Here is a 57671-nt window from a genome sequence, read left to right on the forward strand (position 1 = left end):
GACCTGCGGCGATGTCCTGCGGATGGTCATTGTTGGGACGGCTTCACAGTGAACGCAAAATGCTTTGCTACTACTTTGCTTCGTATGTACCGGCGGCTCTTGCGAAGGTGGACGAGGACGTGCTGTCCCGGCTCCTGTTCGCTGCGCGAAATACCGTCACCCCGTCAGATGCGCGCTGTGCGCGAGATACCGGCGAGTACATCGAGCGGATGGGCGGCCCTGCGAGCCCGCCGCGATGTACGGCTCCATCAATCCGGACAAATGATGCATGTCGGCAAAGTGCCGTCTACTACCCCGTACGCCTAGTTGCGGCGTTCGGCGTGACGGATGTCACTGACCTGCCCCTCCAAACTTTGTCTGTTCGCTTTCTTGAGCCGTTCGTGTCTGCCGCGTAGGTTCTGCGCCATGACCGGACCTCGGACCCCGTCCACCGCCGAGGAGCTGCGTGGCGCCGGCCTGCGGGTGACAGCCGCGCGCGTCGCACTGCTCGAGACCGTGCGGGACGGTGATCACCTCGGTGTCGAGGCGATCGCCTCCGGCGTGCGTGAGCGCGTGGGCCATGTCTCCCTCCAGGCCGTGTACGAGGCCCTGCACGCGTTCACCGCCGCGGGGCTCGTGCGCCGTATCGAACCGGCCGGCAGCCCGGCCCGGTTCGAGGGGCGCGTCGGGGACAACCACCACCACGTCGTGTGCCGTTCGTGCGGTGCCGTCGCCGACGTCGACTGCGCCGCCGGTGACGCGCCCTGCCTGACCGCGTCCGAGGACCACGGCTTCTCGATAGACGAGGCCGAGGTCACCTACTGGGGCCTGTGCCCCGGCTGTTCCACCTCCGGCAGTACCTGAGCTCGCGATCCGCCCAGCCCGGAAGGAAGTTCATGTCCGAGAACCCCGATGCAATCGTCACCGACGCGAAGACGGAGGGCGCAGGTGGCTGCCCGGTCGCGCACGGGCGCGCACCGCACCCGACCCAGGGTGGCGGAAACCGCCAGTGGTGGCCGGAGCGGCTCAATCTGAAGATCCTCGCCAAGAACCCCGCCGTGGCCAACCCGCTCGGTGAGGAGTTCGACTACGCCGAGGCGTTCCAGAGCCTCGACCTCCCGGCCGTGAAGCGGGACATCGCCGAGGTGCTGACCACCTCGCAGGACTGGTGGCCGGCCGACTTCGGCCACTACGGCCCGTTCATCGTCCGCATGGCGTGGCACAGCGCCGGCACCTACCGGATCAGCGACGGCCGCGGCGGCGCCGGGGCCGGCCAGCAGCGCTTCGCGCCGCTCAACAGCTGGCCGGACAACGGAAACCTCGACAAGGCCCGCCGTCTGCTCTGGCCGGTGAAGAAGAAGTACGGCCAGAAGCTCTCGTGGGCCGACCTGCTGGTCCTCGCCGGCAATGTCGCCCTGGAGTCCATGGGCTTCAAGACCTTCGGCTACGCCGGTGGCCGCGAGGACGTGTGGGAGCCGGAGGAGGACGTCTACTGGGGTCCCGAGTCGACCTGGCTCGGTGACGAGCGCTACACCGGCGACCGCGAGCTGGAGAACCCGCTCGGCGCGGTCCAGATGGGCCTCATCTACGTCAACCCCGAGGGCCCGAACGGCAATCCGGACCCGCTCGCCGCGGCCCGCGACATCCGCGAGACGTTCCGCCGGATGGCGATGAACGACGAGGAGACCGTCGCCCTGATCGCCGGCGGTCACACCTTCGGCAAGACCCATGGCGCGGGCCCGGCCGACCAGGTCGGCCCCGCCCCCGAGGCCGCCTCGATGGAGGAGCAGGGCCTGGGCTGGCGGAGCACCTACGGCACCGGCAAGGGCGGCGACACGATCACCAGCGGTCTCGAGGGCATCTGGACGGACACCCCGACCACCTGGGACAACAGCTTCTTCCAGATCCTGTTCGGCTACGAGTGGGAGCTGTTCAAGAGCCCGGCCGGCGCCCACCAGTGGCGGCCGAAGGACGGCGCCGGCGCCGGGACCGTCCCCGACGCCCACGACCCGTCCAAGCGCCACGCCCCGACGATGCTGACGACCGACCTGGCGCTCAGGGTCGACCCGGCCTACGAGCAGATCTCGCGGCGCTTCATGGAGAACCAGGACGAGTTCGCCGATGCCTTCGCGCGCGCGTGGTTCAAACTGACCCACCGCGACATGGGCCCGGTCGCGCGCTACCTCGGCCCGGAGGTCCCCACCGAGACCCTGCTGTGGCAGGACCCGCTGCCCGAGGCGACGTACGAGCAGATCGACGCCGAGGACGTCGCCGCCCTCAAGGTCCAGCTCCTCGACTCCGGTCTGTCGGTGCCCCAGCTGGTGTCCACCGCCTGGGCGTCGGCCTCCACTTTCCGCGGCAGCGACAAGCGCGGCGGTGCCAACGGCGCCCGCATCCGCCTGCAGCCGCAGAACGGATGGGAGGTCAACGACCCCGACGAGCTGGCGACGGTGCTGCGCACCCTGGAGCGGATCCAGGAGTCCTTCAACGCCGCCCAGACCGGCGGCAAGCGGGTCTCGCTCGCCGACCTGATCGTGCTCGCCGGCGGCGCGGCCGTCGAACGGGCCGCCAAGGAGGGCGGGTTCGAGATCGAGGTGCCCTTCACGCCGGGCCGCGTGGACGCCTCGCAGGAGCAGACCGACGTGGAGTCGTTCGCGGCGCTCGAGCCGACCGCCGACGGGTTCCGCAACCACCTCGGCAAGGGCAACCGCCTCCCGGCGGAGTACCTGCTGCTCGACCGGGCGAACCTGCTGACCCTGAGCGCCCCGGAGATGACGGTCCTCGTCGGCGGCCTGCGGGTCCTCGGCGCGAACCACCAGCAGTCGCAGCTCGGTGTCCTCACCCGGACCCCCGGCGTGCTGACCAACGACTTCTTCGTCAACCTGCTGGACCTGGGCACCACCTGGAAGGCGACGTCCGAGGACGCCACCGCCTTCGAGGGCCGTGACGCCGCCACCGGCGAGGTCAAGTGGGCGGGCAGCCGTGCCGACCTGGTCTTCGGGTCGAACTCCGAGCTGCGCGCGCTCGCGGAGGTCTACGCGAGCGACGACGCCAAGGAGAAGTTCGTCAAGGACTTCGTCGCGGCATGGGTCAAGGTCATGAACCTCGACCGGTTCGACCTCGCCTGATCCCGGCCGAGCACGACCGAACGCGACATCCAGGCCGACCGGCCCGCCCGGTCGGCCTGGACGCGTCCGCGCGCATCTCTTCCGGACGAACTTCCGGGCCCCCGCACCCCGGGATCTTGTTTCGTCCTACACCTAAATGCATAATGCACCTATGCATAAGCGGGTTATGGGCCCGGCACGCTCCGACGCGCCGCCCGAGGACCTGATCATCGCCGTCGAGCAGATGGTCCGCTACGTACGCCGCAGCGCCACCACGGGCGGCCTGAGCACCGCCGCCTCCTCGGCGCTGGCCCGGCTGAGTCGCGAGGGCCCGCACCGGCTGACCGAGCTGGCCAGGGCGGAAGGCGTGTCCCAGCCGGGCATGACCCAGCTCGTGACCCGGCTGGAGCGATCGGGCCTGGTACGGCGCACCGCGGACCACAGCGACGGCCGGGGCGTGCTGGTGGAGGCCACCGACTCCGGTCTGGAGCTCTTCCGGCGGCGGCGCGCCGAACGCGCCCGGGCCCTGAAACAGCTCGTCGAGGAACTGCCCGAGGCCGAACAGCACGCGGTGAAGGTCGCGTTGTCGGCCCTGGCCCGCGCGATCCAGGACCGTACCGCGCGTTCCTGACCCGTCCCCACCGTCAACTCTTCCGGAAGAGAAGCGCACATGAGTGCACCGCAAGGAAAGGCTGCCAGCCCTTTCAAGCAGCCGAAGGCCGTCTGGGCCGTCGCGTTCGCCTGTGTCATCTCGTTCATGGGCATCGGCCTGGTCGACCCGATCCTGCCCGCCCTGGCCGAGAGCCTGCACGCCTCACCCAGCCAGGTCTCCCTGCTGTTCAGCAGCTATCTGATCGTCACCGCCGTGGCGATGCTGATCGTCGGCTGGTTCGCCGGCCGCTTCGGCGCCAAGCGCACCCTCGTCATAGGCCTGGCCGTCATCGTCGTCTTCTCCGCGCTCGCCGGCACGTCGGGCTCCATCGACGGCATCGTCGGCTTCCGCGCCGGCTGGGGGCTGGGCAACGCCCTGTTCATCGCCACCTCCCTGGCCGTGATCGTCGCCTCCGCCAGCGGCGGCTTCGGCGGCGCGATCATCCTCTACGAGGCCGCGCTCGGCCTCGGCATCGCCGTCGGCCCGCTGCTCGGCGGCGAGCTGGGCGCCATCAGCTGGCGCGGCCCCTTCTTCGGGGTCGCCGTCCTCATGGCCATCGCACTCGTCGCCACCCTGGTCTTCGTCCCGCCCCTGCCGAAGCCCGAACGCCGCACCTCGCCCCTCGCCCCCCTCAAGGCGCTGCGCCACCGCGGCCTGCTGACCATGGGCATCATGGCCCTGCTCTACAACTGGGGCTTCTTCACCATGCTCGGCTACGCGCCGTACCCCATGGAGCTGGGCGCGCACCAACTCGGCCTGGTCTTCACCGGCTGGGGCCTGCTCGTGGCCGCGTTCAGCGTCTTCTTCGCCCCGCGCCTGCAGGCCCGCTACGGCACCGCTCCCGTGCTCTACGCCAACCTCCTGGGCCTCGGCGTCGTGATGGCCGTCATCGCCGCCGGCGTCGCCACTCCCACCGTGGTGATCGTCGCGGTCGTCGTCAGCGGCGCCTTCATCGGCATCAACAACACCCTCACCACCCAGGCCGTCATGCTCGTCTCTCCGGTCGAGCGGCCCGTCGCCTCCTCCGCCTACGGCTTCGTGCGGTTCATCGGCGGCGGTCTTGCCCCCTACGTCGCCGGCAAGCTCGCCGACGCCACCGACCTGAGCGTCCCCTTCTACCTCGGCGCCGCCACCTTCGTCCTCGCCATCCCGGTGCTGGCCAGCGGCCACCGGCTGCTCAAGCAGGCCGAGGCGCACACCGGTGAGGGAGAACCCGTCGCGCCGACGCTCACGCCCGTCGGCGGTATGCCGAGCACCACCATGCCTCCCGTGATCGTCGCCGTCGGTGCCCACGACGGGGCCGCCGTGATCGTCGACACCGCGGCACGGCTCGCCCGGGACACCGGCAGTCCCCTGGAGGTCGTCCACGTCCAGCAGACCGCCGTCGTCGAGGAACAGGCCGTCGACGCCGAGGACCTCGACCAGGCCCGCGCCACCGTCACCGCCCACCTCGACCGCCTCGCCGCCCAGGGCATCGCCGCGACCGGTCAGATCCTCACCAGCGTCGGCGACCACGCGGCCGCCGGCCGCGCCCTGGCCCGGCACGCCGGCGAGATGGGCGCCCGCACGGTGGCGGTCGGCCGCTCGCCGCGTGGCCCCCTCGCCCAGTTCGCCGACGGCAGTTTCACCACCGCCCTCACCCACGCGGCCACCTGCACGGTCGTCCTGGTCGACCCCGACAGCGCCCCGCGGCCGCTGACCGCGGCCACGCTGTCCGAACTGCGCGGCGCGTCGAGCTGACGGGCGTCGGCGGCGCCGGCGAACAGCGGCCGTGTGCCGTCGGCGCCGGCGCCGCACTACGCCTCGCGTCGCTCCGAAGTCCGCTGCGGACGGGGCTCGGTGCCCGAGGAGCCCGCGGCGACCTCCTGCGGGTCGTCCCGCGGGGCGAGGATCTGGTCGCCGTACAGGTCCTCCAGCCAGGTGGACTGGTAGATCGTGTCGAGGTAGCGCTCGCCGAGGTCCGGGGCGATGGCCACCGCGGTCAGGTCACGTGTCCCGTTCCGGGACAGCCAGTCCATCGCGCCGCTGACCACCGTCCCGGTGGAGCCGCCGAACAGGAACCCGCGCCGGGCCAGCCGGTGGCAGGCGCGGATGGTGTCCGCCTCCTCCACCTGGATCACCTCGTCGACGTAGGACTCGTCGAGCAGCGGCGGGCGCATGCTCATGCCCAGGCCGGGGATCATCCGGCGGCCCGGCGTGCCGCCGAAGGCCACCGAGCCGACGGTGTCCACCGCGACGATCCGCACCGGCCGGTGCCACTCGCGGAAGTAGCGCGCGCACCCCATCAGCGTGCCGGTGGTGCCCGCGCCGACGAACAGCACGTCCAGCCGCGGGAACTGCCGGACGATCTCCGGGGCCGTCCTGCGGTAGTGCGCTCTCCAGTTGCCCGGGTTGGTGTACTGGCTGAGCCAGACGTACCGCTCGTCCGAGGCGCACAGCCCGCGTACGTAGTCGATGCGCGCGCCGAGGAACCCGCCGTTGGCGTCGAGGTCGGCGATGACGTGCACGTCGCTGCCCAGTGCCTCCATCAGCAGCCTGGCCGACAGGTTGCAGCGGGAGTCCGTCACGCACAGGAACCGGTAGCCCTTGCTGGCCGCGATCATGCTGAGCGCCACGCCCAGGTTCCCCGACGAGGACTCGATCAGGATCGAGCCGGGCTTCAGCAGCCCCTCCCGCTCCGCGGCCTCCACCATTTCTATCGCGGCCTTCAGTTTGATCGAGCCGGCGAAGTTGAAGCCCTCGCACTTCAGGTAGAGCGAGCGTCCGAAGATGGACCGCAGGTCGACGTAGAGCTGACCTTCGTTGAAGGCGTGGGGAGCGGAGATGACGGGCACGCTGGCCTCCTGATGCCTGGGCCGAGGGGGACGTTCAGCCGTATCGGCGCAGCTCATGGAAGAAGTCGTCGATGACGTGGAGGTTTCCGGCGCGGGCCACCGCGTCGTAGACGTACTTGCCGACGGCGAGGTCGAGGACTCCGAGGCCGAAGGGCGAGAAGACCACCGGCCGGTCGGTGCGCGGCTCCACCCGCCCGGTCATGACGTCGTCGAGGGTGCCGTCCAGGAAGGCCCGGCCGCCGGTGAGCTGCTCGGTCAGATGGGGCGAGGTGCCGGCCTTCAGGCAGTGCTCGACGTCGTCGACGAAGTTGGCCGAGGCGAGCAGCACCTGCGGGGCGAGGTCGCGCAGCGACACATGCAGCACGACCGGATGGTGGGTGAACCAGGCCGGGTCGGTGACGTGCGGCTCCGAGGCGATCGTCGCGAAGACCACCAGGTCGCTGGAGCGGATCAGCTCCTCGGCGCTGTCGTGCACGGTGATGTCCGCGGCCTGCCCGGCTCCACCGGCCTGCTGCAGATGGCCGCAGAACCCGGCGGCGCTGTCGGCCGACAGGTCGTACACCCCGACGCTGTCGAAGACGAAGCCCGTGCCGGTCAGGAACGTGTGGATGTAGCGGGCGATCAGACCCGTGCCGAAGAAGCCCACCCGGGTGGGGCGGGACCGGTTGCGGGTGAGCCAGTCCGCGGCCAGCGCGGCGGACGCCGCCGTTCTGGTGGCGCTGATGATGGAGCTCTCCAGGCAGGCGAACGGGTAGCCCGTGTCGTGGTCGTTGAGGACCAGGACCGCCGACGCCCGGGGCAGACCGGAGGAGACGTTGGCCGGGAAGCTGGAGATCCACTTCAGGCCGTCCACGTGCACCGGCCCGCCGACCGAGGCCGGCAGCGCGATGATCCGGGACGTGGGGCGGTCGGGGAAGCGCAGGAAGTACGACGGCGGGTTCACCGTCTCGCCGGCGCCGTGCAGCCGGTAGGTCGCCTCGACCAGGTGAACGAGCTCCTTCTCGCGCCCCTCGAGCGCCTTTTGGACCTGGGCGCCGGAGATCACCGCGAAGGACGGCACCGGGCCCGGGTGGGAGGCGGCCGGTTCGGTGGTGGGGGAGGTCACAGGGGTCATCGCCGGTTTCCCTTCGGGTCGGGGCCGTACTCGGCCGGGCGCTGCGGCTCGGCCATGGCGACCAGCACCTGACGGTCGCCGGTGAAGGCCTCTCTGCTGTGCGCCGTACGGATGTTGTCGACCAGCATCAGATCGCCGGCCTGCCAGGGCTCGCGCCGGGTGTGCTCCTCGTAGGTCGCGTTGAGCAGCTGGACGACGTCCTCACCGATCGGACCGCCGTCCCCGAAGCGGGTGTTGAACGGCAGCCCGTCCTCGCCGTACTCGTCCACCAGGTACTCGCGCACCTCCGGGGCCAGCGTCCACTCGTTGAGGAAGGCGATCTGGTTGAACCAGCAGCGCCGGCCGGTGACCGGATGCCGTACCACGGCGGCGCGGCGCTGCCGGGTGCGCAGGGCGCCGTCGGGCTGCCAGGCGAAGTCGATGGCGTGGGCGCGGCAGTAGTTCTCCACGGTCTCGCGGTCGTCGGTGCCGAACGACTCTACGAGCGACGCCCCGATCTCGTCGTTGTAGCTGCGGGTCAGCAGCCAGCCCTCGCGCTCGAACCGCTCGGTCAGCTCGGCGGGCAGCGCCTTGAGCACGGCCTCCGCGTCGGCCACGGCGGTCGCTCCGCCCTCGGCGGGCGGGACCGGGCACGCGAAGAGCATCAGACCGGGGACCTCGAGGGCGTAACTCAGCTCGTGGTGCATGCACATGGGCTGGTTGGCCGGCCAGGCGGTGGAGGAGTACAGCCCCGGACCGTGGGACTCCCGGGGAGCGAAGGCCTCCCGTTCCGCCATGAGCGGGCCGCCCAGTTCCGCGAAGACGGCGGCGATCCGGTCCGGCTCCCGCAGGCCCAGGCCGCGCACGAGCAGCGCTCCGTGCTCGGTGACCTGGGCGCGCAGCGCCTCGCGGTGCTCGGCCGCCCACCCGACCGCGTCCACAGGGGTCTCCAGGTGCAGGACGGGCGGCCGGTCGGGCCGCAGCTCCGCCTCCAGCACCGACGCCGGGGACGAGAACGACATCTCGGTTTCCTTTCGTTCGTCACCAAGAAGGCCCGGACGAGCCTCGGGGGTGTTCAGGAGGAGGCCAGCAGTTCGGCGGCGCCCAGGACGACCCGTGCGGCCTCGGCGGGGCGGGTGCGCAGGAAGTAGTGACCGCCGTCGACGAGTTCGTGCAGGTCCACCTGCTCGGCCAGCAGTTCCCAGTCCTGCCAGCGGTCGCGGAACTCCGCGGTGTTCGCGTCGTCGGCGGCGACGACCACGGTGACCGGCGCCGCCAGTCTCACCGCCGGCGGACCCTCCAGGGCGTCGGCCAGGCAGCGGTGCGCACAGACGCAGTCGTGCCGGTAGGCGGCGCCGATGTGCTCGGCGTGCTCCGCGTTCAGCTCGCCGAGCTCGCTGTAGCCGCTGTCCGCGCCCAGCCCGGCGACGATCTCGGCGTTGCTCCGCCGCGTCAACTCGGTGATCATGGCGCGCCGTTCGGCAGCGGTGCCGAGAAGCTGCGCGCCGAGGAACAACCGCGTCACCTCGACCCCGTGCCCGGGCAGCGCCCGGGCCGTCTCCACGGCGGGCGCGGCACCGGAGGAGTGGCCCCACAGCATGACCCGCTTCAGGCCGCGCCCGGCGATCTCGGCGGCGACCCGCCCCACCACCTGCTCCAGCGGCGCGAACGGTTCCTCGGCGGCGGCCAGGTCGTGTCCGGGCAGATCCACGGCGTACACGGCGAGGCCGCTGCCGGCCAGGGCGCTCGCCATCGGCTGGAAGTTGACCGCGTTGCCGCCCGCGTACGGGAAGCACACCAGCGCGCACTCCGGCGTACCGTCCAGTGCCGACAGCGGCTGGAGCAGCTCCGGGCGCCGGCGGGCCGTGCCGTCGAGACGTGCGGCCAGTTCGGCGAGCACCGGGTGCCGGGTGATGTCCTTCAGGGACACCGCGCGGTTCAGGGCGATGGTGAGCTTCACCGCCGACAGCGAGGTGCCGCCGAGGTCGAAGAAGTGGTCCCGCCGGCCGATCGTGTGCGGGGCCAGGCCCAGCAGTTCGGCCCAGGCGGCCGCCAGCCTGCGCTCGGTCGGGGTGCGCGGCGCGTCGCCGTGTTCCCCGGCATCACCCTCCGTCCCCGGCGCGCTCTGTTCGGCCAGCGCGGTCAGCACCTTGCGGTTGATCTTGCCGTTGGCGGTCAGCGGCAGCGTCTCCTGCCAGTGGAAGGCGGACGGAACCATGTACGCGGGGAGCGCGGCGCCGAGCGCCTGCCGCAGCTCCTCCGGCTGCAGGCGCCGGCCGGTGTAGAAGGCGATCAAGTGCGTGCTGCGACCCGCCAGTTCGGCGACGACCACCGCGCCGTCCCGGACTCCGGGCACCCGCAGCAGGGTGTTCTCGATCTCACCGATCTCGATACGGAACCCGCGGATCTTCACCTGGCTGTCCCGGCGGCCGAGGAACTCCAGCTTCCCGCCGGGGTGCCAGCGCCCCCAGTCGCCGCCCAGGTAGAGCCGCTCGCCCGGCCGGTACGGGTCCGTGCGGTAGGCCTCACGGGTCCGCTCGGGATCGTTGACGTACCCGCGTCCCACGCACACCCCGGAGAACGCGATCAGCCCCGGGGCGCCGAGCGGCACCAGCGACAGCTGCTCGTCGACGACGTGGACACGTACGTTGTTGACCGGGCGCCCCAGCAGCACCCGGTCCGGCACCGCGTCCATCACCTCGTGGTTGGTGTCGTCCGAAGTCTCCGTCAGCCCGTAGGCGTTGACCAGCTTGATGCCCGGCTGGAGGGCGAACCAGCGCTGCACGAGCTCCCGCTTCAGCGCCTCGCCGGTCACCGACACGCAGGCCAGGTCGGGCAGTTCGCGCGGGTGCCGCTCCAGATACGACGCCACCACCTCCAGATAGGAGGGCACGATCTGCGCCACCGCGACCCGGCCGCGCACCAGTGTGTCGACGAACCGTTCCACGTCCACGATCGCGTCCTGCTCGACCAGCAGGGTCCGCCCGCCCACCAGCAGCCCGGCGATCAGCTGCCACAGCGAGATGTCGAAACACTGCGGAGCCGTCTGCGCCACCACCCGGCCGGGACCGATCCCCAAGTCGTCGATCTTGGCGTACAGATGGTTGAGCATGCCCGCGTGCTCGCACATCGCCCCCTTCGGCTCGCCGGTGGAACCGGAGGTGAAGTAGATGTACGCCAGCTGGTCGGGCAAGACCTCCACACCGAGGTCCCCGTCGGCGTGCTCCTCGGCGTACGCCGTCTCGACGAGCAGCTTCTCGGTCTTCGCCGGCAGCGTGGCCAGGGCCTCGTCGAGAGTGCCGGTGCTGCCCGGCTCGGTCAGCACCAGCCGGCACCCGGCGCGGGAGAGCGTCGCCGCGATACGGCCGGCCGGGAAGTGCGGCTCGATCGGCAAGTAGACGCCGCCGGCCTTGAACACCGCCAGCACCGCGGCCAGCCAGTCGAGGTCGCGCTCGGTGACCACGGCCACCACGTCCTCCCGGCCCAGACCGCGCGCCAGCAGCGCCCGCGCCAGCCTGTTGGCCCGCGCGTTCAGCTCCCCGTACGTCCACGAGCGCTCCCCGTGCACCGCGGCCACCGCGTCCGGGCGCTCCCGCACCCGTTCCTCGAAGATTTCGTGCGCCCGGGCCGGCGGCAGCTCCCGGTGGGGTCCGGCCAGCTCCTCCAGCTGGTGGCGCACCTCCTCGGGCGACAGCAGGCTCTGCCCGGCGTGCTCGGCGTCCGCGTCGGCCGTCATCAGCCGCAGCGCGGCCAGGTGGTAGCCGCCGACACGGGTCGCGGCCTCGGCGTCCAGAGCGTCCGTGCGATACCGCAGCCGCAGCGCCGTCCGCCCGTCCCACCCGCCGAACGCCACCCGCAGCACCGCCTCCCCGGGCAGGTCGCACCCGGCGTCCGCGGGATCGAAGACGACCTCGTACGACCGTTCCGTCAGCCCCAGTTCCCGGCGCAACTCGCCGACCGGGAAGTCCCGGTGGGTGATCAGGTCCGCCTCGGCGCGGTGGGCGTCGAGCACCAGCCGGCGCCACGACCGCGGCGCGACGGTCAACCGGCAGGGCAGCGGGCCGCGCCCGGGCCCCGTGACACATCCGGTCACCACCTCCCGCTCACCCGACAGCGCGGCCAGCACCTTGGCATGGGCGGCCAGCAGCACCGCGCTCACCGGCACATCCAGCTCCGCCGCCAGAGCGCACACCGCCCGAGCCGTGTCCGCCGGGACGGTCTCCTCGTGCTCGGCCACACCGGCCACCGGCTCGCGCACCCACCGCGGAACGGCGGTACAACCGCCGGCGGTCAGCACTTCGCTCCAGAATTCCCTGTCCGCTGCCACGAGCGCTCCCATTGAATCCTCTTCCTCAACTCGCTGTCGGCGCGGCGGGGTTTCCGCCCCATTCCGCCCTCGCGGGGACTTCCTCGCCTTTCATGAGGAAGGAATCGGGGGCCAGCGCGGCCGAGTCGCCCATCGTCACGCCGTAATGCACGTGCGCGCCGACCCCGAGCGTGCAGTCGGCGCCGAGCGTCGTACGGTCCGATTTGAAGGTGCCGTCCTCCTGCGAATGGCACTGGATCTTGCTTCCGGCGTTCAGGGTGCAGTCGTCCCCGATGGTGGTGAGCGTGCGCTCGGTGATGTAGCAGCCGTCGTCGAAGACCCTGCGTCCGACGCGCACGCCCAGCAGACGCCACACCAAGCTCTTGAACGGGGTCCCGTTGAACACGTCGAGGTACTCGTCCGGCACCTTCCACAGGCGCTCGTGCCACCAGAAGTACGGGTCGTAGATGGAGCACAGCCTCGGCCGCAGCGCGCGGAAGGAGGCGACGGCCCGCTCCACCAGGACCCAGTAGACGGCGGTGAACCCCAGGGTGAGGGCCAGATAGCCGGCGATCACCGTATGGCCCAGCGTGCCGTACAGGTCGACGGAGGCCAGTGCGAGCGCCGTGAGCAGCGCGGCGTGCACCCAGCGCAGCAGCAGGAACAGCGCCATCGAACGGAGGTTGTAACGGTTCTTGGCGGCGAGACTGCGGTGCAGCGCGTCACCGGTCCTGAGGTGGTCGAAACGGGTGTCGCGCTCCACCGACCGCGGGATCTCGAAGCACGGTGAGCCGAGCAGTCCGACGCCTTGGCGCAGTTCGCCGTCGAGGGGGACCATCACCTTCGTCGCGAGCAGGCAGTTGTCGCCCGTCCTGGCCCCGGCCGGATAGGCGATGTTGTTGCCGAGGAAGTTGTGCGGACCGATCGACACCCGGCTCACCCGGAACGAGGTGCTGGAGAAGTCCGCGTTGATGACGGACAGCCCGTCGGCCACCATCGTGCCGCTGCCGACGGACACCAGGAACGGCGTCTCGTGCTGGACCTCGGTGCCGAAGTTCGATCCGGTCTGCTCCACCCGGGACAGGTCGTATCCGAGGCAGCGCAGATAGGGGACGATGTAGGAGCTGTCGCCGCACAGCCAGGTGAAGAACTTGATGTTCGTCATGCCGGCCACCGTCCGGTGCAGGGCGTAGTGGAAGCCGTAGAGCGGATAGACCCGGTCGGGCTTGATGGCCAGGTTCAGCAGCCGGGGAACGGTGAACAGGACGACCAGGCCGAGGACGACGGCCCCGAAGAACAGCACGCTGGACAGGAGCAGCGTGTCGGTGACGAACTCGGGGACCGTGGACAGGGCCGTGCCCGTGTCCAGCCGCGTGCGCAGCGCCGGGACCTGAGCGAACAGCATGTAGAAGCCGCCGACCGCGAGCGGCAGGTACAGGAAGAACAACTGCAGCAGGGTGGTCAGCGAGAAGCAGGCGCGGCGCAGCGTGCCGCACCGGGCCGGTTCCACCCGGATGTAGTCGACCGTCGTGGGCTGTGCGGGGGAGCCGTGCCGGCGCTCGCCGTCCGGGACGCGCTGGCCGCGGTACAGGGCGGAGGCGTGACCGAGCTGCGCTCCGTCGCCCATCGCGGTGTCGATGTCGAGCACCGTCTTCTCGCCGAGGAAGACGTCCCGGCCGAGCGTGATCCGGCCGGTCTGGATGCGTCCGGCGTGCGCGCGGTAGCAGAGGAGGAACGAGTCCTTGCGGATCACCGTGCCGGCACCGATGGTGAGCAGGTCGGTGCAGACCGGCACGGAACGGGAGAGGATCGTGACGTCCTTGCCGATCCGCGCGCCCAGGGCCCGCAGATACATCACGTACAGTGGATTTCCCACAAAGAGAATCATCGGATTGGCGTGCAGTAGCGCCTTGACAAGCCAGAAGCGCAGATAGGCTGCGCTCCACAGGGGGAAATCGCCGGGTTTCCAGCGGCCGACGAGAATCCACTTGGCGGCGATCGGGAAGGCGCACAGGACGATGAATCCGGCGCCGCCGAACACGAGTGACCGCAGGTAGATGCCGGGGAACCCGGATCCCGCGGCGACCCACGCGTAGCCCCTTGCGGTGGCCATTCCGATGATGAATGAATATCCGAGGAAAATGAGCAATTGGGTGGTTCCGCACAGCACATAGCGCGCCGTGCTCGCCGGTGTCGTCCGGGCCGGTGAGGCTGGCCCTGTGGGCGAGTCCGGGGACGCCGGGGCCGGGACGTCGACGGGCGACGGTGCGGCCTGGACGAGAGCGGCGGCCAGGCTGCGGACCGTGGGGTTGCGGTAGATGTCCTTCATGGACACGGACGGCAGGTCCGATCGTTTCCGTACCCGGGCGCAGAACTGGGCCATGACGAGGGAATTGGCTCCCAAATCGTCGAAGAAGTGACTTTCGACCGCGACGTGATCGACGTGTACGACGTTCGCCAGTATTACGGCGAGTTCCCTCTCGGTGTCCGTCGTCGCCGAGGCGGTGTCTCCTCGTCCGGAGAGCGCGGATTCGTCCGGCCCGGGCATCAGGATGTCCGTGGACTTCTCCACCATGCGAGCTCCCTGAGAAAGGTCGAAAACCATCGGTCAGCGGTGCCCGGTTCCCGAGACCGTGTGTTTCCTCCTGATCACGAAACCATGGCTCAGTCTTGTTCGGTCATCGCCGGGCTGCCACTCGGATACTGTCGCGCTGACGCGGCAGAAGCGTGCAACGCGCCCCTAATCCTCGGCTCTCCGCACCGACGGGATGAACAATGTCACCCATATGGGTGCTCATCCCTGAGGAGACGCGGAGCGGTCGACGGGCCGTTGCGGGGGTGTGCCGACGGGCGTACCGGCCCGGCCGCGGGGCCCGGTCGTCCGATGGGGAACGGGCGCCAAGGACATCGCGTCCCCATGTTGTCCGGTTCGGCCGAGTGGCCACGGCCCACCCGCGCGCGCAGACTGGTCAGTACCTGGAGCCGCCCTGTGGAGGGCTGTGCCGGCCGTCCGCCGGACTGTTCGATGAGAGGGCCGAATATGGCCGTGGAAATCCCACCCCTGTTGAGCCCCTCACGGCTCAGGCGCCGTGGAGGACTCTGGGGCGAATGCATGGCAGAGTTCCTGGGGACCCTCGTCCTCGTCGCCTTCGGATGCGGCTCGGTGGCCGTGGCGGTCGCCGCGCTGCCCGGCTCGGGCCGCACCTCGGGGCCCACGACGAATCTCATCAGCGCCGGTGACTGGCTGCTGATCGGCTGGGGCTGGGGCTTCGCGGTGGTCTTCGGTGTGTACGTGGCCGGAGGCGTCAGCGGGGCACACATCAACCCCGCGGTGACACTCGCGTTCGCGGTGCGCCGTAAGTTCCCCTGGGCGAAGGTGGTCCCGTACTGGATCGCGCAGGTGGTGGGCGCCTTCGCCGGGGCGGCGCTGGTGTACGCCGTCTATCACGACGCCATCGGCGCCTTCGACCAGGCCATGAAGGGACCGAAGACGAACGGGCACACACTCGCGTCGTTCTCGATCTTCGCCACCTTCCCGGCGCCCTACTTCCACGGCGGCTACGGGGGTCCGCTGGTGGACCAGATCGTCGGCACCGCGTTCCTGGTCATGCTGATCGCGGCGGTCATCGACCTGCGCAACATGGCGGTGAAGGCCAACCTCGGGCCGCTGATCATCGGCTTCGTGGTGGCCGCCATCGGCTTCTCCTTCGGGGCGAACGCCGGATACGCCATCAACCCGGCCCGCGACTTCGGGCCGCGCCTGCTCACCTATGCCGTCGGGTGGGGAGACCTGGCGTTCCCCGGCAGCCTGGCCGGATCGTTCAGCGGCTACTGGTGGATCCCCATCGTCGGGCCGCTCGTCGGCGGGGTCGTCGGTGTCCTGGTGTACGACCTGTTCATCGGCGACGTGCTGCACATCCGCACCAAGCAGGGCGAACTCCCGGAGGCCGGGCGCGCCCGCCCGGTGGAGGAGGAGTAACCGCTCTCACCGGGCGGGCCGCCAGGGCCCGAGGCTGGTCAGGAGTACGTCCAGCGCCAGGCGTTGGAGCGGTAGGCGCAGGTGATCGGCGCGCCGCTCGCGGTGGTGGTCCGTGCCCCGTGGTCGCTGTTGCGGCAGAACTGCCCCGCCTGATAACAGTTGCCGGAGTTGGAGACGATCGAGCACGTACCGCTGCGGGTACCGCTTCCGCTGCCGCCGCTTCGGCCGGTGCCCGTGCCGGCGGCGGCGAGGGCGGTCCTGGTGACGGTGACCGTCGGGCCGGGCGTCTTGACGGTCCTGGTAGTGGTGACCGTCGCGGTGGGCTCGGGAGTGACGGTCTCGGTCGCCGTGGCGGTGGCGGTGGCCGTGGCCGTGACGGTCACGGTCGGCTGCGGTTTCGCGGCCTCGGACGCTCCGCAGCCCACGGCTCCGACGGCCAACAGGGCGATGCCCGCCGCCCACAGGCGGTGGTGTCTGCCGAGCCGCCGGGTGCCGGTTCTCACGGGCGGTCGCCGCGGCCGGTGGTTCCGGTTCACGGTCCCCCCTAGCCGTGGTAGTTGATGTAGCCGTTGCCGTCCCGGTCGTCGCGGGCCTTGGTGTAGGAGTGGACGTCGGCGCGGGCGCCGGAGGGCTTGAGCAGGTAGATGGTGTCCTTGTCGTTGTTCCAGAGGAAGTTGCAGTTCTGGCGGTAGACGACGTTCTTCGCGTCGGAGTCCGTGCCCTTGCCCCCGCGCAGCTTCACGTAGTCGCCGGGCTCGAGGTAGTGGTTGGCGCGGAACGTGAACTTGTTGCCGGTGGCGTCCTTGACGACGTAGCCCTTGAGGTTGACCTTCGCGGTGCGCGAGTAGTTCTTGATCGTCAGGTACTCGTCCTTGGTGTTGCCCGTACGGCAGTTGTTGGAGTCCCGCCCGGGCGCGTCGTACTGGACGCCCTTCACCTTCAGCGCCGACGAGTACTCGGCGGCCTGCGCGGGAGCGGCGGTGACGATGGCGACGGCGCCCGCCGTGGCGGCGACGGCGAGCGCGGAGCGTATACGCATGAGGTTCCCCCCTCAGTGTGCGAATGGAGCGCCAGGAGCTTACACAACCCGTGATGGACGGGTGGTGGACAGGTGCAGGAAATGTGAAATCGCCCGTGTCGACGCGACACGGGCGCCGCCCTGCCGAGAGGCGGAGGACCCGCCCAGGCTCCGCTGCCGCGCCCCCGTGTCCGAGCCCTCCTGCCTCACGGCCGTCCGCGACTCCTACGACACCGTCGCCGCCGCCTGTGCCGAACGCGTCCCGGAACCCTCCGAGCCGGACCCGTTCTCCCGCGGCATGCTCGCGGCATTCGCCGAGACGGTACGACGCTCCGCCCCGGGCCCGGTCGCGGACCTGGGCTGCGGGGCCGGCCGGGTGGCCGCTCACCTGGCCGGCCCGGGGCTTCCGGCGTTCGGCGTCGACCTGTCGGACGGCATGGTGGGACTGGCCCGGCGTACCTACCCGGATCTGCGGTTCGTGCAGAGTTCGATGACCGCGCTCGGCCTCGGCGGCGGCGTACTCGGTGGCATCCTCGCCCGGTACTCCACTCATCACACGCCGCCCGCGGGGCTGCCGCGGCTCTTCGCCGAGTTTCATCGCACGCTCGCACCCGGCGGCCATCTGCTGTGGGGGATGCCACGTCGGCGACGAACACCGGCGGCCCACGCAGGGGTACGGCCACCCCGTGTCCTACGAGTGGCATCTGCTGCCTGTGGAACGCGTGGCCGAACTGCTGGCGCGGGCCGGGCTGGTGGTCGTGGCGCGGTTGGTGCAGGAGCCCGGTGGGCGGCTGACCCGGCCCCACGTCTGTTTTGTGGCGCGGAAAGCTTGAAAGCCGTACCGCAAGCAAGGGGATATGGTCGGTGACGGCTCAACTCCGGTTGGACACACGACGTTTACGTGGATTCGCCCCAATGACCGGCCGGGACTTGTTAAGGTGCTACTCGCTAGTAGCAAAGTGAACGGGGGGCGCGGGGGCCCGCTGCCGCAGGGTCGCGGTTCCCCGGGCGGGTGGTCGAGGCCGGGCGGCCTGGCAAGGGGGCCAGGCCGGGCCCACGGCTTCTGTGCATGCACATCACACGACCATCGAACTCAGGTTCCCTCGCCCGACATTCCGGACAGGTGAGACTCGTCACATGGCTCGTTCCCTGGTCGACCTACTGACCGCACACGCGTCACTACAGCCCGATCGCACCGCCTACCGGTACCTCGTCACCGGTGACTGCGACGGAGAGATCCAGGAGGTCTCCTACGGGCAGCTGGCCCGCCGTTCGCAGGCCGTGGCCGCCTGGCTGCAGGAACGCGGTCTGGCCGGCTCCCGCGCCATGCTGCTGTACCCGCCCGGGCTGGAATTCGTCAGCGCCTTTCTGGGCTGCCTCGCCGCCGGGGTCGTCGCCGTGCCGGGCGTGCCCCCGCAGGGGCGCTCGCAGAACCATCGCGCCCTGACCCGGATGAAGCGCCTCATCGCCGACGCCGACGCCAGGGTGATCCTCGGCGGACGTGAAGTCGTCGGCGCCCTGGACGCGTTGGCACGGCACCTGCCCGAACTGGACGGCATCGCCCGCGTCACCACCGAGGACATACCCGACGACGCGGCCGACGCCTGGCGCGAACCGGACCTCACCGCCGACTCGGTGGCCTTCCTGCAGTACACCTCCGGCTCCACCTCCGCCCCCCGCGGCGTGATGGTGACCCACGGCAACCTGCTGCACAACGAGCAGCTCGTCACCGAGCGCATGGGCCACACCCCGGACACCATCGCCGAGCACGGGCACGAGATGTTCGTCAGCTGGCTGCCCGTCTACCACGACATGGGCCTGATCGGCCCGGTCCTGAACACCGTCCACCTCGGCGTGACCGCCACCCTCTTCTCGCCGCTGCACTTCCTGCAGCGCCCCGAGCGCTGGCTGACCGCGATCACCCGCTACCGCCCGCACACCAGCGGCGGCCCCAACTTCGCCTACGAGCTGTGCCTGAAGCACGCCACGCCCGGTCTCCTCGACGACCTCGACCTGAGCGGCTGGAAGGTCGCCTTCAACGGCGCCGAACCCGTGCGGGCCGCCACCCTGCGGCGGTTCACCGAGACCTTCGGCGCGGCCGGCTTCCGCCGCGAGGCCCTCTACCCGTGCTACGGCCTGGCCGAGGCCACCCTGATGGTCACGGGCGGCTCGGTGGACGCCCCGCCCACCCTGCTCCAGGCCGACGCGAGCGGCCCGCACACGGGCACCTCGGACGCGGCGGCCGTCGGCTGCGGCCGTCCCGGCCCCGGTCTGACCGTGGTGATCGCCGATCCCGATCGGCAACAGGAGCTGCCCGAGGGCGAGGTCGGCGAGATCCTGGTCGCCGGCGCGAGCGTCGCCAAGGGCTACTGGCGCAACGCCCTCGCCACCCGCGAGACCTTCCGCGCCACCCTCCCCGGCCGCGAGGACCGCTTCCTGCGCACCGGCGACCTCGGCTTCCTGCGCGACGGCGAGCTGTTCGTCACCGGCCGCCTGAAGGACCTGATCGTCATCGACGGCCGCAACCACTACCCGCAGGACCTGGAGCTGTCCGCCGAGCTGTCCCACCCCGCCCTGCGGCCCGGCTGCACCGCCGCGTTCTCCGTGGACGCGGGGACCGAGGGCGAGCAGCCCGTCGTCGTCGCCGAGGTGACCCCGGACGCGGTCGGCGAGGCCGAGAAGATCACCGACCAGGTCCGCAGCGCGATCGGCGAGGCCCACGGGCTGTCGCTGCGCGAGGTCGTCCTGGTCGACCCGGGCACCATCCCGAAGACCTCCAGCGGCAAGATCCAGCGCCGCGCCACCCGCGCGGCCTACCTCGACGGCACCCTCGCCGTGACCGGTGAGCCCGACGAGGAGTGACGCCGTCCCGTCACCGGCGCCGCGTGCCACGCCGGTGACGGCCCGCCCGTCGGTCACCCGGTCCGGCACACGGCCCGTACGACATCCGGGTCCCGCGGCGCCGCAGCAGCCGCCGTACGGCACCCGCCCGACTCCATCCCGCTCCTGAGGACACCTGCCCTGATGCCTGCGCACGAGTTCCCGAAGCAGTCCGCCGAGACCTCCGTCACCACCGCCGAGGGCCTGCGCGCCTGGTTGGCGGCGGCCGTCGCCGAGGCCGCCGGGCTCACCCCGCCGGCCGTCGACCCGGACCGTCCGGTCGCCGAATTCGGCCTGGGGTCACGCCAGTTGGTGACCCTGGCCGCCGAGCTCGCCGAGCGGACCGGCCGGCCCGTGGAGCCGTCGCTCGTCTTCGACCACCCCACGATCACCGAGCTCGCCGAAGCGGTCCTCGGCGAACGCCCCACCACGACCACCGACGTGACGGTGAGCACGGTGAGCGGCAGGCCGGTGCGGACGGACGACGAGATCGCGATCGTCTCCATGGCGTGCCGCTTCCCCGGCGGCGCCGACGACCCCGAGGGACTGTGGCGGCTGCTCACCGCCGGCGAGGACGCCATCTCCGACGTCCCGCCGGGCCGTTGGGACACCCAGGGCCTGCTCGACCCCGACCCGGAGACGGCCGGCGCGACGTACACCCTGCGCGGCGGCTTCCTCGACGGCATCGACCGCTTCGACGCGGCCTTCTTCGGCATCTCGCCGCGTGAGGCCGCGGCCATGGACCCCCAGCAGCGGCTGCTGCTGCAGACCACCTGGGAGGCGCTGGAGCGGGCCGGCATCGTCCCCCGGACGCTGCACGGCAGCTCCACCGGCGTCTACGTCGGCCTGTACGACAGCGGCTACCTCGCCTCCGCCTCCCTCGGGCAGCTCGACGGGCACGTCGGCACCGGAACGGCACCCAGCGTGGCCTCCGGGCGCATCGCCTACACCCTGGGCCTGCAGGGCCCGGCGGTAACCGTCGACACCGCCTGCTCCTCCTCCCTCGTCTCCCTGCACCTGGCGGCCCGGGCACTGACGAGCGGGGAGTGCGACCTCGCGCTCGCGGGCGGGGCGACCCTGCTGGTGACCCCGCGCGGGCACGTGGAGTTCAGCCGGCTGCGCGGACTGTCGCCCTCCGGGACGTGCAGCCCGTTCTCGGCCGACGCCGACGGCGTGGTGTGGGCCGAGGGCTGCGGTGTGGTGCTGCTGAAGCGGCTCGCCGACGCCCGCCGGGACGGTGACCGGGTGCTCGCCGTCGTCAAGGGTTCCGCCATCAACCAGGACGGCCGCAGCCAGGGCCTGAGCGCCCCCAGCGGGCCGGCCCAGGAGCGGGTGCTGCGTGCCGCCCTGGACGCGGCCGGACTCGAGCCGGACGACCTGGACCACGTGGAGGCGCACGGCACCGGCACCCGGCTCGGCGACCCGATCGAGGGCCGGGCGCTGGCCAACGTCTTCGGGCCGGGCCGCCCGGCCGGCCGGCCGCTCGGCATCGGCTCCCTGAAGTCCAACATCGGCCACACCCAGGCCGCGGCGGGCATCGGCGGCGTCATCAAGACCGTGCTGGCCCTCCAGCACGAGCTGATACCCGCCTCCCTGCACGCCGCCACCCCCACCGAGCACATCGACTGGGCCGGCAGCGGCCTGCGCGTGCACAGCGACGCCCAGCCGTGGCCCCGCGAGGAGGACCGGACACGCCGGGCGGGCGTGAGCGCCTTCGGGATCAGCGGCACCAACGCGCACGTCGTACTGGAGGAAGCGCCCCAGGACCTCCAGCGGCCCGTCATCGAGGGGGAGCTGCCCGAGCCGTCCCTCTACCCGCTGTCCGCCCGCACCCTTCCCGCCCTCCGGCGACAGGCCGCACGGCTCCACGAACTCCTCACTGTTCAGCCGGGGTTGCCCCTGCCGTCCGTGGCCGCGACGCTGGCTCACCACCGCACCCACTTCGAGCACCGGGCCGTCGTCCGGGCCGGCGGCCGTGACGACCTGCTCACCGCCCTGCGCGCACTGGCCGACGGAGAGCCGGACCCCGACCTGACCGCCGGCCCCCGGCCGGCCCTGCCGCCCGGCAAGGTGGCCTTCGTCTTCCCCGGACAGGGCGCCCAGTGGGCCGGTATGGCCCGCGACCTGCTCGCCACCGACCCGGTGTTCGCCGACGAACTCGACCGCTGCGACGGCGCGCTGCGCCCGTTCACCGACTGGTCGGTGGCGGCCGTGCTGCGCGGGGAGCCGGGCGCGCCGTCCCTGGGCCGCGTGGACGTCGTCCAGCCGGTGCTCTTCGCGGTGATGGTGTCGCTGGCCGCCGTATGGCGGGCCCGCGGCATACGGCCGGACGCCGTCATCGGGCACAGCCAGGGCGAGGTCGCCGCGGCCTGCGTCGCCGGGGCGCTCAGCCTCAACGACGCCGCCGCGGTGGTCGCCCTGCGCAGCCAGGCCCTGACCGGGCTGTCCGGCAGCGGCGCCATGGCCGTCGTCGCCCTGCCGCACACCGACGTCGAAACCCGCCTCGACGATCTCGACGGGCAGGTCTCGGTCGCCGCCGTGAACAGCGGCCGCTCCACCGTGCTCGCCGGTGCCGTCGAACCGCTCGAGACCCTGCTCGCCGACCTCGAGCGCGAGCAGGTCTTCGTCCGCCGCCTCGACGTCGACTACGCCTCCCACAGCGCCCAGGTCGAGCCGGTCCGCGCGACGGTCCTCGACGAACTCGACGGCGTCACCACCTGTCCGACCTCCGTCACCTGGTACTCCACGGTCACCGGCGAGCCGGTCACCGAGGAACTCGACGCCGGCTACTGGTACACCAACCTCCGCGAACCCGTCCGCTTCGCTTCCACCGTGGAGCGCATGGCCGCCGACGGCTACCGGTGCTTCGTCGAACTCGGTCCCCACCCCTCGCTGCTCACCGCCCTGCACACGATCGGCGAGGACCCGGGCCACGCCCTGGTCGCCGTCGGCTCGCTCCGCCGCGACGAGGACGGACCCGCCTGCCTGGACCGCGCCGCCGCCGAACTCCACGTCCACGGACAGCAAGTCGACTGGCGGCGGCTGGTCGCCGACACCGCACCCGCCGATCTGCCGACCTATGCCTGGGACGCCCCACGCCACTGGATCGAGCCAGAGTCCACCGCCGGCGCGCCCGGGCTGCTCGACCGCGCCGCCCACCCGTTGCTCGGCATCCAGCTCCAGTCCGCGGACGAGAGCCGCTGGACCTTCCGCAACGAGTGGTCCCCGGCCACCGCCGACTGGCTGCCCGACCACAGCGTCTTCGGCCGGACCGTGGTGTCGGGCACCACCGTGCTGGAGCTGTGCCGCGCCGCCCTCGCCGTGGCCCGCCCGGACGAGACGGCCGACGTGACCGACCTGTTCCTGCTCGCCCCGCTCGTGCTGCCCGCCTCCGGCACGGTCGAGGTGTCCGTGGAAGTCGTCACCGCCGGCCCGGTCCCGGAGATCACCGTGCACAGCCGCCCGCGCGGTCAGGAGGCCGGCTGGACCCTGCACGCCACCGCCACCGCCACCGCGGCCGACCCGTCCCCGGTCGGCCGGCCCCCCGAGTGGCCCCGGACCGCCGAACCCGCTTGGAGCACGGAGACGTACGAGCGGCTGGCCGGGCTCGGCCTCGGCTACGGCCCCGCCTTCCAGGGCGTACGGGAGGCCGTGCCGGCCGGAGACGGCGAACTGCTGGCCCGGCTCTCCCTGCCGTCCACCGCCCGCGACGTGACCGACCCCTACCCGGTCCACCCGGCGCTGCTGGACGCCGCACTGCACGTGGCCGCGGCCTTCGACGGGGGCACCGCCTCCGACGGCCGGGTGCTGCTGCCGGTCGCCGTGGGCCGCTGCTCCCTGCCGCACACCCCGACCGGCGAACTCACCGTGTCTGTACGGCGGACGGGCGACCCGGACGGCTCCGGCGCGGGGCTCACACTGGACGTGACGCTGTGGGACGCCGACGGCCTCCCGGCCGGCCGGCTCCAGGGCGTACGGCTGCGCGCCGCGAGCCCGGCCGACCTCGTCACCGGCGCGGAGAACGGACGGCACCTGTACGAGGTGGCCTGGACCGCCCTCGCCGCACCGCCCGCCGAGGTGCCCGGCGGTTCCTGGGCCGTCGTCGGCGACCCGTCCGACCCGGAGGTCGCGGCGGCCGTGCGCGGCCTGGAAGCGGCGGGCGTGCGGCTGCGCGAACAGGACGCCGACACAGTCGTACGCTTCTGGCCCCGACCCGCGGCCGGCTCCCGACCGGAAGCGGCGGCACACGAGTGGGCGACCGCGGCCCTGGCCGAGGTGCGGGCACTCGCGGAACAGGGCCAGGCACCGGCACACACCGTCTGGGTGACCCGCGGCGCGGTCGCGGCCGGCGACGGGGACACGGTGCCCGCCCTGGCCCAGTCGGCCCTCTGGGGCCTGGCCCGCAGTGCTCGCGCCGAGCACCCGGACCTCGGGCTGACCCTGCTCGACCTGGACGGCACCGACGACCCCGCCGGAGCCCTGCTGGCGGCCCTCGCGCACCCGGGCGAACCCGAAACGGCCCTCAGGGGCGGCGTGTTGCTCGCCCCCCGACTGGTGCGCGCCCGCACCGCGGACGCGGAACCCGCCGTGATTCCCACCGACGGCACCGTACTGATCACCGGCGGCCTGGGCGCCGTAGGCCGTCGCATCGCCCGGCTCCTCGCCGAACGCGGCGTGCCCCGGCTACTGCTGACGTCCCGTCAGGGGCACGGGGACTCCCGCGCCGCCGAGGTCGTCGCCGAGCTCACCGCGCTGGGCGCCCAGGCCGAGGTGGCCGCCTGCGATGTCGCGGACGCGGCGGCCCTCGCGGCGGTGCTCGGCGGGATCGGTGACGAGCTGCCGCTGCGGGGTGTCGTGCACTGCGCCGGCGTCCTCGACGACGGGGTGGTCGCCGAGCTGACGCCCGAACGCCTCGTGCGGGTGCTGCGCCCCAAGGCCGACGGCGCCGCCCACCTGCACCGGCTGACCGCCGACGTCCCGCTCGACCTGTTCCTGCTGGTCTCCTCGGCCGCCGGAGTCGTCGGCAACGCGGGCCAGGCCAACTACGCCGCCGCCAACGTCTTCCTCGACCAGCTCGCCCACCACCGCCGGGCTTCCGGCCTGCCCGCCGTGTCCGTCTCCTTCGGCGCCTGGGCGGGCGAGGGCCTGGCAGCCGAACACGCCGACCTGGACCGTATGGCCCGCCTCGGCCACCGCGCCCTCACCCCCGGCCAGGGCGTCGAGCTGACCGAGCTCTCCCTGCGCCGGGGCACCCCGCACCTGGTCGCCTGGAACCTGGACCTGCCCCGCCTGCGCGAGACCACGGCCGCCGTGGACGGCCCCTCGGCCGCGCTGTGGCGCTCGCTGCTGCCCGCACCCCGCACCGGCCCGGCCGACGGCGACGGCCTCGCCGACCGCCTGGCCCGGCTGCCCGAGGCCGAACGCGCCGAACGCGTCATGGCCCTGGTCCGCGAGGAGGCCTCCCGCGCCCTCGGCCTGCGCTCGGCGGAGTCCGTCCGCCCCGACCGGCCGCTGCGCGAGCTCGGCATGGACTCGGTGACGGCGGTCGAACTGCGCAACCGCATCGGCGCCCGTCTGGGCACCAGGCTCCCCGCGACCCTGCTGTTCGACCACCCCACCCCGGCTCGCCTCGCCGGGCACCTGCTGACCACCGCGCTCGCGACGAGCGGCCGCGGCACCCGCAGGTCCGAGACGCGCACCGCCCCGGCCCCGGCCACCCCGTCCGACGAGCCGGTGGCCGTCGTCGCCATGGCCTGCCGGCTGCCCGGCGGGGTGAACGACCCCGAGGACCTGTGGCGGCTGGTCGCTCAGGGCCGGGACGCCGTCGGCCCGTTCCCCGAGAGCCGCTGGGACGTGGAGTCGCTGTACGACCCCGACCCGGACGCGATGGGCAAGTCCTACGCCCGCGAGGGCGGCTTCCTGGAGGACATCGAGTCCTTCGACGCGGGTTTCTTCGGCATCACCCCGAAGGAGGCCGCCGCCATGGACCCCCAGCAGCGGCTGCTGCTGGAGACGGCCTGGGAGGCGCTGGAGCGCGCCGGGATCGTGCCCGCCCGGCTGGCGGGGAGCACCACCGGTGTGTACGTCGGCATGTTCGGCAGCGACTACCTGGCCGGCTCCCGGCTCGACCAGCTCGACGGATACGTCGGCACCGGTTCGGCGCTCAGCGTGGCCTCGGGCCGGCTCGCCTACGCGCTCGGCCTGCACGGTCCGGCGCTGACCGTGGACACGGCGTGCTCGTCGTCGCTGGTGGCCGTGCACCTGGCCGCGCAGGCGCTGCGGTCGGGGGAGTGCGACCTGGCGCTCGCCGGGGGCGTGACGCTCATGGTGACCCCGCAGACCTTCGTCGAGTTCAGCCGGCTGCGCGGGCTGTCCGCGACCGGCCGCTGCCGCTCCTTCTCGGACGACGCCGACGGCGCCGTCTGGGCCGAGGGCGCCGGCATGACCGTACTGAAGCGGCTGAGCGACGCCCGGCGCGACGGGGACCAGGTGCTGGCGGTGCTGCGCGGCACGGCCGTCAACCAGGACGGCCGCAGCCAGGGGCTGTCCGCGCCCAACGGCCCCGCGCAGGAACAGGTGGTCCGGCGGGCGCTGGAGCTGTCCGGACTCCGGCCCGCGGACATCGACTACGTGGAGGCGCACGGCACCGGCACGACACTGGGCGACCCGATCGAGGCGAATGCCCTGTCCCAGGTGTTCGGCGACTCGCGCCCCCGGGGCCGCCCGCTGTACCTGGGCTCGCTGAAGTCCAACCTCGGGCACACACAGGCCGCTTCGGGCGTCGCGGGGCTGATCAAGGTGGTGCAGTCGCTGCGCCACCGGACCCTGCCGGCCACCCTGCACGCCGGCACCCCCAGCCGGCACGTCGACTGGGACGGCAGCGGACTGCACCTGCTCCAGGAGCCGGTGGAGTGGCCGCCGGCGGGGGAGCGGACCCGGCGGGCCGGCATCAGTTCCTTCGGCATCAGCGGAACCAACGCGCATGTGATCGTCGAGGAGGCACCCAGGACGGAAGCGGCGGAAAAGGCGACCGAACTCCCTCCCGGCAAGCAGCTGTTCGTACTGTCCGGCCGGAGTGAGGCGGCCCTGCGCGGTCAGGCCGCCCGCCTGGCCCGGCACCTCACCGACGACACCGCGCTCGCGGACGTGGCCCACACCCTGGCCCGGCACCGCAGCCACCTCGAGTGGCGCGCGGCCATCCCGGCCGACGGCCACGACGAACTCAGGTCCGCCCTGAAGGCGTTGGCGAGCGGACGGGCTCCGCTCACCCCGCCCCGCCAGGAGCAGACCGGCAAGGTGGCCTTCGTCTTCTCCGGGCACGGCGGTCAATGGCCCGGCATGGGCGTGGAGTTGATGGCAGGGTCGAAGGTCTTCCGTGAGGAGCTGGCCCGCATCGACGAGGCGGTGCGGCGGCAGGCCGGCTGGTCGGTGCTCAACGTGCTCCGGGCACCGGAGGAGTTCTCCCCGATGGACCGGACCGAGTATCTGCAGCCGGTGCTGTTCGCGGTCAACGCGGCGCTCGCCGCCGCCTGGCGGCCGCTCGGCGTCACCCCCGACGCCGTGGTCGGACACAGCCTGGGCGAGATCGCCGCCGCCTACAGCGCGGGCGCCCTCACCCTCGAGGACGCCGTAACGGTGGTGACCGGGCGCGCCCAGGCCGTCGCCCCCCTGGTCGGGCGCGGCGGCATGGTGTCCGTGGAGTTGCCGCGCGGCGAGGTGGAGGACCTGCTCGCGCCTTACGCGGGACGGCTGTTCGTCGCCGCGGTCAACAGCGTCGGCTCCACGGCCGTCTCCGGCGACGCCGACGCGCTGGCCGAGCTGCGCGGCCACCTGGAGGAACGGAAGATCGCGGTACGGCGCCTGTCCACGCCGTTCGCCTCGCACACCCCCCTCATGGAACCGCTGCGCGCGGAACTGCTGGAGCGCTTCTCCGCCGTCCGGGGCACCGCCCGGACATCCCCCGCGCTGTACTCGACGGTGCTGGCCGAACCCGTCTCCGGGGACCGGCTGGACGCTGACCACTGGTTCGCCAACCTCAGCCGGCCCGTCCGGTTCGCCGACACCGTCCGCCGGATGCTCGACGACGGCTACCGCTACTTCGTCGAGCTCAGCCCGCACCCCTCACTGCTGTCCTCCGTCGAGGCGGTCGCGGCCGAGGCCGGGATCGACGCGGTCGGCATCGGCTCGCTGCGCCGGCAACAGGACGGGCCGGACGTACTGCCGCGCCGGCTCGGCGAGTTGTACGCCGCCGGGCACACGCCCGACTGGACGGCGCTGTTCCCCCGCGGCCGCCGTGTCGACCTGCCCACCTACGCCTTCGCCCGCGAACGCCACTGGCTCGCGCCCGCCCCGGCCGCCGCGGCAGGCTCCTCGCCGCTGCTCGGCACCCACGTCGAGTCCAGTGACGAGCCCGGCCGGCACACCTTCCAGAGCGAGATCGACCTGCGCGACAGCCGGTTCGCCCAGCTGACCGACCACCGGGTGAACGGAGAGGTCTGGCTGCCCGGCGCCGCCTTCCTCGACCTCGCCCTGGAGGCCGCCTCCGAGGTGCGGGAACAGGGCGAAGTACACCTGTCGGAAGTGAAGTTCCTCCAGCCGCTCCGCCTGGACCCCGAGCGTCCTGTGCGGCTGCAACTCGTCCTGCGACCCGTCGAGGACGGCTTCCAGGACTTCACCATCGCCTCCGCACCCACCCGCGAGCGGCCCGCACGGTGGGAGCGGCACGCCGTCGGGCGTGTCACGGTCACCGACGACGAGGCCCCGGCCGGCGAGTCGCTGTCCGCCGTACGCGAGCGGTGCGCGCAAGCGGTCGACCTGCCCGCCGTCTACGCCGCCCTGGCCGTCCTCGGCATCGAGTACGGCCCCGCCTTCCGCGGCCTGGAGGAGGGCCGCCGTACGCGTGAAGCGGCCGTCGGCCGGCTCGCCGCCAAGCCCACCGCCGGGTACCTGCTGCATCCGGCGGTCCTCGACGCCGCCTTCCACACCGCCGCCCTGCCCGGCGACGCGCCGGAGGGCCGGGCGTTCGTGCCCGCCGGGGTCGGACGACTGCGGTACACCGGGCTGCGCACCACCCCCGCGTGGGCGGCCTGTCACCTGCGCTCCGTCGACGGCGACACCGCGACCGTCGACCTCAGGATCTGGGACGAGAACGAGCGACTGGTCCTGGAGGCCGAGGAGTTCCGGCTCGCCGCGCTCTCCCCGCTGGACGGCGCGCTCTTCGAGACCCGCTGGCAGCCGCGCCCGGTGGCGCAGGAGCCCCCGGCCGGCGGCAGCTGGCTCGTCCTGGCCGACGACAGCGGGATCGCCGCCGAACTCGGCGAGCGGCTGGGGGAGTCGGTGCCGCACGTCGTCGCGCGCCGGGGCGGCGACTTCGCCGCCGAGGGGCCCGGCCGGTACGTCCTCGACCCGGCCGATCCGCGGCACCTGGCCAGGCTGCTGGCCGAGGCGTTCCCGGACGGACCGCCCGAGCGGGTGGTCCAGTTGTCCGCGCTGGACGCCCCGCCCGTCGCGGACGCCGCCACGGCCGAGGAGGCGGCGCGGTTGTGCTGCCTGAGCACCCTGCACCTCGTACGCGCCCTCGCCGGCCGTCCGCAGGGCCCCGCACCCCGCCTGTTCGTGGTCGCACGCGGCAGCCAGGCCGCCGGTGACAGCACCCGGGTGACCCACCCCGAGCAGGCTCTTGCCTGGGGCTTCGGACTCGCGGTGGCGCAGGAGTACCCCGAACTGTCCACCACCCTGGTCGACCTGCCGCCCACCGGCGGCGTCGACGACCTGTGGACCCAGCTGCGGCACGCGGACGACGAACGGCTCGTCGCCCTGCGCGCCGGGGGCCGCCTGGTGCCGCGCCTGGCCCGCACCCGCCCCGACGACGGCGGCCACGGGGAGCTCACCCGGGACGGTGTGCACCTGATCACCGGAGGTCTGGGCGGCCTCGGCCGGGTCGTCGCCGAACGCCTGGTCCGCCGCGGGGTCCGACGGCTGGCCCTGATGAGCCGCGGCACGCCCGACGCGGACACCGCCCGCTGGATCGAGGGGCTCGCAGAGCGCGGGGTCGGCGTGCACCTCGCCCGCGCCGACGTCGCCGACCGGGCCGGGCTCACGGCCGCCCTGGACGCCGTACGCCGCGAGGTCGGGCCGATCGCGGCGGTCGTGCACGCGGCCGGCGTCCTCGACGACGCCACCGTGGCCAACCTGACCGACGACCGCGTGCTGCGGGTGCTCGCGCCCAAGGTGCTGGGCACCACGCTGCTCACCGAACTGGTCCCGGAGGCGGGAACGTTGGTCCTGTTCGCCTCCGCCGCCGGACTTCTCGGCTCGGCCGGGCAGAGCCCGTACTGCGCGGCGAACGCCTTCCTCGACGCCTGGGCGCACCACCTGGTCCACGCCGGCCGGCGGGCGCTCAGCCTGGACTGGGGCGCCTGGACCGGCGTCGGCATGGTCGCCGAGTCCGGCACCCGTGCCGCCGAGACCGGCCGCTCCGGCCTGGTCGCCTTCACTCCGCAGGAGGGCGGCGAACTCTTCGAACGGGTCCTGTCCACCTCCCGCCGCCAGCTCGCGCCGCTCGCCCTGGACCGGGAGATGCTGTCCCTCGTCCCCGACGCGGTGCGCGCCCGCCCCGTCCTGGGCGACCTGGTCACCGCCCCGGCCGGCACGGCCGTCTCCGACGACCTGGTGAAGAGGGTGTTCGCCGCGACGAGCGACGAGGACCGCGCCACATGGCTCGAGGCGTACGTACGGGCAAGGGTCGGTGAGGTGTCCGGCGGAACGGTGGACGCGTCCGCGAGCACGGCCCTGAAGGAACTCGGCCTGGACTCCCTCATGCTGGTGCGGCTGCGCAACGCCTTCGGCCGTGAGCTGGGCGTCGAACTCCCGGCCGCCGACGTGTTCGCCGCCTCCGACATCCGCGGCCTCGCCCGGGCCCTGGGCGGGGCCCTGCCCGAGCGGGAGGCGGCGGCGCAGCAGGACGCCGACGGCGCCGCTCCGGTGCCCGGGACCGAACTGCGCCCGGCGACCCGCGACGTCGTACGACTGCTGCGCAGCGCCCGTCCCGGCATGCCGGACGCGGCGCACGGCATCGGCCTGGCCGTACGGCTGACCCGGCCCACGACCCACGAGACGCTCACCGGCATCCTCGACCGGCTCGTGGCCCGCCACGCCGCCCTGCGCACCGGGATCGTCGTCGGCGGCGACGGCGGCCGGCAGTTGCGCGTGGACCGCGAGATCGCAGGACCGGTGCTGCGCTGGACGACCTGCCCGGCCGGCGAGGGCGGGGCCGACCCCGCCGACCGGCTGCGCCGACTGCTGGAGCCGCCGTTCGACCTGGCCGAGGCACCACTGTGGCGCTTCGAGTTGCTGGACGGCGGCGAGCGGGATCAGATCCTCGTCTTCGGCGCCCACCACGCCGTGAGCGACCTGCAGTCGCTGCTGCTGGTGGCCGCGGAGATCGACGCGGAACTGTCCGGCACGCCGCTCGGCGACGCCGTCACCAACCGTGACATCGCCCTGCTCGTCGAGGCCCAGCAGGGCGGCGAGGGGGCGAGCGCCGGGTGGCGGGAGGCCTTCCACGGCAGCCGGCGGCTCGACCTGGAGCTCTCCCGGCCGCGCCCGGCCGAGCGGTCGTACCGGGCGGGCAGTGTGACGGTGACGATTCCCGACGGGCTGACCGAGCGGATCGCGGCAGCCGCGAGCAGCCTGGCGATCACCCCCGCCGCGTTCTGCCTCGGCACGCTGACGGTGCTGCTGACCAGGAAGCGGGAGCGGGAGCGGTTCGTGCTCGCCGTGCCCGTGGACACCCGTATCCACGCCGACGCCTACGACGCGGTGGGCTTCTTCGGCGTCCCGGTGCCCTTCCCGGCCGAGGCCCGGCCCGGCGAGCCGGTCGCCGAGGTGCTGCGCCGCACGGACGACCGCCTGCGGCGGGTGCTGGCCAAGGGCGCCGTGTTCTCCGACGTCCTGGCCACGCTGGCCCGCCAGGGCCTGCACCGGCACAACGCGCCGCTGGTCGAGGTGTACTTCAACTACGTGCGCTCCTCGCGCCGCCTGACCCACCTGGAGGTCCTGCCGGCCGGCACCGGCTACTCCGATCTCGACCTGATGGTCACCATGACCCCGGACGCCTCCCGCATCCGCCTCGACCACAACCTGGACATCCTGGACGCCCGCACCACCACGGAACTGGGCGAGGAGTTCCTCCACCTGCTCGCGGAGACGGTGCAGAACCCGACGGCCCCGGTACGCGCCGGGCACCTCGCGGCGACCGAGTCCGCCGCCCCGGCTCCCACGACCGTTCAGGGGACCCCGTCCGGGGCCTGCCTCACCGGCGCGCCTGCGGCGAGCGCTGCCGCCGGCCGGTCGCCGGCCGGGACGGTTTCCGCCGGTGGGCAGGCTGTCGCTGCGGAAGGCCCCGGGGCCGCGCAGGCCGACGCAGCCGAAGTCGCCACGTCCGGCCGCTCCTTGGCGCTCGCCGCCACCTTCGCTCTCGGTAACCTGCCGCTGATGTGCGAGGCGGCCGTCAACGACGGGGCCGCCCCTGAGGGCGGCGGGCTCACGGTCGTCGAAGCGCCGTACCACCACGTGCTCGCCGCCCTCCAGGACCCCGCGGGCGTCTTCGCGGACCCTGCGACCGCGGTCGGTGCCGTGCTGCTGCGGGCGGTGGACCTGGAGCGGTTCGGGCCGGTGGACGACGGGCTGCTGGCCGAGTTGCGCACCGCCTGCCCGGCCGCGGTCAGGCGTCTCGTCGAACGTGTCCGCAAGCCGTTGGTCGTCGGCTTCCTGCCCGCCGCCCGCGCGGAGGACCGCCTCGCGCGGTGGGAGCGCGACGTCGCCGCCGAACTCGCCGAGTTGCCCGGCGTCGCGGTGGTCGGGCCCGACGACTGGACGCGGCACCACCGCGTCGAGGACCGCTTCGACGAGCGGACCGAGCGGCTGGCCCACCTGCCGTTCACGCCACCCTTCCAAGCGGCGGTCGCGCTGCGTCTGGCCGAGGTGGTACGGGCCGTGCTGCGCCCCGCGCCGAAGGTGATCGCGGTCGACGGCGACGAGACCCTGTGGGGCGGAGTCGCCGGCGAGATCGGTCCGGAGGCCGTCGACCTCACCGGCCCCCGCGCGCTGCTCGCCCGCAGACTGCTGCGGTGGCGGGAGGCGGGCGCGCTGCTGGCCCTGGTCAGCAACAACGACGAGGCGACCGTCCGGGCCGTCCTGGACCGCCCCGACAGCCTGTTGAAGCCCGAGCACTTCAGCGTGCTGTCCGCGGCCTGGGGACCCAAGCCGGGCCGGCTGGCCGAGGCGGCGCGCACTCTCAACCTCGGTCCGGACAGCTTCCTGTTCCTGGACGACAACCCGGCGGAGATCGCCAGGATGCGCTCGGCGCTGCCCCGGGTGCTGTCGGTCACCTGCCCTCCGGCGGCCGGACTGAAGGAGTTCCTGGACCGGTTGTGGCCGCTGGTCCCGGCCGCCGCGACCGCCGAGGACGCGCTGCGGGCCCGCTTCTACGAGCAGGAGCGGGAGCGGGACGCCGTACGCGAGCAGGCCGGCTTCGAGGAGTTCCTGGCGAGCCTTGAACTGGAGGTCGACGTCCGGGCCCTCGCCGGGCCCGACGTCCAGCGGGCCGAACAACTGGTGCGTCGCACCAACCAGTTCACCCTGCGCGCCCGCTCGTCCGAGGGCGGCGACGTGACCCGGTGGCGACAGCGGGGCGAGGTGTGGACGGCCGTGGCGCGCGACCGGTTCGGCGACTACGGCCAGATCGGCCTGCTCGCCCTGCGCTCGAACGGCGGCCAACTCGACGTACTGGCCTGGCTGATGAGCTGCCGGGCGCTCGGACGGGGCGTCGAGGAACGCATGTTGCAGTGGCTGGCCGACCGTGCGGATCAACTGGGCTGCGCCAAGGTCCGGCTGACGGCCGAGCGCACCGAGCGCAACGCCCCCGCCCGGCGGCTGCTGGCCGCCCTCGGCGGCGGCGACCAGGACGACGAGCACCTGGAGGTCGTGACCACACCGGAGGCGCTGCGCGCCTTCCGCTCCTGGGAGCAGCGGTGACGGCAGGTGGGACGGCCGTGAGGGAAAGGACGACGTACATCGTGAAGGGCTCTGATGCGTGACATGAACGAGGACACCGGGCAGCGGGCGACCGCCGAGGCGATCGAGCGCGGCGGGGGCGGTCTCGGCGTCGCCGACCTGCTGGCCAGGGTGACGGCGGCGGGCACCGGTGACGACTCCGGCGCCGCTCCGGCCCCGGCCCGCGACCTGGACGGCGTGGCGGCGGCCATCGCCGCCGCGGCCGGCCGCCATCTGCCCGGCGGCCACCTGGCGCCCGACGCCGACTTCTTCGACGCCGGGGGCACCTCCGTGCACGCCGTGGAACTCGTCGCGGAGCTGGAGGGCGAGCTGGGCATCGAGTTCGACCTGGACGAGGTGTTCGCCGACGCCCGCCCGATCAGCCTCGCCCGGCGCTACCTGGCGGCGACCGGACCCGCAAGCGACGCGGCGACCGTCCCGGCGCGCGGCGCGCCCGAGTCCGGCACCGTGATCGTCCCGGCACCCCGCACCCCCGCCGCAGTCACCGCCACCCCCCTCCCCGGCAGCGGCGCCGACCCGTACTGCCGGGCCCGCCAGGAGGACCTCGACCAGATCCTCGCCGACCTCGCCCTCGCCGACCGCCTGCCCTTCACCGACGTACCCGAGCCGCTGCCGCCCCGCCGGGTCCTGCTGACCGGTGCCACCGGCTTCCTCGGCAGCCACATGCTGCTCGACCTGCTGCGCCACAGCGACGTCCACGTGTACTGCCTGGTCCGCGCGGCCGACGAGGAGGCCGCCGTCGGCCGGCTCGGCGAGGCCCTGAGGAGCTACCGGCTGCCCTGGTCCTCGGAGGTGCGCCGCCGGGTGACCGTACTGCCCGGCGACATCCGCCGGCCGCGCCTGGGCCTGTCCGACGAGCTGTGGCAGAGCCTCGCCCTCGAACTGGACGGCGTCGTCGGCGTGGCCGCCGCCGTGGACTTCCTGCGCGGCTACCAGTCGCTGCGCGCGAGCAACGTCCTCGGCGCCCTCACCCTCGCCGAACTCGCGGCCACCGGACGGCCCAAGCCGCTGCACCACATCTCCTCGATCGCCGTCTTCAACGAGGTCGGCATCACCGCCATGGGCGAGGACGACCCGCTCGCCCACGTCGACCGGCTCGTCTCCGGCTACGACCAGTCCAAGTGGGCCGCCGAGGTCGCCCTGCGCCGGGCCCGCGACCACGGCCTGGTCGTCACCGCCCTGCGCCCCGGCGGCATCGGCGGGCACGCGAAGACCGGCGCCTACAACCCGCAGGACCTCAGCAGCGGCCTGATCTCGGCCTTCGGCCGCTTCCGCACCGTACCGGCCTTCCGCCACCTCAACGCCGCGCCGGTCGACTGGGTCAGCCGGGTCGCGGTCGCCGCGATCTGCGAACCCGACGCCTGGGGCTACGACTACAACCTCACCGGCGTGCCCAACACCCTCGACGACGTGGTCCGCGACATGGCGCTCGGCGGCATGCACGTACGCGTCCAGGACTGGGACGAGTGGCGCACCGACGCCCTGGCCCGCCTCGAGGCCGACCCGGTGCCCGAACTGGCCTTCCTCACCCGGGTGCTGCAGAGCCCCACCGCTCTGAAACTGTGCGAGGCCACCCTGAAGGGCCCGGCGGCCGGCGGCGAGCGCACCGCCGCGCTGGTGGACGCCCTCGGGCTGCCGCCCGCCGCCCGCTACGACGCACAGGCACAGCTGAGGACGTTCGAGCGGCTGGCGCAGGACGGCCTCGCCCGGCTGCCGCACAAGGACGACCAGCCCTACCTGTGGTTCACCGAGACCACCGAGGGCGGCGTCGGCCCGGCCGGCGCCCCCGCCGACACCCCCTGTTCCATGGCGCTCACCCTTTCCATCGCGAGCATGTACCAGCTGGTGAAGGAGCGCCGGGTGGACGTGACCGGCGAGGTGACCTGTGCCGCCGTACATCCCGAGCCGCTGACCGTCGAGCGCGGCGACATCTGGATCCGCCCCGAGGAGGGCATACCGCAACAGCACGGCATGACCCACCAACTCCTGTGCTACCGGCTGCACTTGCGTGACGCAGACGGCGGCCGGTGGTGGCTGGAGGGCCACAAGCACGCGAGGGCCCGCCGGGACGTGTGGCGGCAGACCCGCGCGCTCACCGTGGAGATCGGCCGCGAGGGCGAGGCGGCGAGCCTCACCGGCGAGGTCGTGGTACCCGCGGACACCTACGTCCGTGACCAGATCGACGGCATCCAGGTCGACCCGCGCCTGACCAGCCGCGAGAAGCGGGCCGCCAAGCTGACCTGGCTCGCCTGGTTCGGCCTGGAGATGGGCCGCGGCCTGCTCGGCCCCTTCGCCCGCGCCGCCGCCGACCTCCTCGACCTGCGCCGCACCCCGACCCTCACGGAGCACCACCGATGATCTTCAAGGCGATCACCCCCAGGACCACCCGGCAGGCCCTGCGCAAAGTCCGCACCACCGCGGTCCCACGCCCCCTGCACCACCGTCTCGGCCCGGCGGCCGTCGAGGAGATCGACTTCCGCGCGGGCGACGGCGTCCGGCTCGGCCTGACCCGCGTCGACCCGGGGGAGACCGGCCGGCCCGCCGTGCTGCTGCTGCACGGCCACACCGCCTCGGCCGACATGTTCCTGCTGCCCGAGACCCGCAACCTCGTCGACGTGCTCCTCGACGACGGCTACGAGCCCTGGCTGCTGGACTGGCGGGGCAGCTGCCGGCTGCCGTACAACGAGACCGGCCAGAGGTACACGTACGACGACGTCGCCCTGTACGACATCCCCGCGGCCGTCTCGTACATCCGTGAACGCGTCGGCGACCGCCCGCTGTTCGTCGTCGCCCACTGCATCGGCTCGCTCTCCCTGTCGCTGAGCATGACGGCGGGCCTGGTGCCGGGCCTGGCCGGCGTGGTGTCCCAGGGCGTGTTCCTGACGCCGAAGCTCGCCGGGCGCACCTCGCTGCGCATGTCGGTGGCGGGGGAGCTGCTGAGGAACCGGATCGACCACATACCGGTCGACTTCCGCAAGGTGGGCCTGTGGTCCAAGTACACCCCGCTGTTCGCGCTGGCCGCGCGGAAGGCGAGCTGCCCGGACCCGACCTGCCAGATCCTGCACAACTCGGCCTGGGGCTCGGGCGCTTCCCTCTTCCTGCACGAGAACCTGGCCGAGGCCACCCACGACCGGCTCGCCCAGCTCCTCGGCCCCGCGCCGCTGTGGATCCTGCCCCACCTGCGCCGCATCGAGCTGGCCCGCAGCGTCGTGCGCTGGCACGACACCGATCACCGCTACCGGGCGCTGCCGCCGAGCGCGCTCGACGCGGCCGGCCGGATCGACACCCCGGTGCTGCTGATCTCGGGCAGCGAGAACGGGCTGTGGCTGGACTCCCAGAAGCTCTGCCGCGACGTACTCGCCCACCGGCAGCCGCAGTTGGACGTGACGTACACCGAGATCCCCGGCTACGGGCACCTGGACACGTTCCTGGGCCGGGGCGCCGCCCTGGACGTCTTCGGTCACATCCTGGACTTCCTCGGCGAACGGCGGTGACGGCCGGCCGGACCACCGCTACCGTACCGACCAGTAACCTGATCGCACTCCCGGAGGTGCCCCATGCCGCAGCTCGAGGTCGACGGCGCGCTGCTGACGTACGACGACGAGGGCCCGCGCGACGGTGACGGCGTGCCTCTGGTGTTCGTCCACGGCTGGACGGCGGACCGGCACCGCTGGGACCACCAGCTGAAGCACTTCTCGGCCGAGCGCCGGGTGGTCCGGCTGGATCTGCGCGGGCACGGGGAGAGCGGCGGCGCGGGGTCGCGGACGATCGAGGAGCCGGCCCGCGACGTGGTCGCGCTCCTGGACCACCTGGGCGTCGACCGGTGCGTGCTGATCGGGCACTCGATGGGCGGCATGATCGCGCAGACCATCGCCCTGGCCCACCCCGAGCGGGTCGAGCGGCTGGTGCTGGTCTGCTCCATCAGCCGGATGACGTACAGCCGGGGGAGGGGGCTGCTGATGGCGGCGTCGACGCTGGTGCCGTTCAAGCTGTTCGTCGCCGCCAACATCCAGCGCGCCTTCGCCCCCGGTTATCCGCGCGAGGAGATCCGGCGCCACATCCGGGCCTCCGCCGCGACCCCGCGCGAGGTGGTCATGACCTGCTACTCGGCCATGCGGGCCTTCGACGTCCTGGGCCGGGTGGGCGAGATCCGCGTGCCCACCCTGCTGGTGCACGGCTACCACGACATCCAGCTGCCGGTGAAGCAGATGCTGCGGATGGCGAAGGCGTACCCGGACGCGGAGGTCCGCATCATCGACGCGGGCCACGAACTGCCGCTGGAGAAGCCGGCGGAACTGACCGCGGCTCTCGACCGGTTCGTGACCGGCCGTTCCTGACGGCCGGGGCGCACGGGGCCGCTCCAGGACCCCGTGCGTCAGCCGGTGGTGAGCACCATACGGAAGCGGGCGGCGCCGGAGAGCATCTTCCGGTACGCCTCGCCGGCCTGGTCCAGCGGCACGACCTCGGTCATCGGGCGGATCCCGTGCAGGGCGCTGAACGCCATGGTGTCCTGCACGTCCTGCGAGGTGCCGGACGGGTGGCCGCGGACCATCCGGCCGCTCAGGATCAGCTGCAGCGGGGTGATGCCCAGCGGTTCGGGCGCCGCGCCGATGACCACCAGTTCGCCGCGGTGCGAGAGCCCGGCCGCGGTCGCCGTGATGGCCTCGGAGCTGCCGGCGGTGGCCAGTACGACCTTGGCGCCGCCGAGCGACGCCAGAGCGTCGGCGACGGGGGTGTCCGCCGTGCTGTCGACGTAGTGGTGCGCGCCCAGCTGCTTGGCCAGGTCGGCCTTGTCGGCTCCCCGGGCGATCGCCACCGTCTCGAAGCCCATGGCCGCCGCGTACTGCACCCCCAGGTGTCCCAGGCCGCCGATGCCGAGCACCGCGACCAGGTCGCCGGGGCGGGCGGAGCTGCGGCGCAGCCCGTTGAACGTGGTCACGCCCGCGCACGCCATGGGCCCGGCGTCGCTCGCCGCCAGGGAGTCGGGGATCCGGGCCAGTGCGTCGACCGGTGCGATCACCCGCTCGGCGAAGCCACCGTCGTACGTCCAGCCGGGCACCTTCAGGTTCGGGCACACGACGAAGTCGCCCTGCCGGCACGGTGTGCAGTGGCCGCAGCTGCCGCCGAACCAGCCCACCGTCACCCGGTCGCCCACCTGTCGGCCACGGTCCTGCGTCCCCTCGCCGAGCTGCTCGATCCGCCCGGCGATCTCGTGCCCGGGGACCACCGGGAAGTCGATGCCGGGAAACGCGGCGTCCACGAAGGCGCTGTCGCTGTGGCAGACCCCGCAGGCCTCCACGGCGATCCTGACGTGGCGGGGGCCCGGCTCCGGGACCTCGCGCTCGGCGATCTCGAAGGGACCGCCGGCAGTGGTCACCTGCGCGACTTTGTAGGTGGTCATGGGTCTCTCCCGAGAGTCTCTCCCCCGAGCAGGGCGGGTGCGACGGCCCCCGCAACCAGCACATCAGCTCCGGGCGGATCGCGCGCGCCGTACGAGGTCGGCGGCGGCCCGCGACCACTCGGGGTGGTCGAAGCCGAAGCCCGCGTCGAGCAGCCGTCCCGGGACGACCCGCCTGCTCTTGAGCAGCAGCTCGGTGTCCGAGCGCAGCACGAAGGCGCCGATCTCGGCCATCCACTTCGTCGCGGGCAGGCCCACCGGGACGCCCCACGCCTTGCGCAGCGCGCGCATCAGCGTGCGCTGCGGCACGGGGGAGGGCGCGGCGAGGTTCACCGGGCCGGTGATGTCCTCACGGTCGACGAGGAACTCCACCGCCCGCACGAAGTCGCGGTCGTGGATCCAGGAGACGTACTGCGCGCCGCCCGCGACCGGCCCGCCCAGACCGAACCGGGCGAGCCACGACAGGACGTCGAAGACACCGCCCCGGTCGGGGCTCATCACCATGGCGGAGCGGAGGGCGATCTTGCGGGTGTGCGGGGTGTCGGCCATCTCCTGCTCACGCTCCCAGGCCCTGGCGATCTCCACGCTGTACGCCCAGTAGCCCGGAACCGCGGGCTCCGTTCCGCCGATCACCCCGCTCGCCTCGTCGTTGGGCGCGTCGAAGCGGTGGGCGTAGACGGTGGCCGTGCTCATCTGCAGCCAGACCCTGGGCGGCCGCGTCGCGGCGGCGACGGCCTCGCCCACGACCCGGGCGGAATCCACCCGCGAGTCCATCATCGCCCGCAGATTCTCGGGCGTGTAGCGGCAACTGACGCTGCGCCCGGCCAGGTTCACCACGACGTCACTGCCGTCGACCGCCTCGGCCCAGGCCCCCAGGGACCTGCCGTCCCACAGGACCTGCCCCGGACGCGTGGGCCGCCTGCTCAGCACCACCACCTCGTGGCCCGCCGCGGTCAACGCACGGTCCAGGACCGCACCCACCTGTCCGGTCCCGCCCGGTAACACGATCCTCAACTGGCTCGCCCCCTTCACCGATACCGACGGAGACGACCTTAGCCCAGAAAATTGAACGTGTTCAAAAACAGGGAGGGTTCTGTCTTGGAGCCGGCTCAGTCCCTCCCGCCGGGCGGCATGGGCCGTACGGTGAGGATCTGCTGGGCGTGTCCGACCGGGCCGTGCACGTCGTGCAGGACCGTGCTGGTCAGGCCCAGGCCGGTCGGCCCGAAGGCGACCGTGGTGTCCAGTCCGGTCCAGGGGCCCTCGGGGCGGCGGTGGAGGTGGACGGTCAGGTCCACGTTGGGAAACATCCACGCGGTGGGCGACTGCCGTGCGGCGATGCCGTTGGCCGTGTCGACCAGGGCGAGGTAGGAGGCGAGCGGGCTGCTCGGCTCGCCGGCGACCAGGGTGAGCGGGGTGGAGACCCACGCGGTGGTGCGGCCCGGGCGTGGCGGGGCGAGCGGGCGGACGTCCAGGGAGGCGATGTAGCCGCCGGGCCACAGGTCGCTCATCGCCCAGGGAGCGAGCCGGTCGGGCGGGGTGAGCCGGTCCTCGGCGCCCCCGGCGACGGAGGCGGTGTCCTGGGCGGACAGCAGCCAGGTGCGGGCTCGGACCACCGGGCGGCCGGCCATGTGTACGACGGCTTCCAGCAGTTCGATGGTTCGGCCGGGGCGGAGCGTCGCCACTTGTATCTCACACTCGTCCAGGGCCGGGCGCCCCAGGATGTCGTAGCTGATCCGGGCCGGTGTCAGACCGGTATCGGGGCGGGCGGCCAGGTGGTCCTCGATCGCGTGGACGATCAGTCCGCCCAGCGGACTGAAGTGCTGCTCGTACGGGTCCCAGGCGCCACTCGCGTGGGCGGTGGGCTTGAAGCGGTGCTCGTCGATACGTTCGTAGTAGCTGTCGGGAACCGGGGTGCCGCTGTTCAACGGGTATACCTTTCAGGGTTGTTCACGAAATGCTGAGCAGGCGCAGGGTTCTGCTCCGGACCGGCGGGGCAGGCCCATCATCGCCCAGCCGGTGCTTGGCATCTACACCCACCGCCCGTCAGGAGGCCCCGTGCAGCTGCGCGACGTGACACCGGACGACGTCGACGCCTACATCCGGATGCGCTGCGATCCGGTCATGATGTCCGGGCTCGGCGGGCCCCTGCCGGCCGAGGGCATGGTGGACAAGGTGCGCCGGGACGCCGAGCAGGCGGCGGCCGGCACCGCCTGGATCAAGATGATCGTCCCTGACCCGCGGACCCCAGGCGTGGTGGCCGGGACCGTGTCCATCTGGGCCCACGAGAGCGGCGACGGCCCGATGTCGGAGATCGGCTGGATGGTGCTGCCCGGGTTCCAGGGGCGCGGTCTGGGCAGACGCGCCGCCCGCGCGCTGCTCGAGCAGGCGCGGGACGAGGACCGCTGGGGGGTGGTGCACGCCTTCCCGGCCACGACCAACGCGGCCTCGAACGGCATCTGCCGCTCGCTCGGCTTCCGGTTCCTCGCCGAGCGCGAGGTGACGTTCGCGGGCCGGGTGCTGCGCACCAACCACTGGGCCGTCACCCCGCGCACCGACCTGACGCCGGGGTGAGGGGACAGGCTCAGGCGAGGCTCACCCACGAGCGCTGCTCGGCGGAGCGGGCCATGGCGTCCAGTGCCGTCGCCGCGGCCACCGCGTCGTCGAGGGTGGCGCCGTACGGCCGGTTCTCCGTGATCGAGCGCAGGAAGTGGTGTGCCTCGACGACCTTGAGGTCGTCGTAGCCCATGGCGTTGGCCGAGCCCGGCTGGAAGGCCTCGTACGCGCCGTGGCCGGGGCCGACGTAGACGGTGCTGACCGGCTGGTCCTGGTACGCGGTGCCGCGGCTGACGCCTAGTTCGCCCATGCGGCGGAAGTCCCAGAAGAGCGCGCCCTCGGTGCCGTGGATCTCGAAGCCGTAGTTGTTCTGCTCGCCCACCGAGACCCGGCACGCCTCCAGGACGCCGCGCGCGCCGGAGGCGAAGCGCAGCAGGCAGTTGACGTAGTCGTCGTTCTCGACGGGGCCGAGTTCGCCGCCCGACGCCCGGGTGTGACCGGCGGTGGCACCGGACGGGCGGGCTCGCTCGGGCACGAACACGGCGGTGTCCGCGGCCAGCGAGTCGATCTCGCCGAGCAGATGGCGGGCCAGGTCGACCCCGTGCGAGGCCAGGTCGCCCAGCACTCCGCTGCCACCGCGCTCGCGCTCGTAGCGCCAGGTCAGGGCACCCTCGGGGTGGGCGGCGTAGTCGCTGAACAGCCGGATGCGGACGTGGGTGACCCGGCCGATCTCGCCGGCCGCGACCATCTCGCGGGCGGCGGCGACGGCGGGTGCGTTGCGGTAGTTGAAGCCGACCGTGCCCCGCACGCCGGCCTTGGCGGCGGCGTCGGCGACCGCGCGGGCGTCGTCGGCCGTCAGGCCCACCGGCTTCTCGATCCAGATGTGCTTGCCGGCCTCGGCCATGGCGAGGCCGATCTCCCGGTGCAGGAAGTTGGGGGCGGTGATGCTGACCGCCTGGACGCGGGGGTCGGCGGCGATCTCCCGCCAGTCGCGGGTCGCGGAGTCGAAGCCGTACCGCCCGGCGGCCTGCTCGGCCCGGCCGGGCACCTCGTCGGCGACGGCGACCAGGTGCGGACGTACCGCCGGCTGGGGGAAGTGATGGAGCACGCGTGCGTACGCCTGGGTGTGCACCCGCCCCATCCAGCCGAATCCGACGACGGCGACGCCGAGCACATCCACCATGACAGCCCCTCTTTGGACCGATCCAAAACCTGCGGGCTCACGATGCGGGCTGGTTCTGCCGAGTGTCAACCCCCTTCGCCGGCGCACTCCCGGCTCTGTGCAGGACCCTTTACAGAAGGCCCCTCCTGTGGAACGGTCCAGCACGTGCGATCCCCGACCATCCGCGACGTGGCCGCGCGGGCCGGTGTGTCCAAGTCCCTGGTCTCGCTGGTGCTGCGCGGCTCCGACAGCGTGCGCCCCGAGAAGCGGCAGGCGGTCCTCGCCGCGATCGACGAGCTCGGCTACCGGCCCAACGCCGCCGCCCGCAGCCTCAGCGAACGGCGCACCCGCACCGTCGGCGTGCTGCTGAACGACATGCGCAACCCCTGGTTCGTGGAACTCCTCGACGGCCTCAACTCCCGCCTGTACGACAGCGGTCTGCACATGCTGCTCGCCGACGGCCGGCTCAACCGGCGCCTGGGCGAGGACCTCACCCGTACCTTCACCGAACTGCGCGTCGACGGCCTGGTCGCCGTCGGCACCCTGCGGGACCCGCAGGCGCTGCGCACCGCGGCCGGCCGGCTCCCCACCGTCGTCGCCGGCACCCGCGAGCCCGACCTGCCCGGAGTGGACGTCGTCGTGGGCGACGACGAGCACGGCGCCCGGCTGGCCACCGAGCACCTCGTCGTCCTCGGCCACCGGCACATCGCCCACATCGCGGGCCACGGCGCGGTCGGCGAGCTGCGCCGCCGCGGCTTCGAGGCCACCATGCGCGAGCACGGGCTGGCCGGCACGGCGGTCGTGGAGCAGGGCGACCTGACCGAGGAGGGCGGCTACCGGGCCACCGTACGGCTGCTCAGCCGCCCCGGGCGCCCCACCGCCGTCTTCGCCGTCAACGACATGACCTGCGTCGGCGCGCTGTCGGCCGCCGAGGAGAGCGGCCTTCGGGTGCCGCGCGACCTCTCCCTGGTCGGCTACGACAACACCTATCTGTCGCGGCTGCGGCACCTGTGGCTGACCACCGTGGACAACGCCAGCCACGACGTGGGCCGACGTGCCGCTCAGCGGTTGCTCGACCGGATCGACGACCCGGACCGCCCGCGCGCGGTCGACCTGACCACCCCGTACCTGGAGGTGCGCGGCACGACCGCCCCACCGCCCGGCGGCGCCTGAGGCGGGGCTCAGCCCGCGAGTACCTCCGCCCACCGGCGGGTCTCACCGGCGTACGCCCGTACGCCGCACCGGGCCGACAGGGCGGTGACGATGTCCAGGCCGCGGCCGTGCTCGTCCGGGTCCGGCGCGGCGGACGGCTCGGGCGGCGCCGCGGGTCCCCGGTCGGTCACCTCCACGCGCACGGCCCGGCGCCCGCCGGCCGGGACGCGCCGCAGCCGCAGGGTGGCGGGCGGCCGGGCGTGCACCAGCGCGTTGGTGACCAGCTCCGACACCACCAGGAGCACGTCCTCGGCCGCGTCCGCGGGCAGGTTCCAGCCGCTCAGCACCGCACGGACGCGCCGGCGTACGGCCGGCACGGCACCCGCGGCGTGCGGCAGCGGGAAGACCTGGTCGGCCTCCCGGCGGGGCGCGGCATCGAGCTGCGCTGTGGTCATGTGCCCTCCTTCTCCCGGGCCGCGCTGCCGGCCGGAGGCCGGGCGCGCTGTGAACGCCAGGGAATGAAGGAGGGGCCGGTCAATGAACAACGGTCGGCATTGCCGAACGGCACCTGACGAAGAGGTCGAATGGGGCAAGCCCGGGCGGAACCGGAGGACAGGCCCTAGGATCACTCCATGGCCGGACCCGTCCAGTCCATAGAAAGAGCGGCGGCGATCCTGCGGCTGCTGGCCGGCGGCCCACGCAGGCTGGGGCTCGGCGAAGTGGCGTCGTCCCTCGGGCTGGCCAAGGGCACCGTCCACGGCATCCTGCGCACCCTGCAGCACGTGGACTTCGTCGAGCAGGACGAGGCCACCGGCAAGTACCAGCTCGGGGCGGCGCTGCTGCACCTGGGCACCAGCTACCTCGACGTCAACGAGCTGCGCTCACGCTCCCTGAACTGGGCCGACGCACTGGCCGCCCGCAGCGGGGAGGCCGTCCGCCTGGGCACACCCCTGGAGGGCCGGGTCCTCATCGTCCACCACGTCTTCCGGCCGGACGACACCCTGCAGACCCTGGACGTGGGCGCGCTGCTGCCGCTGCACGCCTCCTCCCTCGGCAAGATCCTGCTGGCCTTCGGGGCCGCCACCGTCGACCCGCTGCCGGAGGAGGGCCTTCAGGCGTACACGCGGCACACCCTGGTCGTCCCCGAGGACCTGAGCCGGGCGCTCGCCGAGATCCGGGAACTCGGATGGGGAGCCGAGGTGCAGGAGATGAGCATGGGGGATGCCGGAATCGCCGCCCCGATCCGCGGGCACGGCGGCCTCGTGGTGGGCGCCATCGGAGTGTCCGGTCCCGTCGAGCGGATCTGCGATCCCCGGGGCCGGCCGCTGCAGGCACTGATCGCCCTGCTCCGGGACGCCGCACGGGCGATCTCCCGAGACCTGGGAGCCGCCCGCTGGTAGACACCGACGGATCCCCGCATCCCGCTGACAGGTCCCCTCCGCGTGACGCATCGGAAGGCAGGCCCCGATCATGGTTGAACGGTATGTGATGTCCATCGACCAGGGCACCACGTCCACGCGATGCATCCTGTTCGACCATCACGGGCGGCTGGTGTCGGTCGCCCAGCGCGAGCACCAGCAGCACTTCCCCCGGCCCGGGTGGGTCGAGCACGACGCCGTGGAGATCTGGCGCAACGTACAGCGCATCGTCCCCGAGGCACTGGCCGGCGCCGGCGCGGACGCCGCACGGATCGCCGCCATCGGAATCGCCAACCAGCGCGAGACCACCGTCCTGTGGGACCGGCGCACCGGCGCCCCACTGGGCCGGGCGATCGTCTGGCAGGACACCCGCACCGCGCCGCTCGTCGACACGCTGCGGGACCGGCCCGGCGACGATTTCTTCCTCGACCGCTGCGGTCTGCCTCCCTCCACCTACTTCTCCGCGCCCCGGATCCGCTGGCTGTTCGACCACGTGGAGGGCCTGGAGAAACGCGCCCAGGACGGCGAGGTGCTGTTCGGCACGATGGAGAGCTGGCTGATCTGGAACCTCACCGGCGGCACCGACGGCGGCCTGCACATCAGTGACCCCACCAACGCCAGCCGCACCATGCTCGTCAACATCCGGACCCTGACCTGGGACCCCGAACTGCTGGACTTCTTCGGCGTGCCGCGCCCGCTGCTGCCGGAGATCCGTTCCTCGGCCGAGAGCTACGGCGAGGCCCGCGCCCTGCTCCCCGGCGTCCGCATCGGCGCCGCCCTCGGCGACCAGCAGGCGGCTCTGTTCGGGCAGACCTGCTTCTCGCCGGGCGAGGCCAAGTGTACCTACGGCACCGGCAGCTTCCTGCTGATGAACACCGGAACCGACCTGGTGCGCTCCCACCACGGCCTCCTCACCACCGTCGCCTACAGGATCGCCAACGAGCCCACGGTCTATGCCCTGGAAGGGCCGATGGCCGTCACCGGCTCACTCGTCCAGTGGTTCCGCGACCGGCTGGGGCTGATCAGCACCGCACCCGAGATCGAGACGCTGGCCCGCACGGTGGAGGACAACGGCGGCTGCTACATCGTCCCGGCCTTCTCCGGTCTGTTCGCCCCGCACTGGCGCAGCGACGCCCGCGGTGTCGTCGTGGGCCTGACCTCGTACATCACCAAGGGGCACCTGGCCCGGGCCGTCCTGGAGGCCACCGCCTGGCAGACCCGGGAGGTCGTCGACGCCATGAACGCCGACTCCGGGCTCGCCCTGAAGCAGCTCAAGGTCGACGGCGGCATGACCTCGGACAACCTGCTCATGCAGATGCTGGCCGACGTGCTCGACGTCCCCGTCGTACGCCCCCTGGTGGCCGAGACGGTCTCGCTGGGCGCCGCCTACGCCGCCGGCCTCGCGGTCGGCCACTGGCCGGACCTGGAGGTCCTGCGCCGCAACTGGCACCGGGCCGGGCAGTGGCTGCCGGACATGGACCCCGAACGGCGCGAGGGGGAGTACGAGTCCTGGAAGCGGGCCGTGGAACGGTCCCTGGACTGGATCCGCCCACCCGGGCAGCCGCGCTGAGCCGGCGGGGCCGCTCGGCGACCTCAGCGACCGGACCAGGAGCGGTCGGCCTCCGCGCGGACGAGCAGCGAGAGCAGGGAGGCCACGGTCAGCCCGGCCTCGGCCGGGTGCCGCAGGACCTTGCTCGGGTCGATCCGGTAGATGTTGCCGCGCCCCTCCTTGGTGTGGGAGAGGTACCCGTCGCGCTCCAGATCGGCGATGATCTTCTGGACGGCGCGCTCGGTGAGCCTGCAGTGGGCCGCGATGTCGCGGATCCGGGCGTTGTGATTGTCGGCGATGGCTGCCAGCACCCGGGCGTGATTGGTCAGAAACGTCCATCCGGTATGCGGCTCAGGCACTCCTTCCATGGGGCCAGCTTAGGGCCCGGCTTTCACGCATACAAGAGCCTGAACTAGACTTCATGTATATCTTGACGTGCTCCAGGTGTCGGGGCGAGTCTGGAAGCGGAGAACGGGCGAACGCTTGTGAGAGAGGCGGTCATGGCGGAGCCTGCGTACGAGGCGCGGTCCACCGCCGGGGGTGCCGCCGCCCGCGGCGACCGCGGCGGCGTACCGGCGGCACCCCCGGGATGCGAACTGGCGATCGGCACCGGCCCCGAAGGCGGCCGCGTGCTCGTCACGGTGCACGGCGAACTCGACCTCGACACGGGCCAGGGCTTCCAGCGCGCCCTGAAGGACGCCCTCGGCCGCTCGGCCCAGGGCATCGACCTGGACCTGAGCGGAGTGGGGTTCTGCGACTGCTCCGCCCTCAACACCCTGATCAGCCTGCGGGAACGGGCCCTGGCACAGGACAAGACGATCGTCGTACGCGCCACCAGTCCCGTGAGCGAGCGGCTGCTCGTCCTCACTGGCACGCACTCGCTGTTCTGCGCCGAGGCGCCCGACGGGCCGGAGGCGTACGAGGCGGGAGCGACGGTGCCCCCCGCCCGGCACGGGGCGCCGGAGGACGGGACGCCGGCCGAGGACACCGAGCAGGACCTGCACATCGAGGTCGTCCAGCTGCGCCGGGCCATGCAGACCCGACCCGCCATCGACCTGGCCCGCGGCATCCTCATGGCCTCCTTCGGCCTGACCTCCGACCAGGCCTGGTCGGTGCTGGTCATCGCCTCCCAGAACACCAACACCAAGCTGCACCACGTCGCCCGGGCCGTGGTGACGGCGGTGCACGGCGACCCGCTGCCGGAGACGGTCCGGAAGCACCTGACCGCCGCCGTGACCGAGGTCCGGGCCTCGACGGACGGGACCGGCGGCACGCCACGGCGGAGCTGACGAATCGGCCCCGGACCAGTGGTTACCCGGAACCCGGGGTTCGGAAGTGAGCCCCGGGCCGGCCCCCCGCGCGCATCGCGGAGGGCCCGCCTCAGCGTGCCGGCTCCTCCTGCACAGGCTGCCCCGACACGTCGCGCAGGTGCTGCGACCGGCCGGGCCTGCCGCCCTCGCGGGCCTGTTCGGCGCGTTGCGCGGCACTGAGGCCGAGATCGGAGTCGGGGTCCACACGCACCGAGCGGGCCACCTCCTCACGGTTGGCGCAGCTCTCCGGCGGAATGCCGCGCAGCGCCTTGACGACCTCCTCCGAGGCACCGGAGCGGCGCGCCGCCCGAACCGGATCGTCCTTGCCGGCCGGGAAGTCGACGTCCTTGATGGTGTTCACCACGTCCCGGGCGCTCGTACTGGGGGCCATGGCTCCTTCTCCCTGTCGTACTCGTGGGGATCCCCGGGAAACCGTCATCGGCCCCTTCCTCACCTCTCGCTCCCGCCCCACGGCCGCCGAAGCCGGTCCGGCCCGTCGTGATTGCGGCGCGAGCGATCGGGTACGCGAGCAGGGCTGTGCCCGGGGAGATCACCCCCGGGCGGGCCGTACAACCGCCGCGACCAGGGAATCTGCCATGGAGACACCAGCGAACGACAACACCGCGACGCCCGCCCAGCGGGCGCTGGACGTGCTCGCCGAGAACGCCGAGGACGCGGTGGCACTGGACACGCTCGCGCACAGCGACGTGCTGGTCCCCGTGCCGGACGACGCGAGCGACGAGGACGTCACCAACCCCTCGACGGTGGCCTTGCCCGTCCTCGAACAACCGGGCGGAGCGCCGGTGGTGCCCGTGTTCACCTCCGAACTGGAGATGTCCGACCTGCTGCCCTTCGTCTCCAGCTACCGCCTCGTGCCCCTCGGCGCCCTCGCTTCCCAGTGGCCGGCCGACGACCTGTCGCTGACCATAGACGCCAGCTCGCCGCACGGCCTCACGCTCACCTCGGAGGGAGTACGCACCCTGCTGGCCCGCCCACACGGCTGAGCCGGCCCGTTCAAGCCGTCAGCCGCCGAGCGTACGGGCCAGGGCCGCGCGCTGCAGGGGCAGCACCTCCGCGTGCAGCGCGCGGCCCTTGGCCGTCAGACACACCCACACCCCGCGCCGGTCCTCCGCGCACACCGACCGCTCCACCAGGCCGTCCTTCACCAGCCGGCCGATCAGGCGGGACAGCGCGCTCTGGCTGAGGTGGACCCGGCCGGCGAGGTTCTGCACCCGGCACTGCTCGCCCTCTTCGGACGGCCCGGACGCCAGGATGTCGAGCACCTCGAAGTCGCTCGCGCCGAGCCCGTACGGATGCAGCACGCGGTCGAGTTCGCACATCGTCCGCGCGTGCACCGACAGGATGCCCCGCCACCGTTCCTCGAGCCGGGCCCCGGCCGCGTCCGCTCCCATACAGCGCATGTTAATGCGCGTACATCGAAACCGGCCGGTCGCGCCGCGGCCGGCCGCGGCGTCAGGCGTCCTGGACGAGCCCGACGAGATTGCCGTCCGCGTCCTTCACCGAGGCGATCAGCCTGCCGCCACCGACGTCCCGCACGTCCTGCAGCAGTTCGGCGCCTGCCTCCAGCAGAGCCGCCAGCCGCGCCCGGATGTCGTCGACGTGCCAGTACGGCACCGGCCCGGTCATCCCCTGGGCGTGCCCGTTCGGGTCCAGACCGACGTCCTGCCCGGCGTCCTTGAACCCGACGTAGTAGGGCTCGTCCGCATACGGCTCGACCTCCAACAGTGCCCTGAACAAGGCCTTCGCCCGGTCGAGGTCCTTGACGGGATAGACGATCGTCTTCAGGCCGGCGGTCATGGAAACTCACTCCTTCGAGGTGCGTGGCCCGACGGGTGGCGTCGGTGCCCTCACGCTAGGGCGGGTGAGCCCGCGGCCGCTTCTCCGATCCTGACCGGTTGCGTGCGGCAGGCTCCCCGGGCGCCTTTCGCCACTCACCGCGCAGTACTTCCGCGACGGTCAGCCGGGCCGCCCGCCGGGTCCTCACCTCCCTCTGTCAGCACTTCGCCTCGCCGCGCAGCGACAGGGCGAAGCAGCCAACCCGAATCAGCCAAGGCATCCCACCCGGCAGCCGGGCCCTCACGTCTGCCACGTCCGCCCGGAGCCGGGGCCGTCCGGTACGTCCGGTACGTCCGGTACCGGACAAGGCCTGGCAGGTTCCGTACGTGACGGGTCGGGCCGCGGGACAGTGGGAAGCGTCAGGACGGGGAGGCCTCGACGACAGGAGGCGGTCATGCCGAGGAATTCCGCCGGCCGGACGCGCCCGCTCGTCCCGGAGCGGCTCGAGGGGCCGGCCGCGCACGTTCCCCGGCGGCGCCGCGACCCGCTGGGGAGGGCGCGACCGCGAAGGCCGTCGCGGCCGGCCTCGGCCTGCTGCGCACCCGCCGGATCGGGCGCCGTACGTACGATCGCCGTGACGAGGCCCGGATCGCCGAGGTGGCCCGGATGTTCGAGAAAGGCTGGTAATCGGCGGCCCGCGATGGCCCCCGGCTGCGAGGATGAACGGCCGTACGGCGTCGAAAGGGCAGACACCCGATGGACCGTCCCACGCCTCTCGTCCCCCGCGCGTACGTCGCGATCGGCGGCCGCGGCCCCGAAGACGTGGTCGCCGACGACCGCGGCCGGGTGCTCACCGGGGTGGAGGACGGCCGCATCCTGCGCCTGCACGGCCTGACGGATCCCTCCGGCGCCCGCGTCGAGGTGCTCGCCGACACCGGTGGCAGACCGCTGGGCCTCGAACTCCTCCCGGACGGCGAGCTGTTGGTGTGCGACGCCGAACGCGGCCTGCTGCACATCACGCCGGACGACGGCACCGTACGGGTCCTCGCCGACTCGGTGGCGGGGGAGCGGCTGCGGTTCTGCAGCAACGTCGTCGCCCTCTCCGACGGTACCGTGTACTTCACCGTCTCCACCCGCCGTTACCCTCTCCAGCAGTGGATCGGCGACATCGTCGAACACACCGGCACGGGACGGCTGCTGCGCCTCGCCCCGGGCAGCGACACCCCGGAAGTCCTCCTGGACGGGCTGCAGTTCGCCAACGGCCTCGCCGCCGACGCCGACGAGTCCTTCCTGATCGTCGCCGAGACGGGCGCCCGCCGCCTCGTCCGCTACCGGCTCACCGGCCCGCGTTCCGGCCTCGCCGAGCCCTTCGTCGAGAACCTCCCGGGCATGCCCGACAACATCTGGCGCGCGGGCAGGGAAGGCCCCGTCTGGGTCGCCCTGGCCGGCCCCCGCGTCCCCCCACTGGACCTGCTGCACCGAGCCGGCCCCACCCCCCGCCGCCTCGCCGCCCGCCTCGCCGTCCACGCCCCGTACCGCCCGCCCGGCACCGTCGCCGTCCTCGCCGTCACCGCCGAGGGCCGCATCACCCACCACCTCTCCCGCCGTCGCTCTCCCTACCGCATGCCCACCAGCGCCTGCACGACGAACGGCCACCTGATCCTCGGCAGCCTGTGGGAACGAGGGGTGGGGGTGTACGCCCTCCCCGGAGCGACGGGCTGAGCGATACGCCGCGCCGCCCCGGTGTGTGCGGTGGGGATCCGGCGGCGTTACGGTGTGTCCGGGCGCGGCCGAGTAGGAGACGTACGAGCATGACAGCCCCGGAAACCGAGGATCTGCGGGTGCCGACGAGGTCCGCGCGGCGGCGGGCCCGGCGGGCGCAGCTGCCGGTGGTCGCGGTGGTGGCGCTCGGCGGTGCGCTCGGGGCCACGGGTCGGTACGCGGTCTCGCGGTGGTGGCCGGCGCCGGCCGGGGGCTTTCCGTGGGCGATCTTCTCGGTCAATGCCGTCGGGTGCGCGGTGATCGGCGTCTTCATGGTGGTGATCACCGACGTGTGGGGCGCCCACCGCCTGGTCCGGCCGTTCTTCGGCACCGGTGTGCTCGGTGGCTTCACCACCTTCTCCACCTACGCGGTCGACATCCAGAAACTGGTGGACTCCGGCCACGTCCGCACCGGACTGGCCTACCTCGCCGCGACCCCGTGCGCGGCGCTCGCGGCGGTGTGGCTCGCCGTGACGGCGACCCGACGCGTTCTGCGGTGGAGGCAGCGATGACGAGGCTCACCGGCAGCGCCCTGCGCGTGACCGTCTTCATCGGCGAGAACGACACCTGGCACCACCGGCCCCTGTACTCGGAGATCGTGCACCGGGCCCACTCGGCCGGCCTGGCGGGCGCCAGCGTCTTCCGCGGCATCGAGGGGTTCGGCGCGTCCTCCCTGATCCACACCTCACGGCTGCTGTCGATGAGCGAGGACCTGCCGGTGGCGATCGTGATCGTCGACACCGAGGAGCGGGTGCGCGCGTTCCTGCCGCAGCTGGACGAACTGGTCGGCGAGGGACTGGTGATCCTCGACGACTGCGAGGTCATCCGGTACGTCGGCCGTGCGAAGGCGACGGACGCGAAGGGCGGTAAGTGAACTGGCTGCTGGTGGTGCTCGGGGCCGCCGTCGGGGCGCCCCTGCGCTATCTCACCGACCGCGCGGTGCAGTCCCGGCACGACTCGGTCTTCCCCTGGGGCACCTTCGTGGTCAACGTCGCGGGCTGTCTCGTCCTCGGCCTGCTCACCGGCGCCGTCGCGGCGGGAGCCGCCGGGCCGCGGCTGCAACTGCTGCTGGGGACCGGGCTGTGCGGGGCCCTGACGACGTACTCGACCTTCTCCTACGAGACCCTGCGGCTGACCGAGACCGGTGCCGGGCTCTACGCCGCCGCCAACGTCGTCGCCAGTGTGGTGGCGGGCCTCGGTGCCGCGTTCGCCGGGGTATGGATCGCCGGAAGCCTCTGACGATTGTCCAAAGCTTTCGGTGTCGGTCACCGGGCCTTCACCTGGACACCGTAAGAGTGTCCACACCACTGTCGATCAACATCCCCAGAACTGGATCCCATGAGCGTCATCTCCGTCGGTCAGGCCGTCGTTCTCGGAGTCGTCGAGGGGGTGACCGAGTTCCTCCCCGTCTCCTCCACCGGCCACCTGAAGATCACCCAGGGGCTCATGGGCATCCCTGTCGACGACAAGTCCGTCGTGGCGTTCTCCGCCGTCATCCAGGTCGGTGCCATCGCCGCCGTGTTCGTGTACTTCTTCAAGGACATCGTGCGGATTCTCTCCGCCTGGTTCCGGGGCCTGGCCAACAAGGAGGAGCGCTACCACCACGACTACAAGTTCGCCTGGTGGATCATCTACGCCACGATCCCCATCGTCATCGTGGGCCTTGCCGCGAAGCCCTTCATCGAGGGGCCGCTCGGCTCCCTGTGGGTGGTCGCCGGCTCGCTGATCGCCGGCAGTGGTGTGATGTGGTGCGCGGACCAGATGGGCCGGCACAAGCGCGGTGAGGACGACACCACCTTCAAGGACGCGATGCTGGTCGGCTCCTCGCAGATCCTCGCCCTGCTCTTCCCCGGCTTCTCCCGCTCCGGCGCCACCATGTCCACCGCGCTCATCCTGGACCTGGACCGCGTCGCCGCCACCCGGCTGTCCTTCTTCCTCGGTCTGCCGGCCCTGACCGGCGCCGGCATCTACGAACTCAAGGACGCGCTGGGCGCGAGCGTGGGCACCCTCCCGCTGATCGTCGGCACCCTCGTGTCCTTCGTGGTCGCCTACGCATCCATCGCCTGGCTGCTGAAGTTCGTCGCCAAGCACTCCTTCAACGCCTTCGTCATCTACCGGATCGTGATCGGTCTGCTGCTGTTCGGCCTGCTGGGCACGGGGGTCATCAACGCCTGAGTGTTCGCCGCCTGCCACGCCGGCCCGGAGGCAGAATGGTGATCATGACGTCGTCCCTGACCTACCTCCCGGTCCTGGAGCGCATCGCCGAGGAGATCGAGCGGACGCCCGGCCGTGGGCGTGCCGCCGACTACATCCCGGCGCTCGCGGCCCGCGACGCCCGCGCCTTCGGCATGGCCGTCGCGGAGCTGGACGGCACGGTGTACGGGGTGGGGGACTGGCGCGAGCCGTTCTCCACCCAGTCCGTCACCAAGGTCTTCACCCTCGCCCTCGACCTGGCCCGCGAGGGCGACGAACTGTGGGAGCACGTGGGCCGCGAGCCCTCCGGCAACCCCTTCAACTCCCTGGTCCAGCTGGAGTACGAGAACGGCATCCCGCGCAACCCGTTCGTCAACGCCGGCGCCCTGGTGGTCACCGACCGCCTGCAGACCCGTACCGGCGACGCGGCCGGCGAGCTGCTGCGCCTGCTGCGCGCCGAGAGCGGCAACCCGGACCTGGACTTCGACACCGAGGTCGCCGCGTCCGAGTCCGCGCACGGCGACCGCAACGCCGCCCTCGCCCATTTCATGGCGTCCTACGGCAACATCGACAACCCCGTGCCGGTCCTGCTGGACCAGTACTTCCGCCAGTGCTCGATCGCGGCCTCCTGTGCCGACCTCGCCCTGGCCACCACGTTCCTCGCCCGGCACGGCATACGGGCCGACGGCACCCGGCTGCTCAGCCGCCGTCAGGCCAAGCAGATCAACGCGATCATGCTGACCTGCGGGACGTACGACGCGGCCGGTGACTTCGCCTACCGGGTCGGGCTGCCCGGCAAGAGCGGCGTGGGCGGCGGCATCATCGCCGTCGTACCGGGCCGGTGCGCGCTGTGCGTGTGGAGCCCCGGCCTGGACGAGCGGGGCAACTCGGTGGCGGGCGTGGCGGCCCTGGACCGCTTCACGACACTCACCGGCTTGTCGGTGTTCTGAGTCCCGCTGCCGTCCGGTCAGTCGCGCGCGTACCGGCGGCCCGTGAACCCCAGGCCGAGCAGCAGGGCCCCGGCGCCCACACCGATCGCGCTCGCGATCGTGCCCGTCTCCGGCCAGTCCGACTCGGCGGGAGGAGGCGCCGCGGACCCCGCCGACACCACGACCGCCGCGTTGGCGTGCGACACCGGCCGCAGGGCGTCGAGCGAGCCGACCGGATCGACGTACCCGGCCGCGTCGAACCCCCAGTCCAGCAGCTCTCGCGCCTCCTCGTAGACGGTGTGCCCCTCGCCCCCCTGAGGGTTCATCACGGTCACGACGAGGGTGCGCCCGCCCTGACGGGCGGCGGCGACCAGCGTGTTGCCCGCGTTGCTGGTGTAGCCGTTCTTGATGCCGAGCAGCCCCGGATACGGCTTCACGTCGCCGGCACCGGTCAGCAGCCGGTTGGTGTTGGCGATCCGGTACGTCGTCCCGTCGTGGCCGGGAAAGGCGGCGTGGGCGGTGGAGCAGTACCGCGCGAAATCCGGGTTGCGCAGCCCGGCCCGGCCGAACACGGCCAGGTCGTACGCCGAGGACGCCTGCCCGTCGGCGTCGTACCCGTCGGGGGAGACGACCGTGGTGTCGAGGGCGCCCAGGGAACGGGCCTTGATCTGCATCTGCCGGGCCGTGTGGTCCCAGCCGCCGTTGAGCGCGGCCAGCACATGCACGGCGTCGTTGCCGGAGTTGAGGAACACCCCGCGCCACAGATCGGCCACCTTGTACGTATGGCCCTCGACGACCCCGACCAGGCTGCTGCCTTCGCCGATTCCCGCCAGCTCCTTCGCGTTGACGGTGTGCCGGACACCGGCGGGGAAGGCCGGCAGCACGGTCAGCGCGAACAGGGTCTTCAGCGTGCTGGCGGGCGGCAGTCTGCGATGCGCGTCGTGCGCGGCGAGCACCTCGCCGGTGTCGGCGTCGGCCACCAGCCAGGACAGCGCGGAGACGTCCGGCAGGTCCGGCGCCCGGTCGCGGAGCCGGACCTGTGTGCCCTCCTCCAGCAGGCCCGGCGGCGGCACCGCCGCCTTGCGCTGCCCCGGCGCGCTCGGGTCCACATGGGCCCGGCCCACGGCCGCGACCGGCGGTGCCAGTGCCAGAACGCCTGCCGCGCAGAGCGCGCAGGCCGACACGGCAGCTCGCGAGCGAAATCCGATCCTCATGCCGCAAACGTAGGGAGAGATCGGTGAAGGCGGGACGCTGCCGGGAGCCGAATGGGGCGCGTGAGCACCCGGATGCCCTAGTGCGTACCCGTGGGCATCGGCTGATCGGCGGGCAGCGTCGGCTGGACGCGGCGTACGAACGTGGCGTTGTCCGGCGTTGTGCGCAGCCGTTCCAGCAGCGTCTCCAGGCCGGCCTGCCCGTCGCGGGTGCGCAGGGCGCGGCGCAGGCCGCGGACCACCGTCAATTCGGCGGGCCTGAGGAGGAGTTCCTCGCGGCGGGTGCCGGAGGAGTCGAGGTCGACGGCCGGGAAGACCCGGCGGGAGGCGAGTTCGCGGCTGAGCCGGAGCTCCATGTTGCCGGTGCCCTTCAGCTCCTCGAAGAAGAAGTCGTCGGCGCGGGAGCCGGTCTCCACCAGCGCGGTGGCGAGGACGGTGAGCGAACCGCCCTCCTCGGCCAGGCGCGCGGCGCCGAACAGCCGCTTGGGCCCCCGCAGTGCGCCCGCGTCGACGCCGCCGCTGAGGGTGCGGCCACCGGCGGCGGCCGCGTTGTTGTGGGCCCGGCACAGCCGGGTCAGGGAGTCGAGGAGGACGACGACGTCCTCGCCGGCCTCGACGAGCCGCTTGGCCCGTTCGACGACGAGTTCGGCGAGCGCGATGTGCTGCCTGGGCGAGCGGTCGAAGGTGGAGGCGTACACCTCACCACGCACCGAGCGCCGCATGTCGGTGACCTCCTCCGGGCGCTCGTCCAGCAGCACCACCATCAGCCGGCACTCCGGGTGGTTGCCGGCCACAGCGGCCGCGACCTGCTGGAGCAGCACGGTCTTGCCGGTCTTGGGCGGCGCGACGACGAGTCCGCGCTGGCCCTTGCCGACGGGCGCGATCAGGTCGGTGACGCGGCCGGTGAGACCGGAGGCCGGGTGTTCGAGCAGCAGCCGTTCGCGCGGGTGCAGCGGCGTCAGGTCGTGGAAGTGGCGGCGGCCCCGGGCTTCGTCCGGGGTGCGGCCGCCCACGCGCGTGACCTCGGTGAGGGCGCGCTGCTGCCCGCGTACGCCCTCGACCACATCGCCCTTGCGCAGGCCAAGGCGGTGGATCAGCGCGGCGGAGAGCTGGGCGTCGGTGGGGGAGGGCAGGCAGTTCTCGCCGCGCAGATGGCCCTTCCCGCTCGCGTCGATGTCCAGGACACCGGTGACGATCCGGGCGGCCGGCGACGGCTGCTGCTGCCGTACCGGGGGGTGTTCGAGTGTGGTGGTCATGGGTGGGTGTCCTTTCGCGGACGATGGCACGGGGTGTGCGAGGAGAGGGAGGGAAGCC

The 57671-nt window shown here is 72.7% G+C and carries 40 protein-coding genes and 2 pseudogenes (1 of these 42 only partly in view); 24 read left to right on the forward strand and 18 right to left on the reverse strand.

Annotated elements, in window-relative coordinates; all coding sequences use genetic code 11:
• Nucleotides 1-405: 405 nt before the first annotated feature.
• The 4 genes from ACX25U_RS33430 to ACX25U_RS33445 all read left to right on the forward strand — a co-directional run bounded on the left by ACX25U_RS33430 (nucleotide 406) and on the right by ACX25U_RS33445 (nucleotide 5478).
• Entirely contained in the window at nucleotides 406-843 is a 438-nt protein-coding gene (locus ACX25U_RS33430) for a Fur family transcriptional regulator (RefSeq protein ID WP_454385589.1), read from the forward strand.
• Between the two features lie 32 nt (nucleotides 844-875).
• Complete coding sequence (katG, locus tag ACX25U_RS33435; protein ID WP_454385591.1) at nucleotides 876-3107, forward strand: catalase/peroxidase HPI; 2232 nt, start codon at nucleotides 876-878, stop codon at nucleotides 3105-3107.
• Nucleotides 3108-3258: 151 nt separating this feature from the next.
• Entirely contained in the window at nucleotides 3259-3717 is a 459-nt protein-coding gene (locus ACX25U_RS33440) for a MarR family winged helix-turn-helix transcriptional regulator (protein WP_454385592.1), read from the forward strand.
• A gap of 39 nt (nucleotides 3718-3756) precedes the next feature.
• Nucleotides 3757-5478, forward strand: a complete 1722-nt coding sequence (locus ACX25U_RS33445) for an MFS transporter (protein WP_454385594.1) — start codon at nucleotides 3757-3759, stop codon at nucleotides 5476-5478.
• A 56-nt stretch (nucleotides 5479-5534) separates the two neighbouring features.
• On the opposite strand, the gene sbnA is transcribed toward ACX25U_RS33445, so the two are convergent.
• The 5 genes from sbnA to ACX25U_RS33470 are packed head-to-tail and all read right to left on the reverse strand — an operon-like array spanning nucleotide 5535 to nucleotide 14546.
• Nucleotides 5535-6572 (reverse strand): 2,3-diaminopropionate biosynthesis protein SbnA, encoded by a 1038-nt coding sequence (sbnA, locus tag ACX25U_RS33450; protein ID WP_454385595.1) that lies wholly within the window; start codon nucleotides 6570-6572, stop codon nucleotides 5535-5537.
• Between the two features lie 34 nt (nucleotides 6573-6606).
• Nucleotides 6607-7686, reverse strand: a complete 1080-nt coding sequence (sbnB, locus tag ACX25U_RS33455; protein ID WP_454385597.1) for a 2,3-diaminopropionate biosynthesis protein SbnB — start codon at nucleotides 7684-7686, stop codon at nucleotides 6607-6609.
• Nucleotides 7683-8687 (reverse strand): TauD/TfdA family dioxygenase, encoded by a 1005-nt coding sequence (locus ACX25U_RS33460; RefSeq protein ID WP_454385599.1) that lies wholly within the window; start codon nucleotides 8685-8687, stop codon nucleotides 7683-7685. The genes sbnB and ACX25U_RS33460 overlap by 4 nt, the downstream gene beginning before the upstream one ends.
• Nucleotides 8688-8740: 53 nt before the next feature.
• Nucleotides 8741-12004, reverse strand: a complete 3264-nt coding sequence (locus ACX25U_RS33465) for a non-ribosomal peptide synthetase (RefSeq protein WP_454385601.1) — start codon at nucleotides 12002-12004, stop codon at nucleotides 8741-8743.
• 13 nt (nucleotides 12005-12017) lie between these two features.
• Complete coding sequence (locus ACX25U_RS33470; protein ID WP_454385603.1) at nucleotides 12018-14546, reverse strand: Pls/PosA family non-ribosomal peptide synthetase; 2529 nt, start codon at nucleotides 14544-14546, stop codon at nucleotides 12018-12020.
• A gap of 465 nt (nucleotides 14547-15011) precedes the next feature.
• On the opposite strand from ACX25U_RS33470, the gene ACX25U_RS33475 reads away from it, so the two are divergent.
• Complete coding sequence (locus tag ACX25U_RS33475; RefSeq protein ID WP_454385605.1) at nucleotides 15012-15950, forward strand: MIP/aquaporin family protein; 939 nt, start codon at nucleotides 15012-15014, stop codon at nucleotides 15948-15950.
• 38 nt (nucleotides 15951-15988) lie between these two features.
• On the opposite strand, the gene ACX25U_RS33480 is transcribed toward ACX25U_RS33475, so the two are convergent.
• Nucleotides 15989-16453, reverse strand: coding sequence for a hypothetical protein (locus tag ACX25U_RS33480; protein WP_454385607.1), 465 nt, complete (start codon nucleotides 16451-16453; stop codon nucleotides 15989-15991).
• A gap of 41 nt (nucleotides 16454-16494) precedes the next feature.
• The gene (locus tag ACX25U_RS33485; protein ID WP_454385609.1) at nucleotides 16495-16989 is read right to left on the reverse strand and encodes a lamin tail domain-containing protein; all 495 of its coding nucleotides are present in this window, start codon (nucleotides 16987-16989) and stop codon (nucleotides 16495-16497) included.
• 166 nt (nucleotides 16990-17155) lie between these two features.
• Here ACX25U_RS33485 and ACX25U_RS33490 point away from each other — a divergent pair.
• From ACX25U_RS33490 to ACX25U_RS33515, 6 genes and pseudogenes are all read left to right on the forward strand, one after another.
• Nucleotides 17156-17801: pseudogene (locus ACX25U_RS33490) on the forward strand (class I SAM-dependent methyltransferase).
• 304 nt (nucleotides 17802-18105) lie between these two features.
• Nucleotides 18106-19830, forward strand: coding sequence for a fatty acyl-AMP ligase (locus ACX25U_RS33495; RefSeq protein ID WP_454385611.1), 1725 nt, complete (start codon nucleotides 18106-18108; stop codon nucleotides 19828-19830).
• A gap of 162 nt (nucleotides 19831-19992) precedes the next feature.
• Nucleotides 19993-33885, forward strand: coding sequence for an SDR family NAD(P)-dependent oxidoreductase (locus ACX25U_RS33500; protein WP_454385612.1), 13893 nt, complete (start codon nucleotides 19993-19995; stop codon nucleotides 33883-33885).
• A 63-nt stretch (nucleotides 33886-33948) separates the two neighbouring features.
• A complete protein-coding gene (locus ACX25U_RS33505; protein ID WP_454385614.1) occupies nucleotides 33949-36282 on the forward strand; it encodes a thioester reductase domain-containing protein in 2334 nt (777 codons plus the stop codon).
• A complete protein-coding gene (locus ACX25U_RS33510; protein ID WP_454385616.1) occupies nucleotides 36279-37418 on the forward strand; it encodes an alpha/beta hydrolase in 1140 nt (379 codons plus the stop codon). The genes ACX25U_RS33505 and ACX25U_RS33510 overlap by 4 nt, the downstream gene beginning before the upstream one ends.
• 63 nt (nucleotides 37419-37481) lie before the next feature.
• Nucleotides 37482-38261: an alpha/beta hydrolase gene (locus tag ACX25U_RS33515; protein ID WP_454385618.1), complete on the forward strand. Its 780-nt coding sequence runs from the start codon at nucleotides 37482-37484 to the stop codon at nucleotides 38259-38261.
• 38 nt (nucleotides 38262-38299) lie between these two features.
• Here ACX25U_RS33515 and ACX25U_RS33520 read toward each other — a convergent pair whose 3' ends face one another.
• From ACX25U_RS33520 to ACX25U_RS33530, 3 genes are all read right to left on the reverse strand, one after another.
• Nucleotides 38300-39325 (reverse strand): alcohol dehydrogenase, encoded by a 1026-nt coding sequence (locus tag ACX25U_RS33520; protein WP_454385619.1) that lies wholly within the window; start codon nucleotides 39323-39325, stop codon nucleotides 38300-38302.
• 63 nt (nucleotides 39326-39388) lie between these two features.
• On the reverse strand, nucleotides 39389-40336 hold the full coding sequence (locus ACX25U_RS33525; RefSeq protein ID WP_454385621.1) for a TIGR01777 family oxidoreductase: 948 nt from the start codon (nucleotides 40334-40336) through the stop codon (nucleotides 39389-39391).
• Nucleotides 40337-40431: 95 nt separating this feature from the next.
• Nucleotides 40432-41247: a thioesterase family protein gene (locus ACX25U_RS33530; RefSeq protein WP_454385623.1), complete on the reverse strand. Its 816-nt coding sequence runs from the start codon at nucleotides 41245-41247 to the stop codon at nucleotides 40432-40434.
• A 130-nt stretch (nucleotides 41248-41377) separates the two neighbouring features.
• Here ACX25U_RS33530 and ACX25U_RS33535 point away from each other — a divergent pair, with 130 nt between their 5' ends.
• Nucleotides 41378-41893: a GNAT family N-acetyltransferase gene (locus ACX25U_RS33535; RefSeq protein WP_454385624.1), complete on the forward strand. Its 516-nt coding sequence runs from the start codon at nucleotides 41378-41380 to the stop codon at nucleotides 41891-41893.
• A 10-nt stretch (nucleotides 41894-41903) separates the two neighbouring features.
• Here the strand turns inward: ACX25U_RS33535 and ACX25U_RS33540 are convergent, their stop codons facing one another.
• A complete protein-coding gene (locus tag ACX25U_RS33540) occupies nucleotides 41904-43058 on the reverse strand; it encodes a Gfo/Idh/MocA family protein (RefSeq protein ID WP_454385626.1) in 1155 nt (384 codons plus the stop codon).
• 144 nt (nucleotides 43059-43202) lie between these two features.
• Between ACX25U_RS33540 and ACX25U_RS33545 the strand changes: the two genes are divergently transcribed.
• On the forward strand, nucleotides 43203-44210 hold the full coding sequence (locus ACX25U_RS33545) for a LacI family DNA-binding transcriptional regulator (RefSeq protein WP_454385628.1): 1008 nt from the start codon (nucleotides 43203-43205) through the stop codon (nucleotides 44208-44210).
• Between the two features lie 8 nt (nucleotides 44211-44218).
• Here ACX25U_RS33545 and ACX25U_RS33550 read toward each other — a convergent pair whose 3' ends face one another.
• Nucleotides 44219-44644: an ATP-binding protein gene (locus tag ACX25U_RS33550; protein WP_454385630.1), complete on the reverse strand. Its 426-nt coding sequence runs from the start codon at nucleotides 44642-44644 to the stop codon at nucleotides 44219-44221.
• A 177-nt stretch (nucleotides 44645-44821) separates the two neighbouring features.
• On the opposite strand from ACX25U_RS33550, the gene ACX25U_RS33555 reads away from it, so the two are divergent.
• Together ACX25U_RS33555 and glpK are read left to right on the forward strand one after the other, a co-directional pair.
• Nucleotides 44822-45589: an IclR family transcriptional regulator gene (locus ACX25U_RS33555; RefSeq protein ID WP_454385632.1), complete on the forward strand. Its 768-nt coding sequence runs from the start codon at nucleotides 44822-44824 to the stop codon at nucleotides 45587-45589.
• A gap of 70 nt (nucleotides 45590-45659) precedes the next feature.
• Entirely contained in the window at nucleotides 45660-47177 is a 1518-nt protein-coding gene (gene glpK, locus ACX25U_RS33560) for a glycerol kinase GlpK (protein WP_454385634.1), read from the forward strand.
• Nucleotides 47178-47200: 23 nt separating this feature from the next.
• Here the strand turns inward: glpK and ACX25U_RS33565 are convergent, their stop codons facing one another.
• Nucleotides 47201-47524: a helix-turn-helix transcriptional regulator gene (locus tag ACX25U_RS33565; RefSeq protein WP_454385635.1), complete on the reverse strand. Its 324-nt coding sequence runs from the start codon at nucleotides 47522-47524 to the stop codon at nucleotides 47201-47203.
• A gap of 132 nt (nucleotides 47525-47656) precedes the next feature.
• Between ACX25U_RS33565 and ACX25U_RS33570 the strand changes: the two genes are divergently transcribed.
• Entirely contained in the window at nucleotides 47657-48445 is a 789-nt protein-coding gene (locus ACX25U_RS33570) for an ANTAR domain-containing protein (RefSeq protein ID WP_454385637.1), read from the forward strand.
• A gap of 91 nt (nucleotides 48446-48536) precedes the next feature.
• Here the strand turns inward: ACX25U_RS33570 and ACX25U_RS33575 are convergent, their stop codons facing one another.
• The gene (locus ACX25U_RS33575) at nucleotides 48537-48857 is read right to left on the reverse strand and encodes a DUF2795 domain-containing protein (RefSeq protein ID WP_454385638.1); all 321 of its coding nucleotides are present in this window, start codon (nucleotides 48855-48857) and stop codon (nucleotides 48537-48539) included.
• A 205-nt stretch (nucleotides 48858-49062) separates the two neighbouring features.
• Here ACX25U_RS33575 and ACX25U_RS33580 point away from each other — a divergent pair, with 205 nt between their 5' ends.
• Nucleotides 49063-49470 carry an SseB family protein gene (locus ACX25U_RS33580; RefSeq protein WP_454385639.1) on the forward strand — a complete coding sequence of 136 codons (408 nt, stop codon included), beginning with the start codon at nucleotides 49063-49065 and terminating at the stop codon, nucleotides 49468-49470.
• Between the two features lie 18 nt (nucleotides 49471-49488).
• On the opposite strand, the gene ACX25U_RS33585 is transcribed toward ACX25U_RS33580, so the two are convergent.
• Nucleotides 49489-49878 (reverse strand): MarR family winged helix-turn-helix transcriptional regulator, encoded by a 390-nt coding sequence (locus ACX25U_RS33585; protein WP_454385641.1) that lies wholly within the window; start codon nucleotides 49876-49878, stop codon nucleotides 49489-49491.
• Between the two features lie 61 nt (nucleotides 49879-49939).
• On the reverse strand, nucleotides 49940-50284 hold the full coding sequence (locus tag ACX25U_RS33590; protein ID WP_454385642.1) for a VOC family protein: 345 nt from the start codon (nucleotides 50282-50284) through the stop codon (nucleotides 49940-49942).
• Nucleotides 50285-50717: 433 nt separating this feature from the next.
• On the opposite strand from ACX25U_RS33590, the pseudogene ACX25U_RS33595 reads away from it, so the two are divergent.
• The 7 genes and pseudogenes from ACX25U_RS33595 (at nucleotide 50718) to ACX25U_RS33625 (ending at nucleotide 55167) form a co-directional block, all read left to right on the forward strand.
• Nucleotides 50718-50950: pseudogene (locus ACX25U_RS33595) on the forward strand (ArsR family transcriptional regulator).
• 69 nt (nucleotides 50951-51019) lie between these two features.
• Nucleotides 51020-51985, forward strand: a complete 966-nt coding sequence (locus tag ACX25U_RS33600; protein WP_454385644.1) for an SMP-30/gluconolactonase/LRE family protein — start codon at nucleotides 51020-51022, stop codon at nucleotides 51983-51985.
• Nucleotides 51986-52074: 89 nt separating this feature from the next.
• A complete protein-coding gene (crcB, locus tag ACX25U_RS33605; protein ID WP_454385646.1) occupies nucleotides 52075-52536 on the forward strand; it encodes a fluoride efflux transporter CrcB in 462 nt (153 codons plus the stop codon).
• Nucleotides 52533-52898, forward strand: a complete 366-nt coding sequence (locus tag ACX25U_RS33610; protein WP_454385648.1) for a DUF190 domain-containing protein — start codon at nucleotides 52533-52535, stop codon at nucleotides 52896-52898. The genes crcB (ACX25U_RS33605) and ACX25U_RS33610 overlap by 4 nt, the downstream gene beginning before the upstream one ends.
• Nucleotides 52895-53263, forward strand: a complete 369-nt coding sequence (gene crcB, locus ACX25U_RS33615) for a fluoride efflux transporter CrcB (protein WP_454385650.1) — start codon at nucleotides 52895-52897, stop codon at nucleotides 53261-53263. Before ACX25U_RS33610 ends, crcB (ACX25U_RS33615) begins: the two co-directional genes overlap by 4 nt.
• Nucleotides 53264-53362: 99 nt before the next feature.
• Entirely contained in the window at nucleotides 53363-54199 is an 837-nt protein-coding gene (locus ACX25U_RS33620) for an undecaprenyl-diphosphate phosphatase (protein WP_454385652.1), read from the forward strand.
• 35 nt (nucleotides 54200-54234) lie between these two features.
• Complete coding sequence (locus ACX25U_RS33625; protein ID WP_454385653.1) at nucleotides 54235-55167, forward strand: glutaminase; 933 nt, start codon at nucleotides 54235-54237, stop codon at nucleotides 55165-55167.
• A 17-nt stretch (nucleotides 55168-55184) separates the two neighbouring features.
• On the opposite strand, the gene ACX25U_RS33630 is transcribed toward ACX25U_RS33625, so the two are convergent.
• Nucleotides 55185-56360, reverse strand: coding sequence for a D-alanyl-D-alanine carboxypeptidase family protein (locus ACX25U_RS33630; protein ID WP_454385655.1), 1176 nt, complete (start codon nucleotides 56358-56360; stop codon nucleotides 55185-55187).
• A gap of 77 nt (nucleotides 56361-56437) precedes the next feature.
• Nucleotides 56438-57671 carry the 3' portion of a transcription termination factor Rho gene (rho, locus tag ACX25U_RS33635; RefSeq protein WP_454385656.1) on the reverse strand. 26 nt of this gene lie beyond the right edge of the window, so the window shows 1234 of its 1260 coding nt (coding positions 27-1260); its start codon lies off the right edge, out of view; it ends in the stop codon at nucleotides 56438-56440.

The sequence above is a fragment of the Streptomyces sp. JNUCC 63 genome, from assembly GCF_054366325.1.

What these genes read in the sequence shown, in the direction of transcription:
- ACX25U_RS33430 (WP_454385589.1), top strand. Translation starts at nt 406, where the DNA reads ATGACCGGACCTCGGACCCCGTCCACCGCCGAGGAGCTGCGTGGCGCC.
- katG (WP_454385591.1), top strand. Translation starts at nt 876, where the DNA reads ATGTCCGAGAACCCCGATGCAATCGTCACCGACGCGAAGACGGAGGGC.
- ACX25U_RS33440 (WP_454385592.1), top strand. Translation starts at nt 3,259, where the DNA reads ATGCATAAGCGGGTTATGGGCCCGGCACGCTCCGACGCGCCGCCCGAG.
- ACX25U_RS33445 (WP_454385594.1), top strand. Translation starts at nt 3,757, where the DNA reads ATGAGTGCACCGCAAGGAAAGGCTGCCAGCCCTTTCAAGCAGCCGAAG.
- sbnB (WP_454385597.1), bottom strand. Translation starts at nt 7,686, where the DNA reads ATGACCCCTGTGACCTCCCCCACCACCGAACCGGCCGCCTCCCACCCG.
- ACX25U_RS33460 (WP_454385599.1), bottom strand. Translation starts at nt 8,687, where the DNA reads ATGTCGTTCTCGTCCCCGGCGTCGGTGCTGGAGGCGGAGCTGCGGCCC.
- ACX25U_RS33465 (WP_454385601.1), bottom strand. Translation starts at nt 12,004, where the DNA reads ATGGGAGCGCTCGTGGCAGCGGACAGGGAATTCTGGAGCGAAGTGCTG.
- ACX25U_RS33470 (WP_454385603.1), bottom strand. Translation starts at nt 14,546, where the DNA reads ATGGTGGAGAAGTCCACGGACATCCTGATGCCCGGGCCGGACGAATCC.
- ACX25U_RS33475 (WP_454385605.1), top strand. Translation starts at nt 15,012, where the DNA reads ATGGCCGTGGAAATCCCACCCCTGTTGAGCCCCTCACGGCTCAGGCGC.
- ACX25U_RS33485 (WP_454385609.1), bottom strand. Translation starts at nt 16,989, where the DNA reads ATGCGTATACGCTCCGCGCTCGCCGTCGCCGCCACGGCGGGCGCCGTC.
- ACX25U_RS33495 (WP_454385611.1), top strand. Translation starts at nt 18,106, where the DNA reads ATGGCTCGTTCCCTGGTCGACCTACTGACCGCACACGCGTCACTACAG.
- ACX25U_RS33500 (WP_454385612.1), top strand. Translation starts at nt 19,993, where the DNA reads ATGCCTGCGCACGAGTTCCCGAAGCAGTCCGCCGAGACCTCCGTCACC.
- ACX25U_RS33505 (WP_454385614.1), top strand. Translation starts at nt 33,949, where the DNA reads ATGAACGAGGACACCGGGCAGCGGGCGACCGCCGAGGCGATCGAGCGC.
- ACX25U_RS33510 (WP_454385616.1), top strand. Translation starts at nt 36,279, where the DNA reads ATGATCTTCAAGGCGATCACCCCCAGGACCACCCGGCAGGCCCTGCGC.
- ACX25U_RS33515 (WP_454385618.1), top strand. Translation starts at nt 37,482, where the DNA reads ATGCCGCAGCTCGAGGTCGACGGCGCGCTGCTGACGTACGACGACGAG.
- ACX25U_RS33520 (WP_454385619.1), bottom strand. Translation starts at nt 39,325, where the DNA reads ATGACCACCTACAAAGTCGCGCAGGTGACCACTGCCGGCGGTCCCTTC.
- ACX25U_RS33540 (WP_454385626.1), bottom strand. Translation starts at nt 43,058, where the DNA reads ATGGTGGATGTGCTCGGCGTCGCCGTCGTCGGATTCGGCTGGATGGGG.
- ACX25U_RS33550 (WP_454385630.1), bottom strand. Translation starts at nt 44,644, where the DNA reads ATGACCACAGCGCAGCTCGATGCCGCGCCCCGCCGGGAGGCCGACCAG.
- ACX25U_RS33555 (WP_454385632.1), top strand. Translation starts at nt 44,822, where the DNA reads ATGGCCGGACCCGTCCAGTCCATAGAAAGAGCGGCGGCGATCCTGCGG.
- glpK (WP_454385634.1), top strand. Translation starts at nt 45,660, where the DNA reads ATGGTTGAACGGTATGTGATGTCCATCGACCAGGGCACCACGTCCACG.
- ACX25U_RS33565 (WP_454385635.1), bottom strand. Translation starts at nt 47,524, where the DNA reads ATGGAAGGAGTGCCTGAGCCGCATACCGGATGGACGTTTCTGACCAAT.
- ACX25U_RS33570 (WP_454385637.1), top strand. Translation starts at nt 47,657, where the DNA reads ATGGCGGAGCCTGCGTACGAGGCGCGGTCCACCGCCGGGGGTGCCGCC.
- ACX25U_RS33575 (WP_454385638.1), bottom strand. Translation starts at nt 48,857, where the DNA reads ATGGCCCCCAGTACGAGCGCCCGGGACGTGGTGAACACCATCAAGGAC.
- ACX25U_RS33580 (WP_454385639.1), top strand. Translation starts at nt 49,063, where the DNA reads ATGGAGACACCAGCGAACGACAACACCGCGACGCCCGCCCAGCGGGCG.
- ACX25U_RS33585 (WP_454385641.1), bottom strand. Translation starts at nt 49,878, where the DNA reads ATGGGAGCGGACGCGGCCGGGGCCCGGCTCGAGGAACGGTGGCGGGGC.
- ACX25U_RS33590 (WP_454385642.1), bottom strand. Translation starts at nt 50,284, where the DNA reads ATGACCGCCGGCCTGAAGACGATCGTCTATCCCGTCAAGGACCTCGAC.
- ACX25U_RS33600 (WP_454385644.1), top strand. Translation starts at nt 51,020, where the DNA reads ATGGACCGTCCCACGCCTCTCGTCCCCCGCGCGTACGTCGCGATCGGC.
- crcB (WP_454385646.1), top strand. Translation starts at nt 52,075, where the DNA reads ATGACAGCCCCGGAAACCGAGGATCTGCGGGTGCCGACGAGGTCCGCG.
- ACX25U_RS33610 (WP_454385648.1), top strand. Translation starts at nt 52,533, where the DNA reads ATGACGAGGCTCACCGGCAGCGCCCTGCGCGTGACCGTCTTCATCGGC.
- ACX25U_RS33620 (WP_454385652.1), top strand. Translation starts at nt 53,363, where the DNA reads ATGAGCGTCATCTCCGTCGGTCAGGCCGTCGTTCTCGGAGTCGTCGAG.
- ACX25U_RS33625 (WP_454385653.1), top strand. Translation starts at nt 54,235, where the DNA reads ATGGTGATCATGACGTCGTCCCTGACCTACCTCCCGGTCCTGGAGCGC.
- ACX25U_RS33630 (WP_454385655.1), bottom strand. Translation starts at nt 56,360, where the DNA reads ATGAGGATCGGATTTCGCTCGCGAGCTGCCGTGTCGGCCTGCGCGCTC.